This window comes from Candidatus Endomicrobiellum pyrsonymphae, from assembly GCF_020328025.1.
GTDB lineage: Bacteria > Elusimicrobiota > Endomicrobiia > Endomicrobiales > Endomicrobiaceae > Endomicrobiellum > Endomicrobiellum pyrsonymphae.
In genome coordinates this window covers 1-57,671 of record NZ_JAIXMZ010000001.1, presented here as the reverse complement: position 1 = coordinate 57,671, position 57,671 = coordinate 1, and the positions used below count along the sequence as shown (strand labels likewise).

At 35.1% G+C, this 57,671-nt stretch carries 63 protein-coding genes and 3 pseudogenes (1 of these 66 running past the window's edge); 25 read left to right on the top strand and 41 right to left on the bottom strand.

The window, feature by feature from the left end:
• Nucleotides 1-647: the 5' portion of a quinolinate synthase NadA gene (nadA, locus tag LE180_RS00330; protein WP_374133504.1), read on the bottom strand. It extends 277 nt beyond the left edge of the window; 647 of the gene's 924 nt are visible here — the first part of the coding sequence; it begins with the start codon at nucleotides 645-647; the stop codon falls past the left edge of the window.
• Nucleotides 648-929: 282 nt separating this feature from the next.
• Nucleotides 930-1,877 carry an L-lactate dehydrogenase gene (locus LE180_RS00325; RefSeq protein WP_374133503.1) on the bottom strand — a complete coding sequence of 316 codons (948 nt, stop codon included), beginning with the start codon at nucleotides 1,875-1,877 and terminating at the stop codon, nucleotides 930-932.
• A gap of 798 nt (nucleotides 1,878-2,675) precedes the next feature.
• On the opposite strand from LE180_RS00325, the gene LE180_RS00320 reads away from it, so the two are divergent.
• The 4 genes from LE180_RS00320 (at nucleotide 2,676) to LE180_RS00305 (ending at nucleotide 7,922) form a co-directional block, all read left to right on the top strand.
• Nucleotides 2,676-3,035: a hypothetical protein gene (locus tag LE180_RS00320; protein WP_374133502.1), complete on the top strand. Its 360-nt coding sequence runs from the start codon at nucleotides 2,676-2,678 to the stop codon at nucleotides 3,033-3,035.
• A 343-nt stretch (nucleotides 3,036-3,378) separates the two neighbouring features.
• Entirely contained in the window at nucleotides 3,379-5,868 is a 2,490-nt protein-coding gene (locus LE180_RS00315; RefSeq protein WP_374133501.1) for a hypothetical protein, read from the top strand.
• A gap of 266 nt (nucleotides 5,869-6,134) precedes the next feature.
• Nucleotides 6,135-7,439: a phosphopyruvate hydratase gene (eno, locus tag LE180_RS00310; RefSeq protein ID WP_374133500.1), complete on the top strand. Its 1,305-nt coding sequence runs from the start codon at nucleotides 6,135-6,137 to the stop codon at nucleotides 7,437-7,439.
• 210 nt (nucleotides 7,440-7,649) lie between these two features.
• A complete protein-coding gene (locus LE180_RS00305; RefSeq protein ID WP_374133499.1) occupies nucleotides 7,650-7,922 on the top strand; it encodes a septum formation initiator family protein in 273 nt (90 codons plus the stop codon).
• On the opposite strand, the gene LE180_RS00300 is transcribed toward LE180_RS00305, so the two are convergent.
• Both LE180_RS00300 and LE180_RS00295 read right to left on the bottom strand, forming a co-directional pair.
• Complete coding sequence (locus tag LE180_RS00300) at nucleotides 7,916-8,077, bottom strand: hypothetical protein (protein WP_374133498.1); 162 nt, start codon at nucleotides 8,075-8,077, stop codon at nucleotides 7,916-7,918. The two genes, LE180_RS00305 and LE180_RS00300, sit on opposite strands and share 7 nt — an antisense overlap.
• 187 nt (nucleotides 8,078-8,264) lie before the next feature.
• On the bottom strand, nucleotides 8,265-9,452 hold the full coding sequence (locus tag LE180_RS00295; RefSeq protein ID WP_374133497.1) for a pyridoxal phosphate-dependent aminotransferase: 1,188 nt from the start codon (nucleotides 9,450-9,452) through the stop codon (nucleotides 8,265-8,267).
• Between the two features lie 347 nt (nucleotides 9,453-9,799).
• Here LE180_RS00295 and rplU point away from each other — a divergent pair, with 347 nt between their 5' ends.
• The 4 genes from rplU to LE180_RS00275 all read left to right on the top strand — a co-directional run bounded on the left by rplU (nucleotide 9,800) and on the right by LE180_RS00275 (nucleotide 13,184).
• Nucleotides 9,800-10,114 (top strand): 50S ribosomal protein L21, encoded by a 315-nt coding sequence (rplU, locus tag LE180_RS00290; RefSeq protein WP_374133496.1) that lies wholly within the window; start codon nucleotides 9,800-9,802, stop codon nucleotides 10,112-10,114.
• Between the two features lie 24 nt (nucleotides 10,115-10,138).
• Nucleotides 10,139-10,390, top strand: a complete 252-nt coding sequence (gene rpmA / locus LE180_RS00285; protein ID WP_374133495.1) for a 50S ribosomal protein L27 — start codon at nucleotides 10,139-10,141, stop codon at nucleotides 10,388-10,390.
• Between the two features lie 108 nt (nucleotides 10,391-10,498).
• A complete protein-coding gene (gene obgE / locus LE180_RS00280) occupies nucleotides 10,499-11,824 on the top strand; it encodes a GTPase ObgE (protein WP_374133494.1) in 1,326 nt (441 codons plus the stop codon).
• A gap of 373 nt (nucleotides 11,825-12,197) precedes the next feature.
• On the top strand, nucleotides 12,198-13,184 hold the full coding sequence (locus LE180_RS00275) for an AAA family ATPase (RefSeq protein WP_374133493.1): 987 nt from the start codon (nucleotides 12,198-12,200) through the stop codon (nucleotides 13,182-13,184).
• A gap of 982 nt (nucleotides 13,185-14,166) precedes the next feature.
• Here LE180_RS00275 and LE180_RS00270 read toward each other — a convergent pair.
• From LE180_RS00270 to rfaD, 37 genes and pseudogenes are all read right to left on the bottom strand, one after another.
• On the bottom strand, nucleotides 14,167-14,421 hold the full coding sequence (locus tag LE180_RS00270) for a DUF2442 domain-containing protein (RefSeq protein ID WP_374133492.1): 255 nt from the start codon (nucleotides 14,419-14,421) through the stop codon (nucleotides 14,167-14,169).
• An 8-nt stretch (nucleotides 14,422-14,429) separates the two neighbouring features.
• A complete protein-coding gene (locus LE180_RS00265) occupies nucleotides 14,430-14,684 on the bottom strand; it encodes a DUF4160 domain-containing protein (protein ID WP_374133491.1) in 255 nt (84 codons plus the stop codon).
• A 50-nt stretch (nucleotides 14,685-14,734) separates the two neighbouring features.
• Complete coding sequence (locus LE180_RS00260; protein ID WP_374133490.1) at nucleotides 14,735-15,451, bottom strand: hypothetical protein; 717 nt, start codon at nucleotides 15,449-15,451, stop codon at nucleotides 14,735-14,737.
• Nucleotides 15,452-15,637: 186 nt separating this feature from the next.
• Complete coding sequence (gene gyrB / locus LE180_RS00255; protein ID WP_374133489.1) at nucleotides 15,638-18,127, bottom strand: DNA topoisomerase (ATP-hydrolyzing) subunit B; 2,490 nt, start codon at nucleotides 18,125-18,127, stop codon at nucleotides 15,638-15,640.
• A 45-nt stretch (nucleotides 18,128-18,172) separates the two neighbouring features.
• Nucleotides 18,173-18,445 (bottom strand): DciA family protein, encoded by a 273-nt coding sequence (locus tag LE180_RS00250; RefSeq protein ID WP_374133488.1) that lies wholly within the window; start codon nucleotides 18,443-18,445, stop codon nucleotides 18,173-18,175.
• A gap of 1 nt (nucleotide 18,446) precedes the next feature.
• On the bottom strand, nucleotides 18,447-19,568 hold the full coding sequence (gene dnaN / locus LE180_RS00245; protein WP_374133487.1) for a DNA polymerase III subunit beta: 1,122 nt from the start codon (nucleotides 19,566-19,568) through the stop codon (nucleotides 18,447-18,449).
• Nucleotides 19,569-20,053: 485 nt separating this feature from the next.
• Nucleotides 20,054-21,406, bottom strand: coding sequence for a chromosomal replication initiator protein DnaA (gene dnaA, locus LE180_RS00240; protein ID WP_374133486.1), 1,353 nt, complete (start codon nucleotides 21,404-21,406; stop codon nucleotides 20,054-20,056).
• A 63-nt stretch (nucleotides 21,407-21,469) separates the two neighbouring features.
• A complete protein-coding gene (gene rsmA / locus LE180_RS00235; RefSeq protein WP_374133485.1) occupies nucleotides 21,470-22,297 on the bottom strand; it encodes a 16S rRNA (adenine(1518)-N(6)/adenine(1519)-N(6))-dimethyltransferase RsmA in 828 nt (275 codons plus the stop codon).
• Nucleotides 22,298-22,341: 44 nt separating this feature from the next.
• A complete protein-coding gene (locus tag LE180_RS00230) occupies nucleotides 22,342-22,557 on the bottom strand; it encodes a hypothetical protein (RefSeq protein ID WP_374133484.1) in 216 nt (71 codons plus the stop codon).
• A gap of 121 nt (nucleotides 22,558-22,678) precedes the next feature.
• Nucleotides 22,679-24,424, bottom strand: a complete 1,746-nt coding sequence (gene ptsP, locus LE180_RS00225; protein WP_374133483.1) for a phosphoenolpyruvate--protein phosphotransferase — start codon at nucleotides 24,422-24,424, stop codon at nucleotides 22,679-22,681.
• 8 nt (nucleotides 24,425-24,432) lie between these two features.
• On the bottom strand, nucleotides 24,433-24,696 hold the full coding sequence (locus LE180_RS00220) for an HPr family phosphocarrier protein (protein WP_374133482.1): 264 nt from the start codon (nucleotides 24,694-24,696) through the stop codon (nucleotides 24,433-24,435).
• A gap of 2 nt (nucleotides 24,697-24,698) precedes the next feature.
• A complete protein-coding gene (locus tag LE180_RS00215; protein ID WP_374133481.1) occupies nucleotides 24,699-25,487 on the bottom strand; it encodes a PTS system mannose/fructose/sorbose family transporter subunit IID in 789 nt (262 codons plus the stop codon).
• Nucleotides 25,480-26,130 (bottom strand): PTS sugar transporter subunit IIC, encoded by a 651-nt coding sequence (locus LE180_RS00210; protein WP_374133480.1) that lies wholly within the window; start codon nucleotides 26,128-26,130, stop codon nucleotides 25,480-25,482. The genes LE180_RS00215 and LE180_RS00210 overlap by 8 nt, the downstream gene beginning before the upstream one ends.
• A 308-nt stretch (nucleotides 26,131-26,438) precedes the next feature.
• Nucleotides 26,439-26,600, bottom strand: a complete 162-nt coding sequence (locus LE180_RS00205; RefSeq protein WP_374133508.1) for an alpha-amylase/4-alpha-glucanotransferase domain-containing protein — start codon at nucleotides 26,598-26,600, stop codon at nucleotides 26,439-26,441.
• A gap of 62 nt (nucleotides 26,601-26,662) precedes the next feature.
• Nucleotides 26,663-26,887: pseudogene (locus LE180_RS00200) on the bottom strand (alpha-amylase/4-alpha-glucanotransferase domain-containing protein).
• Between the two features lie 465 nt (nucleotides 26,888-27,352).
• Nucleotides 27,353-27,520, bottom strand: a complete 168-nt coding sequence (locus LE180_RS00195) for a hypothetical protein (protein WP_374133507.1) — start codon at nucleotides 27,518-27,520, stop codon at nucleotides 27,353-27,355.
• A gap of 82 nt (nucleotides 27,521-27,602) precedes the next feature.
• Nucleotides 27,603-27,734 carry a hypothetical protein gene (locus tag LE180_RS00190; RefSeq protein WP_374133479.1) on the bottom strand — a complete coding sequence of 44 codons (132 nt, stop codon included), beginning with the start codon at nucleotides 27,732-27,734 and terminating at the stop codon, nucleotides 27,603-27,605.
• Nucleotides 27,731-28,240: a PTS system mannose/fructose/N-acetylgalactosamine-transporter subunit IIB gene (locus LE180_RS00185; RefSeq protein WP_374133478.1), complete on the bottom strand. Its 510-nt coding sequence runs from the start codon at nucleotides 28,238-28,240 to the stop codon at nucleotides 27,731-27,733. Before LE180_RS00185 ends, LE180_RS00190 begins: the two co-directional genes overlap by 4 nt.
• Nucleotides 28,241-28,263: 23 nt before the next feature.
• Nucleotides 28,264-28,674: a PTS sugar transporter subunit IIA gene (locus LE180_RS00180; protein WP_374133477.1), complete on the bottom strand. Its 411-nt coding sequence runs from the start codon at nucleotides 28,672-28,674 to the stop codon at nucleotides 28,264-28,266.
• Nucleotides 28,675-29,195: 521 nt separating this feature from the next.
• Nucleotides 29,196-29,354, bottom strand: a complete 159-nt coding sequence (locus tag LE180_RS00175) for a hypothetical protein (protein WP_374133476.1) — start codon at nucleotides 29,352-29,354, stop codon at nucleotides 29,196-29,198.
• A gap of 82 nt (nucleotides 29,355-29,436) precedes the next feature.
• A complete protein-coding gene (locus LE180_RS00170; RefSeq protein WP_374133475.1) occupies nucleotides 29,437-29,652 on the bottom strand; it encodes a hypothetical protein in 216 nt (71 codons plus the stop codon).
• Nucleotides 29,653-30,028: 376 nt separating this feature from the next.
• Nucleotides 30,029-30,531, bottom strand: a pseudogene (locus tag LE180_RS00165) (HindIII family type II restriction endonuclease).
• A gap of 183 nt (nucleotides 30,532-30,714) precedes the next feature.
• The gene (gene rapZ, locus LE180_RS00160; protein ID WP_374133474.1) at nucleotides 30,715-31,575 is read right to left on the bottom strand and encodes an RNase adapter RapZ; all 861 of its coding nucleotides are present in this window, start codon (nucleotides 31,573-31,575) and stop codon (nucleotides 30,715-30,717) included.
• Nucleotides 31,576-31,577: 2 nt separating this feature from the next.
• Nucleotides 31,578-32,513 (bottom strand): HPr(Ser) kinase/phosphatase, encoded by a 936-nt coding sequence (gene hprK / locus LE180_RS00155; RefSeq protein WP_374133473.1) that lies wholly within the window; start codon nucleotides 32,511-32,513, stop codon nucleotides 31,578-31,580.
• Nucleotides 32,513-32,971 carry a PTS sugar transporter subunit IIA gene (locus LE180_RS00150; protein WP_374133472.1) on the bottom strand — a complete coding sequence of 153 codons (459 nt, stop codon included), beginning with the start codon at nucleotides 32,969-32,971 and terminating at the stop codon, nucleotides 32,513-32,515. The genes hprK and LE180_RS00150 overlap by 1 nt, the downstream gene beginning before the upstream one ends.
• An 18-nt stretch (nucleotides 32,972-32,989) precedes the next feature.
• Nucleotides 32,990-33,544: a ribosome hibernation-promoting factor, HPF/YfiA family gene (gene hpf / locus LE180_RS00145; protein WP_374133471.1), complete on the bottom strand. Its 555-nt coding sequence runs from the start codon at nucleotides 33,542-33,544 to the stop codon at nucleotides 32,990-32,992.
• Between the two features lie 24 nt (nucleotides 33,545-33,568).
• On the bottom strand, nucleotides 33,569-34,288 hold the full coding sequence (gene lptB, locus LE180_RS00140) for an LPS export ABC transporter ATP-binding protein (protein WP_374133470.1): 720 nt from the start codon (nucleotides 34,286-34,288) through the stop codon (nucleotides 33,569-33,571).
• On the bottom strand, nucleotides 34,285-34,965 hold the full coding sequence (locus tag LE180_RS00135) for an LptA/OstA family protein (RefSeq protein WP_374133469.1): 681 nt from the start codon (nucleotides 34,963-34,965) through the stop codon (nucleotides 34,285-34,287). Before LE180_RS00135 ends, lptB begins: the two co-directional genes overlap by 4 nt.
• Nucleotides 34,958-35,479 (bottom strand): LPS export ABC transporter periplasmic protein LptC, encoded by a 522-nt coding sequence (lptC, locus tag LE180_RS00130; protein WP_374133468.1) that lies wholly within the window; start codon nucleotides 35,477-35,479, stop codon nucleotides 34,958-34,960. The genes LE180_RS00135 and lptC overlap by 8 nt, the downstream gene beginning before the upstream one ends.
• A 244-nt stretch (nucleotides 35,480-35,723) precedes the next feature.
• Nucleotides 35,724-36,038 (bottom strand): hypothetical protein, encoded by a 315-nt coding sequence (locus LE180_RS00125; RefSeq protein ID WP_374133467.1) that lies wholly within the window; start codon nucleotides 36,036-36,038, stop codon nucleotides 35,724-35,726.
• Nucleotides 36,039-36,072: 34 nt separating this feature from the next.
• Nucleotides 36,073-36,288, bottom strand: a complete 216-nt coding sequence (locus LE180_RS00120) for a hypothetical protein (RefSeq protein ID WP_374133466.1) — start codon at nucleotides 36,286-36,288, stop codon at nucleotides 36,073-36,075.
• On the bottom strand, nucleotides 36,282-36,821 hold the full coding sequence (locus LE180_RS00115) for a KdsC family phosphatase (RefSeq protein WP_374133465.1): 540 nt from the start codon (nucleotides 36,819-36,821) through the stop codon (nucleotides 36,282-36,284). The genes LE180_RS00120 and LE180_RS00115 overlap by 7 nt, the downstream gene beginning before the upstream one ends.
• 90 nt (nucleotides 36,822-36,911) lie before the next feature.
• Nucleotides 36,912-37,091, bottom strand: coding sequence for a hypothetical protein (locus LE180_RS00110; protein WP_374133464.1), 180 nt, complete (start codon nucleotides 37,089-37,091; stop codon nucleotides 36,912-36,914).
• A complete protein-coding gene (kdsA, locus tag LE180_RS00105; RefSeq protein WP_374133463.1) occupies nucleotides 37,088-37,912 on the bottom strand; it encodes a 3-deoxy-8-phosphooctulonate synthase in 825 nt (274 codons plus the stop codon). Before kdsA ends, LE180_RS00110 begins: the two co-directional genes overlap by 4 nt.
• Before the next feature lie 14 nt (nucleotides 37,913-37,926).
• Entirely contained in the window at nucleotides 37,927-38,649 is a 723-nt protein-coding gene (gene kdsB / locus LE180_RS00100) for a 3-deoxy-manno-octulosonate cytidylyltransferase (protein ID WP_374133462.1), read from the bottom strand.
• On the bottom strand, nucleotides 38,646-39,629 hold the full coding sequence (gene rfaE1, locus LE180_RS00095; protein WP_374133461.1) for a D-glycero-beta-D-manno-heptose-7-phosphate kinase: 984 nt from the start codon (nucleotides 39,627-39,629) through the stop codon (nucleotides 38,646-38,648). Before rfaE1 ends, kdsB begins: the two co-directional genes overlap by 4 nt.
• A 37-nt stretch (nucleotides 39,630-39,666) precedes the next feature.
• Nucleotides 39,667-40,629 carry an ADP-glyceromanno-heptose 6-epimerase gene (rfaD, locus tag LE180_RS00090; protein WP_374133460.1) on the bottom strand — a complete coding sequence of 321 codons (963 nt, stop codon included), beginning with the start codon at nucleotides 40,627-40,629 and terminating at the stop codon, nucleotides 39,667-39,669.
• 158 nt (nucleotides 40,630-40,787) lie between these two features.
• Between rfaD and lepA the strand changes: the two genes are divergently transcribed.
• The 17 genes and pseudogenes from lepA to LE180_RS00005 all read left to right on the top strand — a co-directional run bounded on the left by lepA (nucleotide 40,788) and on the right by LE180_RS00005 (nucleotide 57,293).
• On the top strand, nucleotides 40,788-42,575 hold the full coding sequence (gene lepA / locus LE180_RS00085; RefSeq protein ID WP_374133459.1) for a translation elongation factor 4: 1,788 nt from the start codon (nucleotides 40,788-40,790) through the stop codon (nucleotides 42,573-42,575).
• A 189-nt stretch (nucleotides 42,576-42,764) separates the two neighbouring features.
• Nucleotides 42,765-43,562 (top strand): signal peptidase I, encoded by a 798-nt coding sequence (gene lepB, locus LE180_RS00080; RefSeq protein ID WP_374133458.1) that lies wholly within the window; start codon nucleotides 42,765-42,767, stop codon nucleotides 43,560-43,562.
• Entirely contained in the window at nucleotides 43,559-44,014 is a 456-nt protein-coding gene (locus LE180_RS00075; protein ID WP_374133457.1) for an NfeD family protein, read from the top strand. The genes lepB and LE180_RS00075 overlap by 4 nt, the downstream gene beginning before the upstream one ends.
• The gene (locus LE180_RS00070) at nucleotides 43,990-44,916 is read left to right on the top strand and encodes an SPFH domain-containing protein (RefSeq protein WP_374133456.1); all 927 of its coding nucleotides are present in this window, start codon (nucleotides 43,990-43,992) and stop codon (nucleotides 44,914-44,916) included. The genes LE180_RS00075 and LE180_RS00070 overlap by 25 nt, the downstream gene beginning before the upstream one ends.
• Nucleotides 44,917-45,074: 158 nt before the next feature.
• The gene (gene hemW / locus LE180_RS00065) at nucleotides 45,075-46,187 is read left to right on the top strand and encodes a radical SAM family heme chaperone HemW (protein ID WP_374133455.1); all 1,113 of its coding nucleotides are present in this window, start codon (nucleotides 45,075-45,077) and stop codon (nucleotides 46,185-46,187) included.
• 145 nt (nucleotides 46,188-46,332) lie between these two features.
• Nucleotides 46,333-47,907, top strand: coding sequence for a DEAD/DEAH box helicase (locus LE180_RS00060; protein WP_374133506.1), 1,575 nt, complete (start codon nucleotides 46,333-46,335; stop codon nucleotides 47,905-47,907).
• Nucleotides 47,885-48,766, top strand: coding sequence for an SEC-C metal-binding domain-containing protein (locus LE180_RS00055; protein WP_374133454.1), 882 nt, complete (start codon nucleotides 47,885-47,887; stop codon nucleotides 48,764-48,766). The genes LE180_RS00060 and LE180_RS00055 overlap by 23 nt, the downstream gene beginning before the upstream one ends.
• 327 nt (nucleotides 48,767-49,093) lie before the next feature.
• Nucleotides 49,094-49,321, top strand: a complete 228-nt coding sequence (locus LE180_RS00050; RefSeq protein WP_374133453.1) for a hypothetical protein — start codon at nucleotides 49,094-49,096, stop codon at nucleotides 49,319-49,321.
• Entirely contained in the window at nucleotides 49,312-49,599 is a 288-nt protein-coding gene (locus LE180_RS00045; protein WP_374133452.1) for a tRNA-dependent cyclodipeptide synthase, read from the top strand. The genes LE180_RS00050 and LE180_RS00045 overlap by 10 nt, the downstream gene beginning before the upstream one ends.
• Before the next feature lie 22 nt (nucleotides 49,600-49,621).
• Nucleotides 49,622-49,852: a hypothetical protein gene (locus LE180_RS00040; RefSeq protein ID WP_374133505.1), complete on the top strand. Its 231-nt coding sequence runs from the start codon at nucleotides 49,622-49,624 to the stop codon at nucleotides 49,850-49,852.
• 436 nt (nucleotides 49,853-50,288) lie between these two features.
• Nucleotides 50,289-50,453, top strand: coding sequence for a hypothetical protein (locus LE180_RS00035; protein ID WP_374133451.1), 165 nt, complete (start codon nucleotides 50,289-50,291; stop codon nucleotides 50,451-50,453).
• A 198-nt stretch (nucleotides 50,454-50,651) separates the two neighbouring features.
• Nucleotides 50,652-52,208 carry an apolipoprotein N-acyltransferase gene (gene lnt / locus LE180_RS00030; RefSeq protein WP_374133450.1) on the top strand — a complete coding sequence of 519 codons (1,557 nt, stop codon included), beginning with the start codon at nucleotides 50,652-50,654 and terminating at the stop codon, nucleotides 52,206-52,208.
• Between the two features lie 30 nt (nucleotides 52,209-52,238).
• A pseudogene (gene prfB, locus LE180_RS00025) lies at nucleotides 52,239-53,267 on the top strand (peptide chain release factor 2); the annotation flags it as partial.
• 151 nt (nucleotides 53,268-53,418) lie between these two features.
• Nucleotides 53,419-54,072, top strand: coding sequence for a phosphatidylserine decarboxylase (locus tag LE180_RS00020; RefSeq protein ID WP_374133449.1), 654 nt, complete (start codon nucleotides 53,419-53,421; stop codon nucleotides 54,070-54,072).
• Nucleotides 54,073-54,180: 108 nt separating this feature from the next.
• Nucleotides 54,181-54,975: a CDP-diacylglycerol--serine O-phosphatidyltransferase gene (gene pssA / locus LE180_RS00015; RefSeq protein WP_374133448.1), complete on the top strand. Its 795-nt coding sequence runs from the start codon at nucleotides 54,181-54,183 to the stop codon at nucleotides 54,973-54,975.
• A 3-nt stretch (nucleotides 54,976-54,978) separates the two neighbouring features.
• Nucleotides 54,979-55,491, top strand: coding sequence for a nucleoside-diphosphate kinase (locus tag LE180_RS00010; protein WP_374133447.1), 513 nt, complete (start codon nucleotides 54,979-54,981; stop codon nucleotides 55,489-55,491).
• A gap of 32 nt (nucleotides 55,492-55,523) precedes the next feature.
• Nucleotides 55,524-57,293 carry a phosphoenolpyruvate carboxykinase (GTP) gene (locus tag LE180_RS00005; RefSeq protein WP_374133446.1) on the top strand — a complete coding sequence of 590 codons (1,770 nt, stop codon included), beginning with the start codon at nucleotides 55,524-55,526 and terminating at the stop codon, nucleotides 57,291-57,293.
• Nucleotides 57,294-57,671: the final 378 nt, after the last annotated feature.

Below are 57,671 nucleotides of genomic sequence, written 5' to 3'. Positions count from 1 at the left end.
GTTGACATGACGCGATCTGCCAAAGATACAACTTCAGGACGACATTCAGGATGCACAAGAATTTCGGCATTAGGATGATATTCTTTTGCCTCTAAAACATATTCAGGCAAAATAAAGTTGTGATGCGTAGGGCAAAATCCGGTCCATATATTCATTTTTATACCTGAAGTGGTTTGAATATAATTACCTAAATTTCTATCAGGTACAAAGAGTATGTCCATATCTTTAGCATTTTTGCCTGCAACAATATTTTTTACAACATTTATCGCATTGGAAGATGTGCAGCATATATCGCTTTCGGCTTTTACGGCGACAGATGTGTTTACATAAGTTACAACAACAGGATTTTTATACTGAGATTTCCATTCTTTTAATTGCTTGGAGGTTATCATGTCAGCCATAGGGCAGCCTGCGTTTAAATCAGGAAGTAGAACTTTTTTATCAGGACTTAAGATGGACGCTGTTTCTGCCATAAAATGTACGCCACAAAAAACAATAACATCGGCATCCGTTTGAGCGGCTTTTCTGCTCAATTCTAAAGAGTCGCCTACAAAATCTGCAATATCGTGAATTTCAGGCGATTGATATATGTGGGCTAAAATAATAGCGTTTCTTTCTTTTTTTAGTTTATTTAATTTTTCGTTCACAATGGTATCTCCGTTATATATTTTTGCTTACGATCACGACAAACGCATGAAGGATACATGTTTTATCAAGCGTCTTGTTTGTCAATACCCCATTAGACTTTGCCCCACCCCATTTCAGTGAAAGGGGAATTAACGGCGAGAAAGGAAAAGAGAATAAAGACGTTGCAGTAAAATTCCACTTTTTTTAAAATAAGTCGTTCTTCCTTAGCAGTCTGCCCTCGAATGTTTTAATCAAGATGTAGTAGCGAAGCTGCCGGGGTATTGGAGTATGTCCTTTTTTGGTTAAAAACCGCTAGCTCTAATTACTTCTTTAATTTTTGCCGCAGAATTTTGCAGCGCTTTAAGTTCATCTTCTGCAAAAGCAACTTTCATTACTTGTCTTATGCCATGCTTATGGACTATTGCGGGAACGCTTAAGTATAAGTCGCTTATGCCATAATAGTTTTCAAGTAAAGACGAAACGGGCAAAACACTGTTTTGATCTTTTAAGATTGCTTTTGATATTTTAGTAAGCGCAAGTCCTATTCCGTAAGAAGTTTCGCCTTTTTTCTCTATAATTTTATAAGCGGAATCTCTTACGTCTTCAAATATTCCTTTAAGTTTTTGTTCGCCGCACTCCTCGTCGCAGTTTTCAAAATAGTCTTTAAAGAAAACATCCCCTATTATAGCTTTGCTCCATATTGGGAATTCACTGTCTCCGTGTTCTCCGAAAATTGAAGCATGAATATTTCTAGAATCGATATTTAATTCTTTACTTATCAAATATCTAAATCTTGCGGTATCTAGCACTGTGCCTGAGCCGATAATTTCGCGTGACGGTTTACCAGAAATTTTGTAAGTTATGTAAGATAAGATATCTACCGGATTTGTAGCCACAAGAATAATAGCATTTGGCGAATATTTTACAATTTCAGGGATAATTGTCTTAAAAATTTCAGCGTTTCCTTTTACCAAATCTATTCTTGTTTCACCTTGCTTCTGACCTCTTCCTGCAGTTACAACAACTAAGTCGGAATCTGCAGTATTCGGATAATCTCCGGCGTATATTTTAACTGGCGATACAAACGGCGCGCCGTGCGATAAGTCCATAGCTTCGCCCTCAGCTTTTTTTCTGCTATAATCGACAAGAATTATTTCTCTTGCAACGCCACTTATAATCATGGAATATGCGTAACGCATTCCGACATTTCCGCACCCCACAATGCAAACTTTTGGAGATAATTTATTCATATATTCCTCCGTTTCGTGCACGTTAATATGAAACTGCTTAACCATAGTATATCATAAAATTGTGAGATGTTCTTGTTTTTCTCATTTGGGAATGTGATAATATCTCGTCACGCTTCGCCTGCCACACCTCGATTAAAACATTCGATGGCAGACTGCTAAGGAAGAACGACCTATTTTTTTAAAAAAAGAGAAATAAAGACACGGCATTAAATTCCCTTTTCTCTGAAAGAGGGTGTATGCCAAAGACATTGCCTGGAACGTTCCATAAAAACGAGTATAATAAAGTGTATAAGAGTGTTGGAATATCGAATGGGGTAGAGGTCAAAAGCCCGTCGTCATCAAGATGAGGTGTGGCAATACTAAAGACATTGCCGGGGCAGGAGGAGTACGTAAAAGGATGAGAAAATCAGTTTTTAAAGTTTCACAAAAAATTCACAATATATGGTACAATACAGCTGTCTTTGGATTATAGTAGTGGTAACAAGAAACAGAACTCATTGAAGGATAAGTGTTCTAAAAGGAACAGAAAACAAGATATTGAAAAGTAAATTATAAGGCGTTTTTTGTTTAAATGTGCTAGTTTTGATAGTACATCTGAAGAATGTGTGGAATATAATGATGAATTTAAAGAAAGCAGTAACCATTATTGTTGTCTTTAGTTTAGTATTTTGTCTTCGCGGAAAAAATTCCAGACATGGTACAAAGAGATAGTAATGGCTACGGAAATAATAATTCTAGAAGCGCAGAAGAAATCGAGAGCTATAGGCGTAGTCTCTTTTCTTTCATTCATCTAAGAGGATGAGAAGAATAAAGAGAAAGATCGTCCTTTGTTGCTTTACAGATTTTGGATATACGGAAGAGAAGTTTTGTGAAAAAGGAGACGGAACAGACAGAACAAATGGTCATAAGATGTATATGAAATGTTCTGAAAAACAACGTCCTGCTAGAAATGAATGTTTTAAGAGCTGGAAATGCACAGAACAAGAAATCTCCGATGACCACGCTGAAATGACTGGTATGTATGAGAAAAAAGAAAAGTTCTGCCGAAATAAACCTCTACACTGGAAAAGAAACAGAGAAATATTTTCAATCGGAATGGCTGTAAAAAATGTTATAGAATGTTATAGATTGATTAAGGATATTCAAAATAATGTCTAGCGGAGATAAAATTTGAGTTGTTGTGAATAGGCAGACGCTATGGGTCTAAAGTTTGACGATACTAAAAATTGTACAATAGTCTCCGCATATTATCGAAATGAAAAATTTGTATATGAAATTGTGTAAATATAAAAATAAAGCTGGTAATTTGCCATCGCGTGGACATTCAGTGCGTTTCAATTTTAAGTTCTGCTTATGTTTTGTACTGATTTTTTTCATGTCTTCCTTTTCAAATCAAATTTTTGCTATTACCATAAACGAAAAGGAAAACAAGAATGTTTATGGTAATGCTTATCCTTCGGATGATAAAAGCAAGCTTAAATATTGGAGCCCTGTCCGTAACATGGTAAAGATTGTTCACGGCGGGGAAGTGTTTGGAAGTGTCGTGGGAGGATTTGGTACTGGCGATGACGGTGGTCCTTCTAATAACATTGTTTTAATCGATGGTGGTGACACAACAGGGAGCATTTTTGGGGGACTGACTAACCACGGAGAAGTTACTGAGAATACTATCGAAATACTCAATGGCAACATCAGGATCGATACTCGTAAAGGTGAGGCTATTGAACTTGAAACTAATGAGGGGAAAAAAGTAAACCTGGATAAAATTTTGATGGGTATTTTTGGAGGAGTGATTTACGATGGAACAGCTACCGGTAATTCTATTAAAATATTTGGCGGTGATATTGAGAGCAGTCTTGTTTCCGGCGGAATTGTACTAAATGCTGGTAATGTTTCTAATAATATTGTTACAATCGGCGGAGGTAGTTTGTCTGCTATCAAAAATAAAGATTTTATTGTTGGAGGACGCACTACTTTGGGTAATGCGATCAATAATTCTGTCGTAGTTAACGGTGGCGTAGTTCGTCGTATGCATATTCTTGGTGGCGCTGTACTTGATAGCGGTGATGCCACCGATAATTCTGTCACGATTAATGGAGGTGAAATTGAAAGCAAAGTTGTTTGTGGTGGCGTTGTATTTGGTACAGGTGATGCAACAGAAAACAAAGTTACAATTACCTCAAACCAAAACATTGATATTGAATTTCTTTGCGGCGGGGTGACATCGCGGAGTGATGGTGATGTATTTACAGGGAATACTCTGCGTATAGAAACATCAGGTTTAACGATTAAGAGAGGAGTTAGTAATTTTCAAAACTATGATTTTTATTTGCCTGCGAATATACGGTCCGGAGATTGGGTGTTGACTTCCGAAAACGGTGGGCAAAGTCTTAGTATTAGTAGTAAGCCAGGTTCGGATACAGATTCAGCTGATCCTTTAGAAGATCTTTTTTCTCCTAATTGTGATTCAGATGATGATGTGTGTCCGATAAATCTTGATAAGACAAATATTAATGTTTACATCGCCGGTGATCATAAATTGTTACAAGCTGGTGATTATTTCCAGCTTATACTAAGTCATCAAGGCTTTAAAGGTTCCACAAATAATTCTAAACTTACACTGAAACAAGGGTTTGCGCTTCGGTATGCTTGCAAATTATCAACAGCAAGTAGTACATTAGATTTGACGGTGGCAAGCAATGCGGAATTTAACCAAGAAGTAAAGTCATTTTCCGAAGGTCGAGCAGCCAGCGTTGCTTTTTTAAATCAAGGATCTGATGTTATATCTGATAAAGGATTGTCGGAAGCAGTAACATCTGTTAGTCCAAACAGTGTTAAATCTGTTTCTTATTTTACAGTGGCTTCTGGGGTGAAGCTAAAATATAACACTGGTTCTCATGCAAAGGTTGACGGAATTTCGGCGCTTACAGGTTTAGCCAAAGGAATTGATGTTAAATTCGGGCAATTGACTACAGGAGCATTCTTCGAATATGGAAGCAGTAACTATAATACATCTAACAGCTTTAGCGAGTTTTCGTCTGTGAAAGGTGGTGGAAACGCTGGATATAAAGGTGGCGGAGTATTAGGGTATTTTGACTTCAGGAATAATTTTTACGGCGAAGTTTCAGGTCGTATAGGTTCTATAACAACGACCTTTTACAGTTTAGATATTACATATGGTCATGATGTTTTTGCCAAATACAATTATGATACGCAATACGTCGGCGCTCATGCAGGCGGTGGATATTTGTGGGATATTAACAATAAACTGGGACTTAACTTGTATGGAAAGTGTTTCTTTACGCATCAAAATTGTAAAGATGTCGTTCTTTCTACAAGCGAAGTTGTTAAATTTGCAGCTACAAACTCAAAGCGCGTTCGTGTAGGCGCAAATTTTTCAAACAATGTAAGTAAAGGTGTAAGTCTTTATTGCGACGTAGCGTACGAGTACGAACTTGATGGAATTGTTAATGCGACTATGTCAGGCAGAAATATTCTCGCACCCAGTTTAAAGGGTGGAACAGGTATTGGAGAAATTGGCGTTAAAGGTAGTGGCGGTACTTATTCCGTTGATTTAAGCGTGCAGGGCTATACAGGTTCTCGAGAAGGTTTTAGCGGAATGTTAAGATTCTCGTTTGCATTTTTTAATTATGCAAATCGCTGTTTAGGTTATTCATTAGAGAAATTTTACGATAAAGAAAATACGAGAAGATTTAATCAGATGTTTAATATGTCAAAGAAAGAGTGCTTTGATAAGAGTTTAGATATAATAAAAAAACTTGAATGGAGAGTAACACATAAGAGTTTTAGAAAAGGTTATATAGTGGCTTTTGACCTTTCCAAGAGCTTTAAATATCTTTGTTTAGATTCAACTGAAGTGTGTATCTTTATAACTGAAACTGAAAGCGGAAATGTAAATGTTGAAGTTGTTTCAACAAACAGTTTTTTAGCTCAGGCGGTTTCTGTGGAATTTTTTAAAATGCTTGGATAAGACACTAGCGCGACAAACGCACAAAAGATACTATATTATTGATTGTCATCGCAAGAGTGATGAGTAAGAGTATCGTGAGTTTGAGATGGAGAACGGCAATGGGGGGAGGAGAAAAAGGACAAAGACTACTTGGGACTTTGAAAGGCAAAGTCTTGAAAAGAGGGTTAGGAGTTGCATCATTGTTGTAAAATATTTTCATGCGTTTTACTCGAAAATTAGCGGTAAGTTAGCTGAGGTAAGTAATTCCAAAACGGAGGTAGTTTATTATGGTAAAGATTGTAAAAATTGTAGGTAGAGAAATTGTTGATTCGCGTGGAAATCCCACTGTTGAAGTAGATGTTAAACTTGACGATGGTTCTTTTGGAAGAGCAGCTGTCCCATCCGGCGCATCAACTGGTTCGAGAGAAGCTTTGGAACTTAGAGACGGCGATAAGAAGAGATTTGGAGGTAAGGGCGTATTGAAAGCCGTTGCAAATATTAACAATAAAATCGCTCCAAAACTTTTAGGATTTGAAATAACAAAGCAGCAAGAAATTGACGATACAATGATTGAACTTGATGGTACAGATTTTAAAAACAATCTAGGCGCTAATGCAATTTTGGGCGTTTCTCTTGCATGCGCTAAAGCCGGGGCAAATTCGAGCAAACTTCCTGTCTATGAGTACATAAGAAAGATTTACAGTATCAAAAGCGATAAATACATTTTACCTGTTCCCCTTATGAACATTATTAACGGTGGCGAACATGCCGACAATAATGTTGACCTTCAGGAGTTTATGATTGCGCCTGTCAGCGCTCCGAATTTTCATGAAGCTTTAAGAATGGGCTGCGAGGTTTTTCACAGCTTAAAAAAAGTTTTAAATGAAAAAGGTTATGCTACGGGCGTTGGCGACGAGGGCGGTTTTGCGCCGAATTTAACATCTAACGCGCAAGCTTTAGAAGTGATATGCGAAGCTGTCAAAGCTGCAGGTTATGGAGTCGGTAAAGACATAGTTTTTGCCTTAGATGTTGCCGCAAGCGAATTGTATGATGATAATAAATATACTCTTGAGGGCGAAGTAAAAGATAAAGTTAAGACATCAGAAGACATGATTGCTTTTTATAAGGGGTTTTTGGCGACATATCCTATTATTTCTATAGAAGACGGTTTGAGCGAGTCTGATTGGAGCGGTTGGAAAATTTTAACCGATGAGTTAAAATCAAAGCTTCAACTTGTTGGCGATGATATTTTTGTTACAAATACAAAAATATTTAGAGAGGGAATTGATAAAGGCATTGCGAATTCAATTCTTATAAAAGTTAATCAGATTGGTTCTCTTTCGGAAACCGTTGCGGCTGTCCAGATGGCATATAAAGCGGGGTACACAGCAATTATATCACATCGTTCAGGTGAAACAGAAGACAACGTTATTGCAGATTTAGCCGTTGCTCTTAACATGGGGCAAATTAAAACGGGATCTGCGTCAAGAACTGACAGAATGTGCAAATATAATCAACTTTTGAGAATAGAAGAAGAGTTGGGGTCAAAAGCGAGTTATTTAGGCAAGTCTGCTTTTTCGAGCATAAAGTAGTTGTAAAAGATAAAGCGGAAAACAAAAATTGACAGTCAAATAACCTGATTTGACCGAGTGTCAACCTACTGAAAAAGCCAACGATTAAGACATTCAGGGGTAAGCTCCAGCGACTATAAAGTATCCTGAAGAATGGACATTTCGCTACGCTCAATATAACAAACGGCTTTCAGACAACTGTTTGACATTGCAGAGACAGTATTATTACTCATGAAAAAATTTAAAATCAGATATATTATTTTTGCAAGTATTGTGTTTGGCTTAGTATTCAACGAGGGGAACATATCTCTTGTTCGGCGTTTGTTTGAACAAAGAAAATTGAAGTCTTATATCAAACATGCTCAATATCAAAATGATCTTCTCAAAAGAAGAATATATTATCTTGAAAACGAACCTCTGTATTTAGAGAGGATGGTACGAAGTGAATTGAATGTTATCGCTTCCGGAGAAATAGAGTATAGATTTTCAGTTAAAGATCAATAATCTATAGGCGACCATAGCGCTTTTTTAAGTTTTGCGACGTTGTCTTTTAATGTGTCAACATAGGAATTTTTGAGAGTGGCATTGCTTATAACTGCATACTTAGTATGAATATTTTCAGCGATACTTTTTCCGATAGAAGAATCTAAATTGTCCATGATCATTGATATTTTGTTTTTTCTACTAACGCTTATGTAAATTCAAATGCCATGATGTCAGAAACACAAACAGGATATCACGGTAATGTAGGTTTAAATTATAAATTCACGCCGGCGCCTTTTGATTTTTACAGCAACCAATAGACCTCTTTCTTGTACTTTTGTCAGACAAAACAAAAGTACCAAGTTAACTTTTTAATGTTGCTTCCAATCTGTCAATCCCTTCTCTAATGTTTTCAATAGAAGTTGCGTATGAAAGTCTTATATATCCTTCAGCTCCAAAAGCAGACCCCGGCACTACTGCAATTTTTGCTACGTCAAGCAAATAATCGGCAAATTCAATATCTGTATTAATTGTTTTACCGTTAAAAGTTTTTCCTAGCAATGCGCTGATATTTGGGAAAACATAAAATGCTCCTTCAGGTTTTGCGCATGATATGTCATTTATTTCGTTGAGTCTCTCTACAATGTAGTCTCTTCTTTTTTTAAATTCCTTTTTCATCGATTCAACATATTCTTGCGTACCGTTTAATGCTTCAACAGCCGCCTTGATCGATATTGAAGTAGCATTTGAAGTTGATTGGCTTTGTATCTTAGACATAGCAGAAATAATATTTTTAGGTCCGACCGCATAACCTATTCTCCAGCCTGTCATTGCGTATGCCTTAGAAACGCCATTTACTACAATGGTAATATCTTTAGTTTCAGGGGTAGTTTCTGCGATAGATGTAAACTTAAAATTATCATATACAAGTTTTTCGTATATTTCGTCTGAAATTATAAAAATATTATTTTTCCCGCATATCTGCGCAATTGTCTTAAGCTCTCGCGCTGAATACGTGCATCCGGTAGGATTGGATGGAGAATTGATTATAATGGCTTTTGTTTTTGATGTTATAACTTTTTCAACATTTTCTGGTGTTATTTTAAAATTTGTTTTATCGCTTGTTTTGATTATTACAGGTTTGCCTCCTGCAAGAACAACCATGTCGGGGTAAGAAACCCAGTAAGGAGCTGGAATTATAACTTCATCCCCATCATCTATTGTAGCTTGAAAAATATTGTAAAGAGAATGTTTAGCGCCGCACGAAACTATAATTTCTTCAGGTACGTATGTGAGATTATTATCCCTTTTAAGTTTGTTTATAATTGCATTTTTTATTTCAAGAGTTCCTGCTACAGGGCAATACTTTGTAAAGCCGGAATTGATTGCATCAATTGCCGCATCTTTTATATTTTTAGGCGTGTCGAAATCTGGCTCTCCAGCGCCAAAATTAATGACGGCAATCCCTTGTTGTTTTAGCGCTTTAGCTTTTGCGTCAATTGCAAGCGTTGAGGATGGTTTGATAGACTGTACTCTTTTTGAAATGTGCATGAAACCCTCCGTGTATTGGTCGTAAAATCACTTAAAAACACCGAAAAACAATAAAACATTTACTCAATTTGAGTCTTTAGTTTGCGGTTGTTGCGTCGCCTTAGAGCGCGAGATTATGAGTGGAGTATTTTTTAGGATAAACAACTTTAGGTGTTCGAAGCGAAATCACCTATAAATCTTATTAAGATTTTTCGCAAGTTCTAAAATTGCCTAAAAAATGTGAAGCGAATGAAGCTCAGCGACAAGAATTTTCGGTAATTTTATTTTGTCCGACAAAAGTACGAGACTTCGTTTGACATACAGCTTTAATTCTTGTAGACTATACAAGTTATAGAGGAGTATGTCAAATGTATGCGATTATTAAAACAGGCGGAAAGCAGTACATGGTAGAAGAAGGCATAAGTCTAGTAGTAGAAAAACTTAATGAGGTAGAAGTTGGTCAAGAGGTTGTTCTTAGCGAAGTTCTCTTGCTTACAGATGGCGACAGTACAACTATTGGGAAGCCTGTGGTAGAAGGCGCTAGCGTAGTAGCAAAAGTTATTGCGCAAAAAAGAGCTCCTAAAGTTTTGGTATTTAAAAGAAAACCAAAAAAAGGATACAAGAAGATGCAGGGACATCGTCAATATGTAACAGAGTTGGAAATTACAAAGATTAACGCTTAAGTAAATTTATTGAGAGAGAGTAAAATGGCACATGTTAAAGCTCAGGGTTCGTCAACCAATGGACGCGATTCGCACGGTCAGAGACTAGGTGTAAAAATATATGGAGATCAAAAAGCCCTCGCGGGCGCCATAATAGTGCGTCAAAGAGGGACTAAGTATCATCCCGGAGTAAACGTAGGAATGGGCAAAGATAATACTATTTTTGCAAAAGTTGCAGGCACAGTGAAATTCATTAGAAAATCCGGCGATAGGTGTTATGTCAATATTGAGCAATAAGTTTTACGCGACCATTCCCATTTTTAAAAATGGGTGACAATGTCAACGGCATTGACGGAGTATTGCGGAGTGACGATGAAGATGTCGAGAGGCTAGTGATTGGATGGATTGAAGGGTTGCTTTCGCGTGGTGATGTACTGGCGTAAGATAGAGATGTGGGACCAAATAAAAATGTTTATAGACAAAGTTAACGTTTTTCTTACAGCCGGTCGCGGTGGCGACGGCTGTATTTCTTTTAGAAGGGAAAAGTACGTTCCTTACGGCGGACCAAATGGTGGTAATGGTGGCAAGGGTGGCAATATCTATTTTGAGGGAGATCCTCACAAAACAACGCTACTTGATATATCTTACAAACCGAAATTCAATGCCGAAGACGGTGATAAAGGATTGCCAAGCGATAAATTCGGCAGATACGGCAAAGACTTGATAATCAAAATACCGCTGGGAACTCTAGTCTTTAAAAAGGGAGAGCTTTTTACAGACTTAAAAACTGCAGGGGAAAGGGTTCTAATTGTGAAAGGTGGCAGAGGAGGTAGGGGGAATGCTTCTTTTAAAACAGGAAGACGTACCGCTCCCAGAGTAGCCGAAAAAGGCGAACCGGGCGAAACTGCTGAAGTTAATCTTGAACTTCGTTTGATAGCAGACGTTGGTTTTGTAGGGTTGCCAAATGCCGGAAAATCAACTCTTTTGTCGCAAGTTTCAGCCGCAAGACCTAAAATTGCAGATTATCCTTTTACAACATTAACACCTAATTTAGGCGTTGTTGATTATAAAGGTAAGCATTTCGTGGCTGCCGACGTACCGGGGATAATTAAAGGTGCTCATCAGGGCAAAGGTCTTGGCTTTGAGTTTTTAAGACATATCAAACGTACAAAAGTCCTTATCCACTTAATAGACGTAAGCGGTTTTGATGGTAAAGATCCTTATGAGAACTATAAAATTGTAAATAACGAATTAAAAAAATATTCAGAATATCTCGCTAAAAAGCATATAATAACGGTTTTAAATAAAGTTGATTTACCGGAATCTAAGCAGCATGTAAAAAATTTTAAGAAACATTTAAAAAATAAAAAATTGTTCGAGATTTCTGCAGCAACCGGAAATGGCATTGAAGCACTGCTTAAGGAGACGGCAAAAATGCTTGAAAAACCAATTGCCTTTAATCCTGAAGAAGAAATAGAAACCGTACCCATAAAGAAATATATTTACGAACCGGAATTTAAAGTTGCAGTTGATGAAGACGACGTATTTGTAGTTACAGGCGCAAAAGTGAAAACGTTAACAGAAATGACAAAATTTGGCGAGGACGAAGCCTTAAGACGTTATCAAAATATCCTCAAAAAAATGGGTTTAGAAATCGAACTTGAAAAAATGGGCGCAAATCCAGGCGATACTGTAAGAATTGGCAATGTTGTGTTCACTTTTGAAAAATAAACGTATTTTTATGATAAATCTACGTGTCAAATCATTTAAAAAGTAATCAAAAAATAAAAATACCTGCCTGACTTGAATATTGGTAGTTTGTAGTCGCGGTTATGCCGTCTTAGATCGTGAGATTATGAGCAAAATATTTTTTAGGATTTGTAATCAATTAGTTCTATAAAAATGTGTTGCGTTGCTAAGATTTTTCGCAAGTTCTAAAATTGCCTAAAAAATGCGAAGGAAATATGCTCAGCGGCAAGAATTTTGCTACTTTTGTTTTGTCTGACAAAAGTATAGAAAAATATGTTGACACGCGCAATGTTCTTGTTGTATAAATATAATGCAGTTAGAACACTATTTTCTTAAATAATTATGGGGGTTTGAAATGGTGGTTGATATTGATACATTGAACAAAAAAATTGTACGGGAAAGTGTTTTTGTTTCAAGGCTTTTAAGCGAGATTTCAAATATTCTTGTTGGGCAAAAGTATGTTTTAGAAAGAATGCTTATAGGGCTTTTCTCAGGGGGACATATTTTGCTTGAAGGTCTTCCGGGGCTTGCAAAAACTCTTGCGGTTAAGAGTTTGGCATCTGCAATTAAAGCCGATTATAAAAGAATACAGTTTACTCCTGACTTGTTGCCTGCGGATGTCGTGGGTATTTTAATGTATAATCCTCAAAGTGGTAGTTTTTCCGTGAAAAAAGGACCTGTTTTTACAAATATAGTTTTAGCCGATGAAATTAACCGTGCACCGGCAAAGGTGCAGAGCGCATTGCTTGAAGCCATGCAGGAAAAACAGGTTACAATAGGTGACGCTACATACGAGCTTCCTGATCCATTTTTGGTTATGGCCACGCAAAATCCTATAGAGCAAGAAGGTACATACCCTCTCCCTGAAGCTCAGGTTGACAGATTTATGCTTAAACTTAAAGTTTCTTATCCGAGCAAAGAAGATGAAAAAATTATTCTTGAAAGAATGACACAATCGTCGCCAAAGATAAATTCTGTAGTTACTTTAGACGATGTGCAGAGAGCGAAAGATTTAATTGGACAGATTTATGTCGATGACAAAGTGAAAAACTACATAGTTGATATTGTGTTTGCTTCTAGAAGTCCTGAAAAATACAATCTTAAAGAATTAAAAAATCTTATTGCTTACGGCGCTTCTCCAAGAGCAACAATCAATTTAACCCTTGCGGCAAAGGCGTATGCTTTTTTGCAGGGAAGAGGTTATGTTATTCCCGAGGATATAAAAACAATCGGGCATGATGTTTTAAGACATAGAATTTTAATTACTTATGCGTCGGAAGTCGATTCTCTTACATCGGACGATATAATTGATAAAATATTTGGCGGCGTTGAAGTTCCGTAAAGTACAAGTAAATTTATAATTGTTATTGCCACCACCGATAAATGTATACAAGGTGTTTTATGATGAGGTGTGATCCACGGCACCTGAACCCAATACCTTGACAGACTTTGCCTGCCATCCTTGCATCAACCCACTGAAAAAAGTGATGAAAGAAGTCCTTGAAAAAAGATACAATTAAATGAGCATATAAGCTTTATCAAGGCAATATTGCTTATGACAGTAGTTTTTCGCCTACTGATTTCACAGAGCTTATCGCTTCTGTAATGCTTCAATGATTACTCTTGTGGAACCTTTGTCTCCTTTATCGTCAAAATATCCTTCACGATTGCGCTCTTTTTGAAGCATTCCTTTTATGAGATATTCACGACGACTTATAAGCTCTTTTAACTGTTCGTTTTGCCTTGCTCGTGCAATCTTACTGTTTTACTTTACGACCTTGCGCTCTATGGGCATTGTAATCGTGAACCCTTTGACAACTTCGGCTTCATATCGCCTGTTAAGTCCATTAAGACCAATTGTTGTTCACTTGCTAAATAAAGAACGAATGCTTTCTTTGTCATTAGTTACTGCGTAGTACTGATTGTTTTTTGATACATCGGATGCCTACAAATTCAGTGTATAAGGTTTTTGGCATTTTGTGCATCCTTTTAATTGATATTAGCTTCTTGCTTTCAATTGTTCCCATGCTGCAAACTAAAGTTTGCGCATTTGCAACCTCATCAAGCTTTTACCTTGTGGTGTTGGAGATCCTGATAACTACGGGCTTTGCCCCCTCCCCACGTTCAATCTTCCAACACCCTTATACACTTAATCATACTTGTTTTTTAAGGAACAATTCCTCGCAAAGACGGCATTGTTCAGTTTTTGTCGTCGTTGCGAGACTTGCGACGTTTGCAAGTCGTGGCAATCAAGACAACAACTATGCTGGATTGTTTCGTCATTTTATGTTCCTCGTTCATATACAAATGTCATGCTTCCTCTTTTACTTCACTGTTTTACCATACTCCCAAAGGTCGTAACGATCTAGGTCGATTCGTTTATTCCATGCTATTCCAAATCCTCCGTAAACTACTTTAACTTTGTTGAACACCTTCTCATCTTTTAGTTCGTTAAAAACATCAAAAAATTTTAAATATGGTTTGATATCCATTAATTTTTTGTCGCCATTTTCAAACTTTACAATTAATGTCATATTTTTCTTAGGCTCTACTTTAATCAGTCTAGGAACATTACTCATAATCCCTCCTATTTCAACGGTTCAATCCTTTTAAATTTTTGTGTTTCCCATATTTCTCTTAATTCAGGTTGATGTTGTTTTGCCCACTTTTTAAGACGATTCAAAGCTCTAGGTGGAAATTCCCCTGCTACTACCTCAAGAGTATCAATATTCACTTCAACGGAATGTTTGTTATATCTTGCGTGAAAATGTGGCGGGCAATGTTCGCTGTGTCTCAAAAATATAGCAACAACAATTCCAAAAAATCTGCTTATCTCAGGCATATATTATCCTTTTTATAATTTATTTTCTAATCTGATAGAATTCGCCTAAATTAAAATTTGGATTGTTTATTGTTACTATTATCTTTGCCATACATTTTTTCTGAATTTTTATATGTTCTAATACAAAAATATGCGCATATAACTATTAGAATTAGACAGAGAAACATCATACATTCAATACATCCGACTGTCCTTTCAATGTCTTTAACGCTAAATTTAATATACTTAATATCCTCGATATCCTTGATATTCTCAACTGTATTTTTAACAATCTCTACTATACTTTTTGTATGGATTACTTTTTCTGTAAAAGTATTGTTTTTTGCGGATAAAAATTTAATTGCAATCCCTTCGTTGGATTCATAGTATCTTAAGGAAGGATTGTCTTCCATTGCGGCTTCAGTTATAACTGCGTCTGCTCCAATTATAGCGACTATTTCGATTAACTCTCTTTGATTTTTTGCCTTGATAAGAGCAATTTCCATATATGGTTTTGATGGTAAATGAGATACATATAATTCAATATTTTCAACATCATTAGAGTTAAACTTTTTTGTTGTAAGTGGTTTATAATATATTTTTTGAGAGAATAACCCTAGAGGATCGCCACTATCAACTCCAGCATTTTTAGGAATATCAAGAGAAATGTATCCGTTTGCTAAACGCTCCTCTTCTTCAACTTTTTCTTTAGCCTTTGAATCAGCACAAGCAGTTAAGCCTAGTCCAAAGAACAACATGCATATTAATGACAATTTAAAAATATTCATTTCGTTCTCCTAACAGTCTCCTGCAATCTTCTAATTGACTGCAAACGTACACTATGTCCCATCGGTTTGGGTGTAAACACTCCGCGTTTTTTCCACCGACGAAACGGGCACGAGATGGTAAGCATCTCTCTAAATAGCAAAATTGAAAACTTCGACTCCTCAGGCAGGGCGAAAAGTCGCTCCTCTTTATATGTCCAAGTTTTTTACGTCTAAAGCATGCGTCTGTATAAACACTCTTCTTGGCTCAACTTGATCGCCCATTAAAGTTGTAAATATTCTGTCTGTCTCTATTGCATCTTCAAGTTTTATCTGTAAAAGTTTTCTATTGCTTACTTCCATTGTAGTTTCCCAGAGCTGATCAGGATTCATTTCTCCAAGACCTTTGTATCTCTGAACCGTAGCTCCTTTATTGCCAAGCTCTCTTATTGTTTCAATTAATTCCGTTGTAGAATACAGTTCGTGAATATCGCCTTGCTCTCTTTTTTCCACATCTTGAAGTCTATACACAGGCTTTGTGTGAGTTTCGCCGTAATGCCCTAAATGCAATCCTTCTTCTTCAAGTTGCTTTGCGAGTTTATCCATACGAGGAAGTTCCCATAAATCTTTATATTCAGGAATTACGTCACCAAGCTGTAGATTTTCTGTGATTTCGGCAAGTTCGCCTTGCGAAGTAAGCATCTCTCTGCGTTTTGCAATAAGTTCTTCTTTAAACTCTTTCCATTCTTTGTCAGAATAAATATATTGAACGTTCCCATCTTTTACGGCTCTGTAAAGAGGAAGTTTTCCGGCATCTTTAAACTTGAGATATTCCTTCCAAGCAACACCTTTTTTCTGCAACTTCTTTAAGAGAGCGTCTAGTTCGCTTATATTTGTAACTACTTTTCTTAAAGTTTTATCGTCAATTTCTTTTATTGCTTTATCTTCTTGCATAAGAGACATCGACAATCCGTCAAGAGCAGCTGAAAATAAAAATTTATCCAATGCCTCTTCCGTATCTAAATACATCTCTCTCTTATTTTTTTTCACTTTATAAAGAGGTGGTTGCGCTATGTAAACATATCCTCTTTCTATGAGCTGAGGCATATGCCTGTAAAAAAATGTCAACAGCAATGTTCTTATATGTGCGCCGTCAACATCAGCATCAGTCATAATAATAATTTTATGATAACGAGCTTTATCAATATTAAAATCCTGCTCGTCCCTGCCTATACCCGCGCCTATCGCCGTGATTAAAGTTCTTATTTCATTGTTTGCAAGCATTTTTGTAAGACGAGATCTTTCAACGTTTAAAATTTTACCTCTTAATGGTAAGATAGCTTGAAAAGATCTGTCTCTGCCCTGTTTTGCAGAACCTCCTGCAGAATCTCCCTCTACAATAAACAATTCTGTTTTTTGAGGATCTCTTTCAGAGCAATCTGCAAGTTTTCCTGGAAGTGACGCAGAATCCAAAGCGCCTTTTCTTCTTGTAAGTTCTCTTGCTTTTCTCGCGGCTTCTCTGGCTTCAGCGGCGTTAATCGCTTTATCCAATATTGAATTTGCAATACCGGGATTTTCTTCCAAAAAAATTGTAAGAGCATCTCCAACTATAGACTGTGTTATTCCTTCAACTTCAGAATTGCCAAGTTTTGTTTTAGTTTGCCCTTCAAACTGCGGATTTGGCGCTTTTATTGAAATGACAGCAGTCAGTCCCTCGCGAACATCTTCTCCGGAGAGTTTTAAATCTTTAACTTTTGAAACATCATTTTTCTTGATATACTCATTCACAGATCTTGTCAAAGCAGAACGAAATCCTGATAAATGCGTTCCGCCTTCTATGGTATTAATATTATTTACAAACGTAAAAATTTGCTCATTGTAGGAATCGTTATACTGCATAGCAACTTCTACGCTTACGCCGTCTTTGTCTTTTGAAAAATAAATAGGATCTTTATTTATAACGTTCTTATTTGTATTTAAATACTGTACAAAAGTTTTTATCCCACCGTCGTAGTCAAAAATATGCTCTTTATCCTCTCTCTCGTCAGAAATTCTTATATGTGTGCCTGCGTTTAAAAACGCAAGCTCTCTTAACCTGTTTGTAAGGGTATCAAAAGAATACGTTGTTTCTGTAAAAATCTCAGCGTCAGGATGAAATGTTACCTTGGTTCCTCTCTGATCCGTAGCGCTTATCTCTTTTACGGGCACTAAGGGTTTGCCACGAGAATAATTCTGTTTGTAAGCTTTTCCATCGCGGTATACTTCAACTTCAAAAACATCGCTCAACGCATTTACACACGATACACCAACGCCATGAAGACCACCTGAAACTTTATAAGAATTTTTATCGAATTTACCGCCGGCGTGCAACTTAGTAAGCACTATTTCCAAAGCCGATGCGCCTTCAAACTTTGGGTCCGGATGAGGGTCAACTGGAATACCTCGTCCATCGTCCACCACAGTTACAGAATTATCAGCGTGGATAGTAACATCGATATTTTTGCAAAATCCAGCAAGAACCTCGTCTATGGAATTATCTACAACTTCATAAACTAAATGATGAAGTCCCTGATTTCCTGTAGAACCAATATACATCGCGGGTCTTTTGCGTACTGCTTCTAATCCTTCTAAAATTTGAATATTAGATGCATCGTAACTGTTGTTTTTAGAACCTTCGTTCTCAACTTCTTCTTTTGCCATGAAAGCTCCTCTTTCTATTTAATTTTGATTTTGAAGATGAAAATACTATCCTGTTTTTATTTTTATATCTTTTATTTTTGAACTTCCAATGTATTGATTTATTTTCTTCATTATCTCTTTTTTGCGCAAAGTAAGCTCGCAACTTGCAACAGAACTTTGCGTTTTTGTAAAAATAACGCCATTTTTATAACCGGTTATCTCAATACCATCTATGCCTACTTCTTTTTGCCAAACTTTTTCTACAGTAAAAAACTCTTCTTCCAGTCCAAGCTGTTTTCTTAACAAATTGATTATTTCTGCAGCTTGGGTCCAAACCATATTAAGTCCTCATAGGCATTACAACACAAAGATAATTTTTATCTGTTTCAGGTATAATTGTTGCAGGGTTTAAAGAATTTTTAAATTCAAATATTGCAAAATCTTCATTAATGTTTTGTAAAACCTCTTTTACAAAATTAGGATTGAAGTTAATTTCTGTAACTTCACCCTTATAATTTACATCTAGTTCTACTTCCCCAGACCCCAGTCCAGCCGTTGAAGCGGAAACTTTCAAAAGGTTCGAACCAAAATAAAATTTTACAGACGCAGATCTGTCCGATGAAGTCTTATCCGCTGTTAAAATAGCCATCTGTTTTACAGCTGCTAATGTGTCTTTTACATTTAGTTTTACCTTGGATTCAGATGTCTTTGGTATAACTTGCTCATAATTAGGGAAAATTCCCTCAATTAGTGTGGACATGAATGTTATCTCTTCGATCCCTATAGCTATCTGATTTCCGGTAATTCCTACTTGCACAGTTTCTGCTTTTACATCTGAAGATAATAATCTCAATATATCTGTTATAGCTTTAGTAGGAACTATAGCCTTTCCCTTAATGTCTGTTTTTATTTTGCTTGTGTAAACGTAAGCAAGCCTCCTGCCATCAGTAGCTACCATTTTAAGTTTGCTGTCTTCTATAATGAAGTATACACCATTTAAAACGTATCTCTGAGCGTCTTTAGATACAGCAAATATGGTCTTTTTAAGCATTGAAGCAAAAATTTCTGTTTTAATAGTAAAATTACTGTCTTTGGGGAATTCTGGTATTATTGGATATTCTGTTTGTGAGATTCCCATAAGATTAAACTTAGATTTACCTGCTGTAATGTTAATTTGGTTTGTTTCACTGGATTTAATTTCTATTTCTTCATCCGATGGTAATTCTTTGACAATGTCTGCAAATCTTTTTGCAGGTATTGTAATTCCTCCATCTTCTACAATTTCGCCTTTAATATAACATTGTACAGCAATTTCCAAGTCTGTTGAAGAAAGCTTTATTTTATCTCCACTTGTTTCAAATAAAAAGTTGGATAATACTGGAAGCGTGCTTCTTGACGATGTTACAGGGAATATTATTTGAATTCCTCTTATTAGCTCTTCTTTTTCACAAACTACTTTCATTTGCTACCTCCTAGTTTTATTAAAAACCCTTTATAGTAATAATAATACTTTGTATATTGTTGATAAGTTTTTGACAACCTCAAAAGAGTACATTTATCAAGTAAAATTTTAAAAACACGATCAGTGATAAATATGAGAGTAAAGTAGAGAAGTTATCCATATTGTTCTTCGGCAGTTGCATTATACAAATTTTTTAAAGGATATGCACAGACTCTCTCATACTTTTGTCAGACGAAACAAAAGTACCAAAAATTCTTGTTGCTGAGCGCATTCGCTTCATATTTTTTTAGGCAATTTTAGAACTTGCGAGAAATCTTATAAGATTTATAGATGATTTCGCTTCAAACAACTAAAATAGGATAGTCAACTAGCTCCATAGAGTTAATTGACTATGAATCCTAATTTCGCGCTATAAGGCGACAAGACAACAAGGCAACGAGTCTCAAAGCCAAAATATAAACAACCGCTTATTATAACTTTCCTTTTTATTCCGCGTTGTGGATTTTTTTGATAATTTGATTAATTTTCGCGTTAAAATAAGGGTCTGAATTCATCTTTTCTTTGATTTTATTACAAGCGTGCATAACAGTTGAGTGATCTCTGCCGCCAAAAGCGTCTCCTATGGCGTTTGTGGAAAATTCGTCGGTAAGCGTTCTAGCCAAATACATTGCAATTTGCCTTGGGAATGCAATAGCGTCGGTTCTTCTTTTGGATTTCATATCTTTAAAGTCAATATCAAAATCATCAGCTATAGTTCTTTGTATAGATTCTATAGTTATACGTGCAGATTCGTCAGTTTTAATGATGTCTTTAAGCATTTTCTGTACAGAATCTACAGTTAATGGTGTACCTGTAAATAAAGAAAAGGCGGTGATTCTTAAAAGAGAACCTTCAAGTTGTCTGATGTTCAACTTAATGTGAGTTGCTATGTGCAGAATTACATCATCAGGGACATATATTTTTTCTTCTTCGGCTTTTTTACGTAAAATCGCGATTCTTGTTTCTAGATCGGGTGGTTGAATATCTGCAATAATGCCCCATTCAAATCTTGAAATAAGTCTTTCTTCAACACCTTCAAGTTCTTTTGGCGGTCTGTCGGAAGAAATAACAAGTTGTTTTTTTGCATTAAAAAGATTATTAAACATGTGGAAAAATTCTTCCTGAGAACTTTCTTTGCCAACTAAAAATTGTATATCATCAATTAACAAGCAATCGACGCTTCTATATTTGCTTTTAAAAAACGGCACTTTATCAAAGCGAATAGATTCTATAAATTCAGTAACAAATTTTTCGCAGGTAACGTATAAAACTTTTAAATTTGGATAGGTTTGCTTTACATAGTTGCCTATAGCATGCATCAAGTGTGTTTTTCCAAGACCAACGCCACTGTATATAAATAGAGGGTTAAATTGCTTTCCGGGACTTTTTGCCACAGCTTCGGCGCAACCGTGAGCAAACCTGTTGGAAGCGCCTACGACAAACCCAGAAAATATATATTTAAGATTTACTTGATCTCTCTGAATTGTTTGTAAAGGTATGTCTATGTGTTCAGGGATGCCTTCAACTTTTTTTATTATTTGTGACAAATCTTGTTGGGGTTTGAAATCTAAAACGACCTGTATCCCACAGGCATCAGATAATGTACGTTCGATATTCTTTTGCTGATTGTTTGTTATCCACTGCGAAAAATAAATATTAGGAATGCTTAGAGTAAAAACATTGTTTTCAAAAGTTAGGGGTCTTATAGGAGAAATCCACAAATCAAAAGTTTCGGGAGTAACGGACATTTTAAGGTTATCCACAACCTTTTGCCACAAATCAGAAACAGAAGTGCCCATATTATCCTCAAGTTATCCACAGCCACGGATAATGTAATTGACAATCATAAAAAATAAACAAAACTACCCCTCCACACGGCGAATTGTATGTTTTTTTAATTCTTTTGTCAAACTTAAAAAATCTGAAATTGAGAGTTTATCAGGTCTTAAAAACGGGTCCAATTGCAAGTTATCCGTAATTAGAGTAGCATTACTTTTCCCCAAATCTTTAAAGGAACTGATGCAGTTTAAAATAGTTTTTCTGCGCATATTAAAAGCATACTTTACAAAATCAAAAAACATAGGGGCAGGTACGTCAGGTAGCCTGTTTGTAAGTTTGATAACAGAAGAAACAACTTTTGGAGAGGGATTAAAACATTTTGGCGAAACATCAAACAAAACAGCGCAATCGGCATAATATGATGTAAATATCGAAATATAACCATAATCTTTACTGCCTGGTTTTGACGCGAGACGTTCGATAACTTCCTTTTGCAGCATAAAAACGGCTGTACTCCAAGTTTTTAAAGGCAGTATTTTTTGAATTATTGCTGTTCCCATGTTATAAGGTAGATTAGAAATTATCTTAAAAGTTGTTTTTTCTTTTTCTGAGGCATTATTCTCAAGTGGTTCTATCAGAGCTTTCATATTGTATTTAAGAAAATCTTCATTTATGAGAGTGATATTTTCTGCATTGTGAAAAGTAAAATAATGATTTAACTGTAAAAATAGATTGGCATCTATTTCAATAGCTGTGAGATGATGCACTTGGGGCTGTATAATTTTTGTTAAAATGCCCTTCCCGGGACCAATTTCTAGAACAGTATCACGTTTCTCTAAATTAGAAGCTTTAATAATATTATTGGCAACATTATTATCAGTTAAAAAATTTTGTCCGTGTTTTTGACGCATTCGCGTATTATGACATATTACTATAAATTTCTAAAGCTAAATATTTAGCCATCACTTTGAAATGTTTGCCACGGGGTAACCGAGTTACACTTATTTTGTGTGCGGGTTTGTGCTATTGCTAAATCAGATACACCGATATGATTATTACCTTTTTTTATGTTTTCAAGTTGAATAGCTTGCAATTCTTCCCAATTAATGGATATTTCACATTTTTTTATACTATTTAGTAGATTAGCAAGATCAAATTCTTTCTTGTGCAAAATAAGAGACTGGCTGATGAAGCAATAGCGATACCATAAAGATTAAACATAATATTAATTTTTTTATACATTCATCGCGAATCCGTTCATAGTTGCCACAAAATATCAACAAGATTGTCACTTAATTGGCAACAACATTAATGGCATTAAGAATTTTTACAATTGACTCTTTATCTTCGCATTTTAAAATTTCGTCAGCAGTTTTTTGAACATTTGCTAAAGATACGCTTCTGATAACTCTCTTGATTATCGGAATCTTGGCAGGCGACACGCTAAACTCGTCAAGCCCCAACCCCAAAAGTATTGGAGTATAATAAGAATCGCCCGCCATTTCTCCGCACATACCTACATTTATCCCAGCTTCATGACATCCATTTACAATCTGCTTAACAAATCTTAAAATAGCAGGGTGCAGAGGATCATAAAGATTAGCCACATTTTCATTTATCCTATCAACGGCGAGGGCGTATTGTATTAAATCATTTGTACCTATCGAAACAAAATCTACTTCTTTGGCAATTATATCAATTATCATGGCGGCAGACGGTACTTCTATCATTACGCCAATTTCCATTTCTTCATCAAACTTAACATTTTCTTTTCTCAAATCGACTTTTACTCTCTCAAGAATTTCATTAGCTTCGCGAAGCTCGTCAATTCCAGATATCATAGGATACATCAATCTAATTTTTCCATGCGCGGACGCTTTTAAAATACCGCGTAGTTGATCTACAAAAATTTTAGGATACCTAAGACATAATCTTATAGCCCTTAAACCTAAAAATGGATTATCCTCCTGTTCGATATTTAAAAGTCCCATTTTTGCAAGTTTATCGCCGCCCAAATCAACAGTCCTTATAATAGTTGGATACGCAGACATTTCTTTGACTACTTTAGAATATTTTTCAAAATGTTCTTGCTCCGAAGGCATAGAATCGCGATTGAAATACATAAATTCGGTTCTGTAAAGACCTATACCAGTAGCCCCATTCTCTAATATAATTGCTACTTCGTCTGAGTTGTCAATGTTTGCAAAAATTGAAACCTTATGATTATCGGTTGTTTCAGCAGATAAATCTTTTAATTTTGTTAATTCCTTTCTTTTTGCCGACAGTTCATCGTACTCTTTCTTATATTTTTCCACTATTCCAAGAGTTGGATTTAAGATAATCTCGCCTTTAGTGCCGTCTAAAATTATAATATCGCCTGTCCTTACCTGAGAAGATACTGCTTTTAAACCTACAACTGCCGGAATTGCAAGACCTTGTGCCACAACTGCCGTATGCGAAGTTTTTCCACCGATATCAGTAACAAATCCTTTAACTAGTTTTTCTCTTAAGGCAACAGTGTCGGCAGGAGTCAAATTGTGCGATACAACTATTGCATCTTCTTCTAGATTTGCGAGATTTTTTCTTTGTTTGCCTAAAAGATTGCCTAGAATTTTCTTTCCAACATCTTGAATATCAACTTTTCTCTCTTTAAAATAATCATCTTTTATAGCTTCAAAAGAACGAACAATTTTATCTAAGACTTTAAAAACGGCATACTCTGCGTTAACACCGTCCTTTATAAGTTTATATGCGTCTCGTCTCAAGGAGGGATCATCTAAAATCATAATATGAACGTTCACTATATGAGAATAACTTTCCCCAAGAATATCGTGAATTTTTCCGTAAATTATTTTAAGGTCAGCTCTTGTTTTCTCAATAGCATCATCTAAACGTTTCTTTTCGGCATCTCTTGCATTTTCAGGAATTTCTTTGTGAGTAAGGCAAAATTCATCATCTTCAAGAAGAAAAACTCTACCGATGGCAATTCCCGGAGATGCTGCAACACCCTTGAAAATTACGTTTTTTCTGTTAGACATTTTTGCTCCTATTCACTAAAATTAGAACTAAACAAACTTTCTACCGCATTTATAACTTCATTTTCATCCGGACCATCAGCAATAAATTTCAGTTCGCTTCCGTGGGTCGCAGCTAACGTCATAACACCCATAATGCTTTTTGCGTCAACCTCAAAATCATCTTTATAAATCTTAACTGTAGATTTATATTTACTTGCAATCTGCACAATCATAGCAGAAGGTCTTGCATGTAATCCCATTTTATTTGAAACGACAATAATTTTCTCTTTCATTTTTATATACCTAAATATGACATCAGCATACATGCCAATATTATAGTGTAAAATAAAAAAATTCCCCCAAACCTGCTTGCCACAAGTACTGAGCATACTAGTACGATTCCATACACAATAGCATCCTGCGCATTGGAATCGGGAAACATTCCATTAAGCCCAAAACCAAAAGTGCTGAAATACAAAACTAACGCAGCTATTGCAATTATAAGACCGCTGTAACGTGTCAACGTCAATAAAAACTTAAAACTTGATAAAACGAATATACTTTCCTTGCCAAATTTAAAGCCTAGAAACATAATCCAATATCTAGCAGCAATATGAACAACATTATAAAGAACAATAAAAATAAAAGGAATCAAAATGCCATAACCAACAAAACGATCGTCTAACACTTTGACAAAAAATATCAACATAAAAATACTTATAAATGAAATTGCAGGTCTTAATGTTCCAAAAAAAAATAAATCTCCCAGTGCCGCCAACGGACCCGCCATAGTGTCTTTTATGTTGTTAACATCAGGCAATTTTGCATCGGTAACATTATCTTCAGCTATTTTCTTTTCCAAATTTGCAACAATTGCAACTACTACGCCCGACATGTAGGGATGCGTATTAAAATGACCTATATGTCTTAAAAGAGCTTCCTTCTTTTTATTTTCGTTTAAATAAACCTTATCTAAAAAAGGTTTTAATATAAACACAAATCCCATGTTTTGCATTCGCTCATAATTCCATACTGTTTGTATGAAAAAACTCCTTACAAACATTCTAGAATATATTTTAATCATAACGCGAATTCCTCCAAAATGGAATTTTTACACTTTTAAAATTATATATCACCATACCAAAACCGGCTATCGGCATCAAATACCATGCCTTTTTAAAACCAAAGAGAACAAATTTAGGAAGTTGTGGATAAATACTAGAATATATCCAACCTCCGACGATCATTGCAAATATGCAAAACAAAAAAGCCCTTAAAACAAAAAGAAACAAACCGGTAATTACACCGGCATCTATTCGCCAATATTTTCCGCTCTCAATACCTTTTTCTATCCAATGCATTATTTTAGTATTAAAATTTCTTCCGAAAATATCTATTTCTCTATACAAATACGCAAACGGTACAGCCAAAATAATACCCAGTATCACCTCTCCCTGAAAACCTAAAAAATATCTACAAACCCAAAATGTTGATAAAACACTTATAAGGGATACATCAATAGGAACGGATGCACCTAAAGGAATGGCATTTATCCATAACATTTCAACAATCATACCAATCCAAAGCCCAGTGCTGATATCTCCCATTAAAAAACCTATAACTGGAGCGCAAAATATTGGACGACAAATCATGAACTGTCCAAAAGCAGTTATATCTGAACTACATAACGCCCCAATAAATGCAATAAAAATGATATTTTCTGTCATAACTTATCCATGATTTTTAAAATTTGCAACCGTTTTCAAAAAACCTTTTTCACTTCTCCGGACTCTATATTACACTTTACAATAAATTTAATTTCAAGTTCTATTTTTAAATGATAGGCACATCTCTTCCAAATATTGACATTTTTTAAATCTCTAAAATCATCTCCTGTCTACCATTAATCTTGCTGTATTTTTGAAGAATAAGCTTAGACTTTTTTTTGAAAGATTGTCTTGTATATTCTAATTTTACATCGTACAATCCAGTCGCAAAATCACCTTTCTCCTAGTAATTGTTAAACAGATAATCATCATGCTTTATGCTGCTTGGTTAAAACGTCAAGAAGATTATGATGAATTTTAAAAATATCCAATTCAAAAATTGATCCACCGTCTTTTGGGGGCACACAAATACTTTGAGTTTTACTTTCATACAAATACTCTTCAACCGAATCGCAATTAAAATCAAAAATATTTCATGCCGCCTTTTTTAGGCAACGACTTATTGCATATATTTTCAGTTTTCTAAAGCATATTATATACCGCATTTCTTAAATGAGGCATATATATATAATCTGCCAAAAACTCCATGCCAATATGTGCAAATACACTGACCTGCATACAAACTATTTTATATCTTTTCAAAATGATGACTGCCACTATCAACATATTTTTCTACTTTACGGCTTACGTAAATCATCTTTTTATGCATATTATTTGCTTCTTCGTATTTTGTTAAAGAATTTCTTAAATCCTCCATGCAAAAATCTTTTTACTTTAATATCGCCACCATATCTGTTTAAAACATTTTCAAAAGTTTGCTGAGCTTCCGTGGATAAAGACCACTGAGATATTTCGGAATAAGAAACGCAAAGCAGATAAATTCTGCCGGATGATTTCTTCGTTTTTAAAGTTTCTGAAAAATTTACAGTCCCACTATATTAGAATTCTCCTCTAAAATCGTAAAAGTTCAAGCCATTGATTTTCATAAACATGTCTATAAGTGCTTGGTCACACGTCTACCATAACCACAACAGAATCAGAACTCTAGTTTTCCGCTATAAGTGTTTTAAGGTATCAGATATCTCATCTTGTACACCTCTTCTTCCGTGGTGTAGTATTCGTCTAGCTTTTCCGTATCCATACCTGTAGCAACAAAATGAAAATCGTCTAACACCGTGTAATCTATTCCACTCTCGGATAAAACTTTTGACATGCTGGATTCTCATACTCTTTCAGCAAGCCAAAGTTCCTTGGTCTCTTTACAACCAAACTTCTTTTTTATGTAGGAACTCATCTTCTCCACCTGACCTATTTTATCTCTATCTAGGATTGCGGACATTAACGGCTTGTAATAACCTCCGGACAATATTTCTAAATTGCCTTTTTCAATAAGTCACTTTACATCATTGATATAATCCGCGCGTTCTTTTCCAGATACTCACACAATATTCCGCTTACACGCAAATTCCACTTTATTTTGGATGATTTAACAAAACATCCATAAATGGTCTGTAGGCAGCTTGATAGGCTTTTTCAAAAACACAATCAAAATTTCCAACCGGCTGATGATTATGCGTACAAAATACAAATTTAACTTTACTCACTTTTGTGCCTCACACATAGCCAAATATTCCTTTTCTATTAAAGGTACAATATTTAATCTTTCGTCACCAGGAAGAATTCTGCCTTCTATGTCAACGCCTTTGATACATATCTTATAAAGATTTTCTATATCTTTATCATCTACATATATGTTATATAGAAGTTGTTTTTTTCCATTAACAAAATGCATTCCGCCAACGTTTAAAGACTTTAAATTTACACCATTTTCTATCATATGTAAAATGTCTGAAGGACTAATTGTTAACAACATTACTTTCCTATTATCATACTGCCTGCTTAAAATTGTATTCGTCGCATCCTTGATACTTTGCACTGTAAACTCAACCACGCTAGGCAAAGCCATAGCCATAAGCGCTTGCTGCATCTTATCGCAAGACGCTAAATCTGATACAACAAGAAGCGTATCGATAGAAATAGTCTTGAGCCATCCTTGAACTATCTGTCCATGTACAAGTCTATCATCTATTCTTGCCAAAACTATAGGCATCGTTTACCTCACAATACCAGGATTTATTTTGATGAGTCAAGCAACATTTTTTTGACGTTTATTATGCTTTTTTGTCCGTCAAACAAAACTTTATCAGCCAAATCTACAGCACTTACAACACTTTTGCTTGCAAATATAGCTGATAATAGCATAGGAAGATTAACACCGGAAAGAATTTCCATATTAAAAGATATACACATTGGAGCTGAGGCATTACACGACGTGCCTCCAATCATATCGGTAAGTATTAAAGTTCCGTCCTCATTGTTTATGCTCCGTAGAAGAATGCCAATGCGCTTTTGCATTTGTATCAAACTATCGTTAGCACCTCTTTTGATAGCATAAAGATTAGATTGTTTTCCTGCTATAAGTTCTGCGGAATTCACAAGTTCCTGAGCTAATTCGCCATGCGCCGTGACAATAATTTTAATCATTTTTGAATTCTCCTAGAATTCATCTCCGGACTTTTGTTAGACAAAACAAAAATACCAAGAATCCTTATTATCGAGCTTTATTCGCTTCATAACCTCGGACTACTATAATCAAATCGCTTTAAGTTGCGCCGATTGTAGTAAATTTCCCTAGGTGGCAGGCGCAACCTGACTGGGTATTAAATTTGAATATCTTAATGCTGGATTGCTTCGCCATTTCATTCCGCGCAAAGACACTGATGGCGCAACTTAAAGCGATTTGATTATATATATCACCAAAATTCAAGTAAATATTTTATTTTCAGCATCTTTTTTAAACATGATTTGACACAGGATCAAAGACTAAACAAAAATTCGGCGACATCATATTCTTTTTCAAGTCTTCTCAAGGCGGTTTTGTAATACTCTTGCTCTTTTTCTATTCCAATAAAGCTCCTGCCTAATTGCAGTGCTCCGAAACAGGTCTAAGATTTCCAACTTTCCAGCCGTTCTATTTTATAACATTTTTACCATCATTCCTTCTCTCAAAAACGCAACTTATCCGTTGCGCTCTTATGAGCTGCTTTTTCTTTGTTCCAAGCTATCATATCTTTGAATATAAAACCGTTATCCTCGAAAGCGCAGATACATCTATGAGCCATTCTCCGCCCTGCAAAAACGAAAGAGAATGCTCCCGGTTTCAATACTCTCAGCCAATCTTTTACCCAAGAGTTACACCAGCTATAATATTCCGCATGTATTTTTTGTCATCCTCCGACCAATCATTTAAAGGCTTTTCTCGCATTTTAATATACTACCTGCTTTCATTTGCGCTTCGCTTTTCCCTAATAACGCATTATTTTTATTGTTGTGTATTACATCCCATTTATCGTAACAAATTCCATAGGGTATATCGCTCAAAATCAAATCTATTGAATCAGTATCGACAGATTTCATTAGTTCAATACTATCGGCATTATATAATTTATTCACTTCTATCATTTTATTTATGTATCCGTTCTATAAATTTTTGTATAGTTTCTATCTTGCTATTTAGCTTCATTATTTTCAATAATTCTTTTATAGCTTTTTCCTTGTCCAGACGTTGTATTCTGCTGATTTTTTCCTTCCAATAATCAATTTCATCACTTCCTCTTTATTTTATCTTTGCTTTAAATAAATTGAAATACTTTGAAAATCTGGAATCGTTTAAACCGACAAATCGTTTTAAGAACTCATCTTGTCTATCCATAAAACTAGTACCGCTGTATGCAATCGACGTATTTTGTGAAATATGTTTGCTTTGATTCCAGCAGTCAGCGAGAGAAAATTTAGTAGTTTCTTTTATGCCATTATCGAGCAGTAAATATAGATATTCTCACGAAAATAAAAGCACATTTCCATTTAATGCTTGCTTATATATTTGACTTTTATTCTGCGGATACTGGAAATAGGGGCAACATAAAATAGAATAATCACTATTCTCCGCCTAATGCGCCATAGATTCCACTTTGAAATCTTTTTGATTTTTTGCCGTTCGGCTTAGCCTAAACGTTTTTGCGTCGCCAATTAGTGTATAATTATGAAAATAGCTTTTAGCAAAAACATCAACTACGTCAGATCGTTCTTTGAATGCTTGCGCTTTTAGACCCAATTCTGCAAGGCTTTTGCTAATAAAATATCGTAAGCTTTTGTATATAATTTTTCTTCTGTTGAATCAGTTTCAATACATTCAGATATGGTTCCGATTTCTGTTATAAGAAGAATAATCTCATCTTTATTTAACGAAAAAATTTCTTTTTTTAACTCATTACTGGTTTTATTAAAATTCCTACGTGTGAATAAAGTCCTTATTTTGCTTTTCAGTTTTTCAAAATTCATACTCTTCATTTCTTTTCCAGTTGTTCCAAATTACGAGCAAATTATAGATAAAATCCAGTCAAGTCATTTAAAAAGATGTCGGAAAAGAGAAAGAAAATTATCTCTTAGCATTATACTACAATCTAGCGACTTTAAAATAGTTATTATTGCAATACAACAGACTCCTTAACAAACAGATAATCATTATCTGCCATGCAAAATATCTCTATGGTTAAGTTTAACTCTATATTTTTTACTCTTCAAAAATGATGTCAGTTTTTCTGACACAAAAACAGATCTGTGACATCCACCGGTACATCCTATCGCTATAGTAAGATAACTTTTACCTTCTTTAATATACCCAGTCAAAGTTGTTTCTATAAGTTTTGAGAATAAACCAAAAAAAATTCTGAATTCTTTTTGCTTTTCTATATATTGCTTAACCGCTTTATCTCTGCCGGTTTTAAATTTTAATTCGTAAACATAATTTGGATTTGTGATAAAGCGCACATCATAAATGATATCGGCGTCATTGGGCACGCCATACTTATATCCGAAAGAAAGGACAGAAATATTTAAATACTGTTTACCTGACTGTTGAATTCCAGCAACTATAGAGATTGTTTTCTTCAATTCTCCTATTGTAAGAACCGAAGTATCTACAACTTCGTCTGCAACAGAAAAAACACTATCTATTATTTTTCTTTCAAGTTTTATCCCATCATAAACTGATTTTCCCAAAGGATGACGACGACGTGTTTCTGAATACCGCCTTAACAAAACTGAATCTGAGGCATTGAAAAAAATAACTTTATAGTCTATTTTTTTCTTTCTTAAAACTGTAAGCAATACTTTGAAAGATGTAAGGGCTTCCCCTACTCGGGCATCAATACTCATCGCAACATTTTTATATTTGCCTTGATTTTTAAGACAAACATCAATAAAATCAGAAAACATCTGAACGGGCATGTTATCAACACAAACAAACCCAAAATCTTCAAAGATTTTAAGAGCTTGACTTTTGCCTGATCCGGACATTCCTGAAATTATATACAATTTAGCCATAATTATTTTTTGTTAAGCTCTTCCCGTAGTCTGCCATCTAAATTTCTTGCAGTAAAATGTCCTTCATTTTTAAGTCTTTGATTTAAACTTGCAGTTTCAACAAGAATCGCAAGATTTCTACCTGGAACCACAGGTATCGTAATCTCAGGAATCCTGACGCTTAAATACTCTGTGTAACATTCATTAAATCCAACTCTTTCACACTGTTTTACAGAATCTCGTTCTTCAAGTTTTATTACAAGTTCTATACGAGACTCATCTGAAATATTGCCTATGCCAAAAAGCTCTTTAACGTCTATTATACCTATGCCTCTTACCTCTATGAGATGCTTTGTAAGTTCTAAACTACTTCCTACTAAAGTACGTCCGAAACGTTTTGTAATGTTAACCACATCATCTGAGACAAGCTTATGTCCTCTTTTTACAAGCTCAAGAGCGCACTCTGACTTGCCTATTGCAGACTTGCCAACGAGCAAAACACCAAGCCCATAAACATTCGTCATAACGCCGTGTATCTTAATTGAAGGAGCAAATTTGCCATCTAAATAATAACCCAAATCACCTATAAATAAAGAAGAGTTTAATTCCGTTCTTAGTAGAGTAATATTCAAATCGGAAAACACTTTAATCATTGCATCAGTCGGCTCAAGATTTCTCGTTAAAACACAACTTACGGCTTTTTCATGAGAAAAAACCTTGTTCAACACTTTTACCTGATCATCATACTCTATATGCTTTAAATACGTATGCTCAATTGTCCCTATAACTTGTATTCGCTCATACGGAAAATGATCAAAAAATCCTGCAAGGGCAAGACCCAGTCTGTTTATATCGGCAACCGTAATCTTTCTTCCAAGCCCGCCGTACCCCGTAAGAACTTCAAGCTTAAAATCCTCACTTCTTTCTTTAAGAAGCGTGTTTACGTCCATAATAGACATTAATACGCCTCATCCTGCTGTATTATTTTAACAACATCTTCCGTCGTGACGGCATCTCTTATTGCTTGTCTTAAGAACTTATCCTTAAACAATCTTGAAATTCTTGATAATGCTTTTAAATGTTGTCCGGTCACTTCAACAGGTCCAACTAAAAGAAAAATGATGTGCACAATCTCGCCATCAAGAGAATTAAACTCTATGCCTTTGCGTGAAATACCGAGAACTCCCATTTGTTCTTGAAGAACATCTGTTTTTCCATGAGGAATTGCAACACCCTGTCCTATCCCTGTAGAACCAAGTTTTTCTCTTTCTAAAACGACATTAATGACCTCCTCCGTCTTCTTTACTTTCTTAGTATTTTCCAAAACATCTACCAGTTCAATAATCGCCGATTTTTTGTCTGTCGCTTTCAAATCGGCAACTATTGCGTCCCGACTCAAAAAATCCATAATCTTCATCTATAGCTCCTCTTTATTTTACAGTTCATTGGGTTCTAGAAGAACTACCGACCCGCTGTCATTACGGTAAAGAACGCTTATTTTATCGTTTGATCCGTCTTTAAACATATATACTCTATATCCGAGATTATCCATTTCGTTAATAGCCTCTTCTACAGTTACAGGTTTTAAATCAAAACGCCTTATTTCTGAAATTTTCATTCTCGAATCTTCCATAACATCATAAGAAAACACTTCTCTCATATTGCACTTTTTATCTTTTAAGACTTCCAAATTATTTTTTCTGTTATCTTTTGAAATTTCTTTTTGTTTTTTGAGTTGTTTTTTAAGTTTGTCTATTGTCACATCTATTGAAGCATACAGGTCATCGGATTGTTCTCTTGCTCTAAACGAAAGTTTTCCAACATGAAAAACAACTTCAGTTATTTGTCTATTTTTTTCGACAGATAATATCGCGTGCGCCCATACGTCGTCTCCGTTGAAAAGCTTCTCATACTTTGTAATTTTTTTACGGATGTAAGAGTCAATCGCATCTGTAAGCTTCAAATGTCTAGCTGTGATATTAATTTGCATGCTCTTCTCCCTTTAAATAAATGATTACATTTTAAAATTATCTCCAAGATATACTTTTCTAGCCTTGGGATTTTCGAGCATCTCTTTAGCGCTACCTTCAAGCAAAATTTTTCCTTCACAAATCATGTATGCTCTGTCAATAACCTCAAGAGTTTCTCTAACGTTGTGATCTGTTATGAGGATACCAAGCCCCCTTTCTTTCAACTTCTTAATAAGTCTCTGTATATCGTCAACTGTTATAGGATCAATACCGACAAAAGGCTCATCTAAAAGTAAAAACTTAGGATCTGTTATCAAAGCTCTTGCAATTTCTAGTCTTCTTTTTTCACCACCGGATAAAGTAACACTTGCCTGATCGCGCAATTTTGTAAGTCCGAAATCTACAAGCAAAGTATCAACTTTTTTTTGTTGCTCGCTCTTTGAAACAGGAAGCATTTGAGCTATAGCCACGAGATTATCTTCAACATTGAGTCCTCTAAATATAGACGACTCTTGAGAAAGATATCCTATCCCGGCTCTCGCTCTCCGGTACATGGACCAATTTGTGATTTCATTGTCGTCTAGATAAACGCTACCAGTATAGGATCTTACAAGACCTACTGTCATATAAAAAGTTGTTGTTTTACCAGCGCCATTAGGACCAAGCAAACCTACAACTTCACCCTGTCTTACACTTATGCTGACGCCATCTACAATCATTCTGTGATTATACTTCTTAAATAATCCTTCGGTTCTTAATATCATTTTATTTCATTTTCCATTTCAATTTTTCCTACGACTGAACCATTCATAACTATCCTTTTATTATCTTCAGAGTTGTAAAAAATCATTTCATCTGCTTCGTAAAGACCTTTTCTCCCGTCACAATTAACATCTGCCATAGGTCTTTTCTCATCTTCTTTAAAAATCATACTTAGTGTTATGCTGTCGAAAGAACCGTTATCGGCATAAATGGTTCCTGACGAAGTTACAACCTCAACTTCTTTATATGCATCTAAAGTCTGAGTCTTCCTATCAATATAAACTTCCTTAGCGTGCATAACAAGAGGAGTAGTTGAGTTATTTACATAATATCTTGTTACTGTGTAATCCCCCCAAATTTTTCCTTTTTGAACATTCATATTATATTTTGCAAAATTGCCGTAAGCTTCAAAAGGCTCGCCTTTTTGAGTCTCTGAAACTAATCTAACATTTCCTGACGCAAAAATCTCGGAATTCTGCTTATCATAAGACACTTCATCGGCAGCTATTTTGCTTATATCATTAATTACTTTTGAATTACCCTTTGAAACGATAACTTCTCCAGCTTTTTTTACATGCATTGCATCGCCGGTTATTATTGTCTTCCCGGATAATTCATCGGTAAAAGAAATAGCAGCAACCATAAAAGTAATCAAAATAATGCTTATAAACTTACTCAAGCACAGTTCTTTGATTCTTAATGATAATATTAGCAAGTTTCGTATCCGCTTCAAAACTTGTGCCGTAAACTGTTTCATTTGGTCTTGTAATTTTAACATCATGATCACCATACACCAACTCTTTTTTTGCATCATACATCAGATTTGTTGTTTGCAAATGTTCATTCTTTGCGTTGTCCATATTACATTTTCCTATTCCTCTTACATCCCAGGTTTCCATATTTATAACTGCGCTCTCCGCAACAAGCGTTGAAACATATTTGCCTTTGTCATAAAACTTTATTACAGGAAGTTTCAACTGGGCAATGTTTTTAATTTCATCTATAATAGCAGATTCTGCTTCCAATATCATTTTTAATTTACCTTCATCTGTTTGCGTTATAGTAAACTTTTCTATAGCCTGCTTCGACATCGGAGGCGTTTCTTCGATAACAGTTTTTTCTGTTATACAACCGAAAAAGAAAGCAGAAAACATTATCAACGCGTATATATTACATCTTTTAAAAAAGTTCATTATTTCCCTTTAATCTTGCAACCACGAGAAAATAAGAAGTGCTCTGCATATTTCATTTTAAAATTACAACTTTACACTTTTTACTTTGTCTTTTTAGGTCTCGTTTTCCATCTTTCATGAAACCAAATCCACTAATCTGGATACTGTCTTATATGCTCTTCCAAAAAAAGAGTTGCTTTTTGAGTAAGGTTTTCGACATCTTTATCAAAATTTCCTGACGACCCTACAGTCACGAGACACCTTATTATTGTTTTATGCCTGTACCGGGAGTGTCTTTGAAAATAATGTTAACTTTTTTACTTGCCCTATATCCTACAAGCATGTCATTAAGCTCATCTATATATATCTTTTTTGCAACAACATTTACAGGAACGTCTAGCCATGCAACTGTTGCAGTCGCCATTTCACAATTACCTGCGTGAGCGCTTACGAAAAGTATTCCTTTGCCTTTCTTTAAACTACTTTTAATAAGCTCAACATTTTCTATATCGGAAATTTTATGCAAAAACTTAGAATCCATGTGCTGGAAATTTGCAAGTTCAAAATTTTTTTGTTTCATTGTAAAACGATCATTTTACAATCTCTGATATTTTTTATTCAGACTTATCAGGAAAACATTTTTTTAAATTTCCCGTTGCAGTCTTTACACCATCACGCGCTACATAGTACGCAATCTTGCCAAAAAATCCGCTCAACGTTTTTACTGAAAACTTATAAGGCATAACTAAAATAATTTTTGCAAAAGCAAATGCCCAGTAATAATAAATTCTTCTACGAATTTTTGTACAAAGTCTCAAAATGTTTAACATACATACGTATCTAAAATTCTTTGCCACTCACTTTTTGCTTTTACAATCTTTTCTATTATTTCTCTTACTGCACCTTCCCCACCATTAAAAGAAGAAATATAATTGACACAGTTCTTTACATCTTCGCAAGCATCCTTGGGGCACGCAGAAAACCCTACAGCTTTTAAAGCGGCAATATCTATTATGTCATCGCCTATATACGCAACTTTAGACATATCAAATCCGTTTTCTTTAGATATTTTGTCCAAGGCTTCTTTTTTGTTTGAGCAATTTGAAACAAGATAATCAATCTTAAGATCCTTCACGCGTTTTTCAGCTTGCCGAGACTGCCGACCTGTTATCCATGCGGTTTTAATTCTAGGAGATGTTTTCGAAAGAATACTAAACCCCATGCCATCTTTAACGTCCCATATTTTTATTTCTTCTCCATCGTTGAAAATTGTTATTTCACCGCGAGTTAAAACGCCATCAATATCGCAGGCTAAGAGCTTAATATTTTTTGCTTTGTTTATTATATTTTGACTACTTATCACTTTGGCGCCACCTTCGTACTAGTATTTCCTGAAAGACACGGAGTAAGGGTAGGATCTCAATTTCCATCAAGTATGGAGACAGTACTAAGCTCAATAAAAAAACACAATTGCTAATGATACAAGAACTATTGTCGCAGTTTTTAAACACCATTCATACGTCGGTTTATATAAAACATTGCTTTCTTTGTGTTTTAGAGTTTTCTTTTCATCTTTTTGTTCAACTGCTTCAGGATAGTTCTTATTGAAGTTTTTTGGTCGTTTAACTTTCATTTAATCACCTCATCTATGGCTTTAATATTTTTAAGCATTCGCTTAAAAGATATTAAATCAAGACTATTTGCTCCATCCGAAAGGGCTTTTTCAGGGTTTTCATGAACTTCAAGAAATAACGCCGCAATACCCACAGCCGTCGCCGCTTTTGAAAGAGGAGCAATAAATTCTCTATTTCCACCACTATATGCGCCGTGTCCACCGGGAAGCTGAACACTGTGCGTTGCATCAAAAATTACAGGATATCCGCTCTGTTTCATGATTTCCAAACCCCTAAAATCTACAACAAGATTGTGATATCCAAAAGATGCGCCTCTTTCTGTGATGGACAAGTTTTTATTACCAAAAGTTTCAGCTTTTTTTATGACATTAAACATATCTTCCGGAGCTAAAAATTGCCCCTTTTTAATATTTATAGGTTTCCCTGTAAGAGCGCACGCTTTTATTAAATCAGTCTGACGAGACAAAAACGCCGGTACCTGCAAAAAATCTACAACTTTTGCAGCTTTAGAAACTTGGTATTCAGCATGTACATCCGTAGTAATAGGTAACTTCAATTCTTTTTTTATCCTTGCAAGAATTCTAAGTCCTTCATCTATTCCTGGTCCTCTGTAAGAACAACCTGATGAACGATTAGCTTTATCGTAAGAAGCTTTAAAAATAAAAGGAATTTTTAGCTTTGATGTTATTTTTTTCAAACTTGCAGCCAAAGTAAATGCATGTTTTTCACTTTCAATAACGCACGGTCCCGCTATAACAACAAAAGGTCTATCATTTGCAAGAGCAACATTTCTACCAATTTTTATACGCTTATTTTGCATTATCTTTTCCATTACTACAAATACTTTTCAACTTTTAAAATATCTGACGGCATATCAACACCAATGGAATCATGCTTTGCAACAACAATTTTTATTCTTTTACCATTCTCTAAAGCCCTCAACTGCTCAAGATTTTCAGCCTTTTCTAAAGATGACATTTTACTTTTTGAAAATTCCAACAAAAAATTTCTTTTATATCCGTATATCCCCATATGCTTATAATATTTTATCTTTGAATTATCTTCGTTGTACGGAATCGCAAATCTTGAAAAATATAAGGCATATCCATCTTTATCAAAAACAACCTTAACTACATTTGGATTATTGATAACGCTTTCTTCTTTTAATGGAAAAGCTGCAGTTATGTATTCTAGAGATTTTGTCTTTTTGAGAGAAACAGCAAGTTCATCAACAAGTTTCGGATCTATTAAAGGCTCGTCGCCTTGAACATTAATAAAATTATCGTAATTTTTTAAAAATCTTAGCGCTGTAAAAGCAATTCTGTCTGTACCACTTTTACATTTATCAGGAGTCATAAATACATTAAATCCAAGTTTTTGGACAGCATCATATATACGCTTATCATCCGTCGCAACAGCTACAAAATCAACTTCTTTACATCGTTTTACTCTCTCTACGGTACGCTGCACAAGGGGCTTTCCCTTTATTAATTCCAAAGGTTTACCCGGGAAACGACTGGAACCATATCTTGACGGTATAATTACGGCTGTTTTCATTTTCCGTAGAACTCCTTTATCGTTTTTTCTAATTCTTGAAAATTTGTTGTGGCGGTACCAAGTTTACCGACCACTATCCCAGCCGCAAAATTTGCTATTTCGGCTGCGCTTAGCAAATCAGACTTAGCAGCTAGCGCTAAAGTCAGAGTGGAAATAACCGTATCTCCTGCCCCTGTAACATCATAAACTTCCTTTGCTCTTGTAGGGATACTCGTAATTTTATTATTAGGCTGAATAAGTGTCATACCTTTTTCGCCGCGCGTTATAAGCACAGATTCTGAATTCAATGTTTTAAGGATTTTCTTACCCAAAACGACTATATCTTCGTCAGTTCTAATATTTTTTGCGTTCATTCCCTCTATAACTTCTCTTTCGTTGGGTGTCATCGTTGTTATCTTTTTATATTTTTTGAAATGATATATCTTAGGATCTACGGTCACGGGGATTTTATGTTTTTTTGCAAGGGAAATTGTCTTTTTAAGAACTGTAGGACTTACAACGCCTTTTCCATAATCTGAAATTATAACAGCATTAACCTGAGGAATAATTTTTTCCATATTTGTCAAGACTTTTGATTCGGTATGATGGTCAAAAAATCCTTTTATCTCTTTATCTACCCTTACAAGCTGCTGACTCGCTGCAATAATTCTTGTCTTTACGATTGTAGGTCTGTTAGCATCGTAAACCAAACAATCATAATTAATCCCTTTTTCTTCAAGCATCTCCGCTAAAGATTTACCTGTTATATCTTTGCCTATTACGCTTACAACATAGGCTTTACCACCTAAAGATGTTATATTATTTGCAACATTTGCAGCTCCGCCAAGCATCTCTGTTTCTCTTGTAACCTCTACTACTGGAACAGGCGCTTCGGGCGAAATTCTATTTACTTTTCCCCATATAAATTTGTCTATCATCGCATCGCCGACAACCAAAATAGTTTGCTTTTTAAACGAAGATATTAATTTTAGAAGGTTCATAGTTGCTCCAAAGGATTATACAAATTCTACATTATAATTATAGATAAGATTTATTTTTTAGATAAAAACAATAATCTTTTACAGAATCTTCAAGCTCCATAAAAGACTTGTTATATCCAGCTTTTTTAAGATTGTCCATCTTTGCCTGTGTGAAATACTGATATTTCTGTTTTAAAAAATCAGGCATATCGATATATTCTATGTTCTCTTTTTTGCCAACTGCTGCAAACATAGATTTCGCTATATCATTCCAAGTCCTCGATTTACCCGTACCAAGATTAAACATACCTGTTTTAGAAGGATTTTTAAACAAAAAATACATAGCGTTGATAGCGTCTTTTACGTATATAAAATCTCTGCGCTGTTCACCGTCGGAATAATTTTCATTATAAGACTTAAACAGCTTTATAAGGCTATTATCTGCAACTTCGTCATAACTTTTACAAACTACGCTGCGCATATCGCCTTTATGATATTCGTTAGGACCAAAAACATTAAAAAACTTTATACCTGCGACCTTGCTAATGTAATTATTGTTCAACAACCACAAATCGAACATATGTTTAGAAAAACCATACATATTTAACGGTGATAAATTTATCAGTTTTGATATATCATCGTCATATCCAACCTCGCCGTCGCCATACGTTGCGGCAGAGGATGCATAAATAAAGGGAATGCCCAACTCAAACGCCCACAGTGCAAGAATTTTAGAATATTCATAATTATTTTTTATATAGTAAGTTGCATCAGTAAAGATTGTGGAACTACATGCGCCCAGATGCACAATAGCATGGGGCTTTGGGACTCGTCTGCTTATGACAGCATTAAAAAAAGCACCCTTTTGTATATAATCGTAATAACTTTTACCTACTAAATTCTTCCATTTCTCGCTATCATCCAAATGATCTACAACTAAAACGTCTTTTATGCCTTCTTGGTTTAACTTCCACAGAAAACAACTACCTACAAAACCTGCTCCACCGGTTAAGATTATCATAGGAACCTCTTATATTTTCGACACGCCTCGAGGACATATTGTATAAAAAGATACTCTTACCTGTCAATGAAATGTAGTATCTTGAGAGTCGCGGCATTGCCGTTCCCTTCAATTATGTGATACAATGATAAGGCACGCATTAAATGAGGAAGAATGTAATGTCTAATATAAGAAATTTTTGTATCATAGCGCACATAGATCACGGTAAAAGTACACTTGCTGACAGATTGCTTGAATACACCGGAACAATTTCCCGCAGAGAAATGAAGGAACAGATTCTTGATGGTATGGAGCTTGAAAGAGAAAGAGGAATAACAATAAAAGCCAAAGCTGTAAGAATGAATTATACTGCTAAAAACGGCGAGAAATATGTTTTAAATTTAATTGACACTCCGGGTCATGTGGATTTTACCTATGAAGTTTCAAGAGCTCTTGCAGCATGCGAGGGGGCGATTTTAGTTGTAGACGCTACTCAGGGTGTAGAAGCTCAGACTCTTGCAAATACAATGCTTGCAAAAAATGCAAAACTCAATATAGTGCCTGTAATAAATAAAATAGATTTACCTACTGCCGATATAGATAGCGCTTATGAACAAATAAAAGAAGGTCTTGATGTTGACGCAGAGCCTATCCTCGCAAGCGCTAAGGAAGGTATAGGTATTTGTGAAATAGTCGGTTCTATAATTGCAAATATTCCTCCTGCAATAGTTGTAAAAGAAGAGCCGTTATCAGCTTTAATTTTTGATTCATTTTATGATTCTTATCGCGGTGTTATAGTCATTATAAGGGTGTTTGACGGTAGAATTCGTAAAAATATGAAAATAAAATTTGTGGCATCAGACGTAGAACATGAAGTGCTTGAAGTTGGATATATGAAAATAAAAATGGTTGAGTCCGATGAGCTTTCTTCAGGAGATGTAGGCTATGTTATAGCCGGCATAAAAGATATAAGGGATATAAAAATCGGCGATACAATTACCGAAAGTATAAACCCGACAAAACATCCTCACGAAGGATACAAAGAAATAAATCCTTTTGTTTTTGCAGGTCTTTATCCAAATAGTACATCTGAGTATGACGGTTTAAAAATGGCTTTAGAAAAATTAAAACTTTCAGATTCATCTCTTGTTTATTTTCCTGAAACTTCGGTAGCTTTGGGATTTGGTTTCAGATGTGGATTTTTGGGATCTTTGCATTTGGAAATAGTTAAAGAAAGACTCGAAAGAGAGTTTGGTTTAAATCTTTTGGTTACGGCTCCAAACGTTGTATATAAGGTAAAAACTAGAGACTCAATTACAACGATAGATAATCCTGCAAGATTTCCAAACAACGCAGATATTGAAGAAATTTGGGAACCTTACGTTAAGGCAACTATAATTTGCCCGATTGATTATTTAGGAGCTATGCTTGAGCTGTGCCAAAAAAGAAGAGGCAAGCAGATATCGATGAGATACATGAATACTAAAATAACTATATTAAAATATCATATGCCTCTTGCTGAAATTATCGTAGGTTTCTATGATGCTCTAAAATCAGTTTCCAAAGGATATGCTTCTTTTGATTACGAACATGTAGAACATCAACAGGGAGATTTGGTCAAACTAGAAATTATGATAAATGCGGAAGTTGTCGATGCTTTTACGATTATTGCTCACAAAGATAAAATCCAGACTGTCGCCCATTATCTTACTGAAAAACTTAGAAATATTATACCAAGACACATGTTTGAAATTCCTATACAGGCAAAAGTGAACAATAAAATAGTCGCGAGAGGAACAATATCTGCAATGCGTAAAGACGTTCTTGCAAAATGTTACGGTGGCGATATATCAAGAAAGCGCAAACTTCTTGGGAAGCAAAAAGAAGGCAAGCGTAGGATGCGACAGTTTGGGAGGGTAGAGATTCCGCCGGATGCATTTGTTGCTGTTCTTGGGATAGACAATTAATTGATTATTTTTTGTTCTTATATGCTACACTCCACTGCAGAGTATATCCTAACTGCAAGATAGTGTGTTTACGTGTTGCTAAGTTAATTCAAAAATTCGTGCTAGAAGTGCATTTTATTTGTTGTTGTCAGTCCTTGAGGAAAGAAAATCTCCAAAGGATTTATAAAATATCAAAAGAGGCGTATTCCTATGAAGTTTTACCTTTTTTCTCATTTTTTTTCTCGTTTCTCCTTGGAGTTTTATCTTTTTTTTGCAGGATGTATTCTTTTTGTAATAGCTGTGATAATGCTGGCTACAAAAAAATATTTTAAAACCGAGACATCCGAAAAATTATTTGAAAACGTTTATTCATGGGTTGCCACAGGTTGGACAGTGCTTATAATAGCGTCTTTCATTATGTTTTTCTTTGTTCAAGCTTTTAAAATCCCGTCAGGTAGTATGAGAAACACTCTTTTAGAGGGCGATCGGCTTTTTGTAAATAAATTGATTTACGGCTTTAAAATTCCGTTTACAAGTGAGGGAAGGCGTTATACGCCTTTCCGAAATGTAAGTCGTGGAGATATAGTTGTCTTTCAGTGTCCTCCTGAAGCTTTAACGATTTCTGAAAGAGAAAAAGGCATAACGAAAGATTTCATAAAAAGGTGTGTGGCAGTGGCAGGCGATAAAGTGGAAATAAAAGATAAAGAACTTTTCGTAAATGACGTTTGCATTAGAGATCCTCGTGCTGTTTTTAACGACTCCACAGTTCGACAAAGTTTCGATTTGTTTGCAAGCAACAAAGATTATCAAGAATATTGGGAAAAAGGCAGATTTACATCTATACCGGCTGTAAGAGATAATTTCGGACCTGTAATTGTTCCCAAAGGGCATTATATGATGATGGGCGATAATAGAGATTTTTCTTTTGATTCTCGTTTTTGGGGACCTTTGCCTGACAAGTACGTGAAAGGTAAAGCGTTGTTGCTATATTGGCGGAGGATTATATGACATGGATTGCTTGGATTGTGATTGCAGTTGTTCTAATAATTTTTGAAATAGCGACGACATCGATTTTTTTCTTTATCTGTCTTGCTATAGGCTCGGCTTTTGCGGCAGTAGTATCTTGTTTTACTGATTCAAGTTTGTTGCAATTTACGATTTTTTTAATTATTTCTATTTTAGCTTTGTATCTTGTAAAACCAATCTTTAAAAGGATGATAAGCAAAGCTAAAACTGTCAGCTCAAATGTAGATGCTCTTATTGGGGCAGAAGCTATAGTTACGGGAAAGATAATGCCTTTAAAGTCGGGTTTCGTAAAAGTTTCAAGTGAGATATGGAGAGCTGAATCTGATGTTGATATTGAAATCGGTGAAGTTGTAATAATAAAAAAAGTAAGCGGAACGATGCTTATTGTTGAAAAAATAGGGGGGATAATATGTCTATTCTTTTTGTTGTCGTAGTTTTAGTTTTTGTGGTTATTTTTGTGGCAAGCTCTATAAAAATAATAAGACAGTATGAAAAAGGACTTGTTGAAACTTTAGGCAAGTATACAGGCACGAGAGGCTCGGGCGCAAATATTATAATTCCTATGTTTCAAAGAATGGTACTTGTTGATATGAGAGAGCGCGTTATAGATGTTCCACCACAGAGTGTTATTACGAAAGATAACGTTTCTGTAGTTGTTGATGCTATAATTTATTTTCAGGTTACAGATCCAGTGAAAGTTGTTTACAACATCGAGAATTTTGCGCTTGCAGCTTTAAAACTTGCACAGACAAATTTAAGAAATGTAATCGGAGATATGGAGTTAGACAGTACGCTTACATCCAGAGAAAAAATCAATACGCAATTAAGGGTTGTAATGGATGAAGCTACGGATAAATGGGGTGTAAAAGTTACAAAACTTGAAATACAAAAAATCGATCCGCCAAGAGATATCACGGATGCTATGTCAAAGCAGATGAAAGCCGAAAGAGAAAAAAGAGCAAATATTTTGGAAGCGGAGGGTTTAAGGCAAGCTGCAATTCTTAAGGCTGAAGGCGAAAAGCAGGCTGTAATTCTCGATGCAGAAGCTGTGAAAGAAAAACAAGTTTTAGAAGCTACGGGCGAAGCCGAAGCAATAAAACAGGTTGCCGAAGCGGAAAAATATAAAATCGAAGTGGTTTATAATGCTATACACGAAGGTAAGCCTACGAATGATCTTCTAGCCATTAAGTATCTTGAAACGCTTGGAAAAGTTGCAGACGGTCAAGCAACAAAGATTTTCTTACCGTTAGAAACTGCCGGTGTTACAGCGTCAATAGGTGGGATAGCCGAACTTTTTAAAGATAATACAAAATTATCAAAATCGGTCCCTAAATAAATTTTATCAGTTGTAGTTGTTTCTTTCTTATCTTTTTTAATTTCTCTTTCTCTGAAAGGGATGGCGATATCTTTGGCATTGACGGGGTATGCGTTGTTAGCGTTGGTGGTTACCTCTCATAGTAAAATGCTTTTTATGTATTTTGCAAGTAATAAAATATGTTAGGTTTATATATTCACATTCCATTTTGTAAACAAAAATGTTATTACTGCGATTTTTTCTCGGTAGAATATGACGTTGTTTTAGTTAATAAATATGTTGACGCTTTAATAAAACATGCGAGTCAATTTAGGAACCAAAAAATAAATTCGATATATATTGGCGGTGGTACCCCATCTGTTTTATCCTTAAAACAACTCGAAAAACTTTTGCAGACATTAAATAATATTTTTGATTTATCAGAAGTTTGCGAATTTACATTTGAATTAAATCCCGAATCCACATCAAAAGAAAAACTCCGTCTTCTCAAAAACTTTGGGATAAATAGATTAAGTATAGGTTTACAGTCTGTCGAAGATAACTCGCTTAAATTTTTGGGAAGAATACACGATTTTCAAACTTTCTGTAATATATATGACATAGCTAGAAAGGAAAGTTTTAATAATATCAATATTGATTTGATATACGGACTTTCAAATCAAACGGTAAAAGAATGGGAAAGAGACTTAAAAAGAGCTTTGCTTTTTAATAGTGAGCATTTATCGCTTTATCCTTTGTCAATTGAAGAGGGTACGCCTTTTTATTTAAACAGTGTTACTATAAACGACAATATTCAAAGAGATATGTATGATAAAGCCGTAGAAGTTTTAGCTAGTAATGGTTATGCTCACTACGAAATTTCAAACTGGACTAAACGAGGCAGAGAATCTTTTCATAATTCAAATTATTGGCGTAATTTTGAATATATAGGACTTGGTGCAGGCGCTGCAGGATATTTGAGAAAGATAAGATATAAAAATATCGATGATATAGAAAAATATATTGCAGTATGTTCGTTATTGAAAGATGCGCAAAGTAGATGCGGTAATATATCTTCGTTAGAAATGGAATCGGAATATATAGGCGATGAACTTTATAAAACGGAAAAAATTATACTAGGACTAAGACTTTTAAACGAAGGTATAGACGTGAATTGTTTCAATAGTTCAGAACATCAAATCGTACTTTTAGAATGTTTAAAAGATAAAACACTAGAGCAAGATAACGATGCAATAAAACTTTCCAAAGAATTTATATTTGTATTTAATCAAATTGTTTCAAAATTTATGTAACGCGTCCTACTAAATCATTTAAAAGAAACATCGAAAAAAGGGAAAGAAAAAAATTGTCAAGACTAATCAATAAATTATATAATCAACCAGTCAAAATAACAGATATAAATTAATACTCCATAATGAACAAGGATGGTTAAACGTGTTGAAAGATATTTTAGGCGCAATTTTTGGTTCACAAAATGAAAGAGATATAAGGGCGATAAAACCGATAGTCGTGAGAGTTAATGCTTTTGAGTCTGCCATAAAACAGCTTACGGATGACGAATTAAAAAATAAAACAATTGAGTTTAGAGAACGTCTTGAAAAAGGGGCAACCTTAGACGATATTTTGCCCGAAGCTTTTGCGTGCGTCAGAGAGGCTTCTGTAAGAGCAATTGGTTTAAGACATTTTGACGTACAGATAGTAGGCGGTTATATACTTCACAAAGGTAAAATTGCCGAGATGAGAACGGGAGAAGGAAAAACTTTAGTTGCTACGCTTGCTGCATATCTTAATGCTTTGCCTCAAACTGGTGTTCATGTGGTAACCGTCAACGATTATCTTGCAAAAAGAGATAAGGAGTGGATGGGTGCGATTTATGAAAAACTTGGTCTTACAGTTGGAAACGTTGGGCACGAGACAAGAAACACAGAAAGAAAAGAAGCTTATAACTGCGATATAACTTATGTTACAAATAATGAGATTGGGTTTGATTATTTAAGAGATAATATGGTTGTTTCAAAAGAAGACAGAGTTTTACGTCCTCTCAGCTATGCAATTATAGACGAAGTTGATTCTATTTTAATAGATGAAGCAAGAACGCCTCTTATTATTTCCGGTGCGGGTGAACAGTCAACGGATAAATATTATATTTCTGACAGAATAGTTCCTATGCTTAAGGGCAGAAAAGTTACCGAAAGTGAGGAAATAAAAGCAAAATACGATAATATCGACTTATCAAAGGGTTACGATTATCTTCTTGATGAAAAGAATCATTCTATTGTTTTAACGGAACAGGGTGTCCAAAAGACTGAAAAAATATTGGGTATAAAAAATATTTATGATGATTTGCAATCTGAATGGGTGCATCACATAACGCAGGCCATAAAAGCGCACAATTTATATCGTCGCGATGTTGAGTATGTTGTAAAAGATGGTGAAGTTGTAATCGTAGATGAATTTACAGGAAGACTGATGCCGGGTAGAAGATGGTCTGACGGACTTCATCAAGCGATTGAAGCAAAAGAAAATTTAAAAATTGCAGATGAAAATCAAACACTTGCGACGATAACGTTTCAGAATTTTTTCAGAATGTATAAAAAAATCTCGGGGATGACAGGTACAGCGTCAACTGAAACAGCTGAATTTTGGGAAATTTATAAACTTGGAGTTGTAGAAGTGCCTACAAATAATCCGATGGTGAGAAAGGATTATCCCGATGTTATATATATGACTGAAAAAGAAAAAGACAATGCTATAATCAACGAAATCGAATCTTTATGGAGCAAGGGTCAGCCTGTTCTTGTTGGTACAAGGTCGATAGAAAAATCTGAAAAAATAGCAGTCATGCTTAGAAAAAAAGGCATTCCTCATCAGGTATTAAATGCTAAGTATCATGCTGTAGAAGCTCAAATTATTGCGTCTGCAGGGGCAAAATCCGCAGTTACAATTGCTACAATTACGGACATTTTATCGGAACCAAAAAGACGAGCTTATGCGTCTTTTTGGTTCCGATAAAATGTCCGTAATGATGCAGAAGTTAGGTTTAAAAGAGGGTGACGATATACAACATCCTTGGATATCAAAAGCAGTGGAGGGTGCGCAGAAAAAAGTGGAAGGAATGAATTTTGATATAAGAAAACAACTGATAGATTTTGATAATGTTATGAACAAGCAAAGGGAAGCTGTTTATAGATTAAGAAACGAGATTCTCGAAGGGGAAGATATAACAGACACCATCAAAGATATGATTAACGAGTCCATTGAGGAAAAACTTTCTACTTGGACTGCTGAAAAATATGCGGAGGAGTGGGATTGGATTAGCATAGATGCATGGCTGTCTAGGATTTTTGGCGTTAAATACGAAATTGAAAATAAAGATGAAATAAACTTTTTCTCAAAGGAGGCTCTTCAAACTGATATTTGTGAAAGAGTCATTGAGGCATATGAAAAAAGAAAAGAAGAACTTACTCCCGAGTTAATGGCTCAGATACAAAGAATGGTGTTCTTGCAGATGATAGATTCTTCGTGGCATGACAATTTATACGAACTTGATCAGTTAAGACGAGGTATAGGTTTTAGGGCTTATGCTCAAAAAGATCCGAAAGTCGAATACCAAAGAGAATCTTTTGCTTTGTTTGAATCTATGATGAAAAGAATAAGAGAAAATACCGTAGAATACATATTTAAAGTTCAGGTTGATGTTAAGCCGCAACCTCTAAATAACGCGGAAACTGCAAAAGTAAGTCCTTCTTTTGGTAAAAAAAATGATCGAAAAGAAGATAAAGTGAAAACACAAAATTTAAGTAAAATAGGGAGAAATGATTCTTGTCCGTGCGGGAGTGGGAAAAAATATAAAAAGTGTTGTGGAGTTTGAGAAGTTTAAACATGAATTTTACTTTAGCTTATGTTAATTCAGTTAATAGTTTTATGTAATTGTGAAAACTAATCGAAATTTTGGTTAGATGAATTAAACAAGGATAAAGGTGTACTGGTATGAATATTGGCTATCAGTCTATAAAATTTGTCAACCACAATTCAGAAGAATCATATGGTTTGAGGGAACGTGTCTTGCTTGATATAAGTCCGTTTAAGGCTATTATACCGAAGAAGATTTAAAAAAGCTTTTTGCTTGGGGACCATCTATTTTCAAAAAAATGAATGTTTTTATACACGATGAATTTCGGCATATACGCTTCAAGCAGTGGGATATTCCGAAGATAAGGCAAAGAAAAAAACTAGATTACATTATAATAATTTGAAGAATAAGGCAATAAGAACTTTGCTTGCAAACAAGTTATCGGATGTTGAAGCTAGCAATATGATAGTCTTTTGTAGCGATCTCATGCATAATGAAAAATATTTAAAATTTCATGATACTTATAAAAAATTATATGGGAATGATGAGAGTTTTAGAAAAGGATGTTTTTAGCAACTTCGAAAACAGTTTTGGCAAGCAAAGGTTTTTTAGGCGATATGAGCGATGAAGCAGTATGTGTTGCTGTAAAATATTTTATTGCTGAACTTCCTGTGTATCTTAATGTCCCTGACAGTATCAATATTTCTTCGTATTTATATGCATATAAAGATACTCTCTCAGGTTTCTTGACGGGCGTGTACAACAAAGATAGTCCACTTTTCATATGTTTCTTCAAAACATGGTTATTTGGCAGTAAATTTTTCTTAAATAAAGAGGGACGCTATGAGTGAAGAATAGCTTTTAGCCAGCAATATTTTACGAAGCATTCCTGGATTTATCTATTGGAAAGATATAGATGGAGTTTACTTGGGTTGTAATCAAGCGGAAGCCGAAATGCTTGGATATAAATCTGCTAAAGAAGTTGCAGTAGGTAAAACAGATTACGATTTGTCATGGAGATATGAGGCTGAAATATTAAGAAAAACAGATCAGAGAATTATGTTGAATAAAGCATATGAAGAAATATTGGAAAATGTAACATGAGGTGATAGTATGTGATTGATAGTAAGTGGTATCAATATCAAAAATCGAATGTGATCTTCAATTATCGTTCAGATTCAAATCAAAAATTCGTGTTTATAAAGGAAATTCTTTTGATTTTTACAGAATGATATCTAATGTAATAAATAATACTGTAGAAGCTGTTAAAAAAACAAGGTATTATAGTTGAACTTGTGATTAAAACAGCGATGTCGCAATAAAGGTCAAGGATAATGGCAAAGGAATGCCAAAAGAAATGATGAACAAAATTTGTGAAGGGCATTGGTTTTGGCACTATAAAGGGAACAGGATACAGTATTGGATTGCAACAAGTTAAGGATACATTAAAAACTATAAAAACTATGAATACTCAGATGCTAATTAAATCTGAAGAAAATGTAGATACAGAATTTATTTTCATATTTCCGATAAAATAGAATTGCGCAAAGGCGATACAGTTGTTGTATTAGATGGTGATGTATTAGTTCATGATATGTGGAAGAGTCGTTTTTCAGAACATTCTAGCGAAGTATCAGTTAGGTATTTTACGCAAGGCTTAGATGTTGTTGATTTTATAACTTCATTAAATAAAGGAAAAGAATAAAGTCTTTTTGTTGTCAGATTATGAATTAGAAAATCAAGAATTAAATGGGATAGACGTAATAGAGAAAAGCAATATGCAAGAGTAACATACACTCGTCACGGGAGTGCAGACATCAGAAATAAAAGATTTTGGCGAAAAAAGTAAATTTCTTAAAATGTTTAATAAAGCGTATTTTAATGATATTCCCTTGATAATTTTATGAAAATAATAGACTGTAAAAGGTTTGTTTTGTGTATTGCCACAGGTTTGTTGGCTGCAACTGCCTTTCCTAAAATAAATTTATTTTTTTTGATGTGGGTAGCTTTTGTACCGTTGATTTATGTAGTGGTGGAATCAGGGTATAAAGGTTCTTTTTGTTATGGATTCATTTCAGGATTTGTCTTTAATGCTGTAGGCATGTATTGGCTTTATTTAATGCTTTATTTTAACACAAAATCTTGCGCACAGGCTTTAATTGCGTCTAGTCTTTTATGGATATATCTTGCGCTGTATTGGGGTGTTTGGGGCGGATGTTTGTGTTTTATAAGAAATGCCATTGCTAGAAAATTTAGGTACGATATAATTCAAAATATTTTGTTGATTATTGCCGGCGCGGCTGTGTGGGTCGTTCTAGAATATATCAGAACATATTTTCTTACAGGTTTTTCTTGGATGCTTATAGCATATTCGCAGTTTGAGTTTACTTCAATTGTACAAATAGCTGAATTCACCGGTGTGTATGGGGTATCGTTTATTTTGATGTTTTGTAATTTATGCCTCTATTTTTGGATATCAAAAAGGATCAATAAGTATCTTTATATCGCTTTAATTTTGATTGTTGCGTTTGCAATATTTGGAGCAGTTAGATCAAATAGATTTAAATCTTTTGGCGAACAGGAATTTTCGGTATCTATTGTACAACCAAATATTGATCAGAATGAGAAATGGGATGCTGCTTTTAGGGAGATAATGTATTCCAACCTCAGAAATTATGCTTCTGAAATTTCTAAAAATAAAACTGATTTAGTTTTATGGCCGGAAACGGCGTTTACGGAGCTTGTCCCTAATAATGCAAGAATGTATGAGTCAGCAAAAGAGATTACAACTCTTGCTGGCGGCTTAAACATTGTAGGCTCTCCATTTTCTGATGATGGGGAAAAAGTATATAATGCTGTTGTATCTTTTGAGAACGGTGGCGATTATAAAGCTGTTCATAAAAAAAATTGTCTTATTCCTTTTGGAGAGTATGTTCCATTTAGAGAATTGTTTGCACAATTTTTTGATGTTATAAATCACATGGGTGACCTTGAAAGAGGCACAGATACAAATGTTTTTGATAATGGAAAGCTATGTGTTGGCTCGACAATATGTTCAGAGAATTTCTACCCTGATATTTCCAGAAGATTTGTGTTTTCCGGGGCAAAAGTCCTCTCAAATCATGCAAACGATGGATGGTTTTTTGACACGGCGGCTCCTTTTCAACATTTTGCTATGAACGTGTTCAGAGCGGTTGAAAATCGTAAGGCAATGCTAGTATCTGCAAATTCAGGAATTTCTGGGCTTATTGAAGCATCAGGCGTAATTGTTGAACGAACTCAGTTGTGTAAAAAGGTTTTGCTCAGAGGGACGTTTTTTCAAAATGATTTTAAAACTTTTTACACAAAGTTTGGCGATTTGTTTGTGTATGTTTGCATAGGGATTATTTTGTCTGTATTATTATTGAATTATAAACGTAGAAAGGAGTCGCTATGCTTGGGCAACAGAAAGAAAGAATAGATGCTTTGAGGGGGTCCCTTTGATGTAGATTCAAAAATAAATAGAATCAAAGAACTCGAACAGGATATATCTGACGCAAATTTTTGGAACGATCAAAACAATGCCAAAAAAGTTATGGCGGAGCTCGATGGTCTAAAAAATATATGTAAATTGTGGAATGATATGAGCTTGCAGGTTAAAGATTTAATTGATTTAAAAGAACTTGCCGGAATTGAAAATGATGAAAATATTCTAAAAGAAATTGAAGACGGCAGCAAAAAACTTGAGAAAGAATTATCTGCTTTTGAAACTAAAACGAGACTTAGCGGACCGCACGATAAAAATAATGCGATTATCGCTATACATGCGGGCGCTGGTGGCACAGAATCTTGCGATTGGGCTCAGATGTTAGTGAGAATGTATTCTAGATGGGCGGAAGATAAGCGTTTTGAAACTGAAGTTGTTGATAGTTTAGATGGAGATGAGGCTGGAATAAAAAGCATAACAATGATAATAAAGGGTGAATATGCTTATGGTTTTTTGCAGTCTGAAATAGGAGTTCACAGGCTTGTAAGAATTTCTCCATTTGATTCTAACAAAAGACGGCACACTTCATTTAGTTCTGTTGACGTTATCCCTGAAATTGACGATAATATCAATATAGTTGTCGAAGATAAAGATATAAGAATTGACACTTACAGAGCTTCCGGCGCAGGCGGGCAGCATATCAATAAAACAGATTCTGCTGTGAGAATCACGCATTTTGTAACAGGCATAATTGTTCAATCTCAAAACGATCGCTCTCAGATTAAAAACAGGGAAACTGCGATGAAACTCTTAAAAGCCAAACTCTACGAATTTGAACAGGAAAAGCAGCGCGCTTCTTGTGAAAAACACTATAATGAAAAAGGCTCTATAGAATGGGGAAGCCAAATACGTTCCTATGTTTTTATGCCGTATCAGCTTGTGAAGGATCATAGAACCGAATGCGAAACATCTCAGGCTAGTCTGGTGATGGATGGGGAGATTGACGGCTTTATCAGCGCATATTTATCATGGAAATTAAAGAAAAAGAAATAATATCGCTCTGCAATGTTTTAAAAAAAGCGCTTATTTTTCAATGATTTTTTGTTTTGACATCGCACTGTTATTTTTGGTAAAATCCCGAGGAAGTCTACTAATAGCGCATATTTTATTAGGTTGTCATTGTTCTTATAAAAGGGGATTGGAAATGCAACTTGTCAAAGAAGGTTATCCGTTTATTATAATTTCGCTTGTTTTGGGATTGTTATTGTTTGTTTCAGGATTTGGCGTAGTTGCAAGCATGATAGGCATTTTGTGTATGTTAGCTTCATTGTTTTGCTTATATTTTTTTAGAGATCCAAAAATAGATATAACAAAAGGCAATGGTTTAATTCTGTCGCCTTGCAATGGTACTGTTTTAGAAGTAAGTGAAAACGAAACAGAAAAAATTATCAGAGTATTTTTATCTGTTTTAGACGTACATTTACAACGCTCGCCTGTCGCGGGGAAAGTTGTAAAAGTTGAATATAAACCAGGAAAATTTCTCAAAGCTATGGAACCGCAAGCGCATATAGTAAATGAGCAAAATATCATAACAATAGAAAATGAAAACGGAACATATCTTGTTAAACAAGTCGCAGGGATACTTGCTAGAAGATGCGTTGCATGGGTGAAACCCGGCGATATTTTAAATACCGGCGATAAAATAGGTGTTATAAAGTTTAGTTCTCAGGTGGATATGCACATGCCAAGAAATGTTGATATTAAAATTAAACAGGGTGATAAAGTCGTGTCTGGAATAACAATTTTCGCAACTCTAATGGATTCTTCAAGCTCTGAGTTTACCCCCGAGGGTCTTTAATAGGTGACGACGATATGCGTTTTTGTTATCAATACTGAGCGCAGCGAAATATCTAGAAGATATGTGTCGATATAAAAATGTTTGACTGTAATCAAATAGGGAGTTGCCATGAGCGAAAAACTTAAAAAAGGTATTTATATAATACCAAGTCTTTTTACATGTAGTAATATGTCTTGCGGTTATTTATCGGTGATGTCGTCAATCGAAGGAGATTTTACAAAAGCAGCATGGCTTCTTATACTTGCGATAGTTTGTGATATGATGGACGGTAGGATTGCGAGACTTACAAGGACGACAAGCGAATTTGGAATTCAACTGGATTCTTTAAGCGATTTGGTGTCCTTTGGCATTGCGCCATCCGTGATGATGTATCAGCTTGTTTTAAATTCTATGGGAAAGGTTGGTATGGCAATTGCGGTGCTGTTTGTATTATGTAGTGGCTTAAGACTTGCAAAGTTTAACGTCCAAGCCAAAGATAATGTGACTCATGCTTCTTTTATTGGGTTGCCTACGCCTGCTTCAGCTGGTCTTTTGATGTCATTTGTTCTAAGTTATGAATTATTTGTTGTAGAACCTGGGCAGTCTTTAACGTTTAAGACAATACCTCTCTTGATGAGAAATATGCCTATTTTTTTTAAAATAATGCCTGTTGTAATGATAATTTTATCTTGGCTTATGGTTTCAAATATTCAGTATGTTTCATTTAAAAAAATGAATCTTTCAAAACCTAAAGCATTTAGACTTTTAGTTTTGATAATAATATTAATATTTCTTGTGATTGCGTTTCCGCAAAATATCATTTTTATATTGTTTAGTTTGTATGCTCTTTCTGGGATAGTATTTACCGGGGCAAGGTATTATAGGGCTTATCAAATAAAAATTAGTTTGAAAAAGGGAGAGTAATAAGTGATAATAGAGCAGCTTTTAATCTTGATTAAACCGGATGGAGTTAAAAAATCTTTAACAGGAAATATTTTGACTAAACTTTCAGAAGCAAGAATGGTTATCATAGGCACAAAAGCGGTAAAAGTAAGCAAAAAGTTGGCAGAAGCACATTATTATCAGCTTAAAGATAAGCCATTTTTTGGCGAGCTTGTAGATTATATTCAGGGTAAAATATACGGCGAACCTTGGGATAGAGTTATAGCGTTTGTATATCAGGGGGAGGATGCTATTGCAAGAATGAGAAAAATTGCCGGCGCGACGAATCCAGAAGAAGCAGATCCTATTTCAATCAGAGGTGCATACGGAAGAATAACAACAAAAGGAGTTTATGAAAACGTTGTCCACTGTTCTTCAGATCCGTCAGAAGCAGAAAGAGAAATTAAGTTGTGGTTCCAACCTGACGAAATAGTTAACTCGGTATATCCTATCAAAAAAATTATTGCAGGGAAAGGAGAAAAAACTGTCTGGGCGTAGTTTAAATGATGATTTTACAAGGGGAATAAGAGATGACAACACCAATGGAATTGTTTATAAAAAAAATGCAGGATCTTTTGCAACCGGGTGAGGTTTATAGAATGGATGGATCCCAAGAAGAAGCTGAGAGATTAACAAATCTTGCTCAAGAGTCTGAAGTTGACGGAAGAATTGTTTTAAAAAAACTAAATGCGCAAGAATATCCAAATTCATATTATCATCGTTCGAATCCAAATGATGTTGCTCGTACAGAGCATTTAACTTTTGTTTGTACTCCTACGAAAGAACAAGCCGGACCAAATAATAATTGGTTGGAGCCAAGCGCGGCAAAAGAAAAAATGATGAGACTTCTCAAAGACGCAATGAAGGGAAGAACGATGTACGTTATACCTTTTGTTATGGGAACTCCTCAATCAAGATATGCAAAAAACTGTGTTCAAGTAACGGATTCTGTATATGTTGCTTTGAGCATGAGAGTTATGTCTCGCGTTGGTAAGCAAGCTGTTGAAAGAATCGGCAATTCTTCCGATTTTTTTAGAGGGGTACATTCAATCGGTGATGTAAATCCGGATAGAAGATTTATTATGCATTTCCCTCAGGAAAATCTTGTTATGAGTTTCGGTTCCGGTTATGGTGGGAACGCTTTGCTAGGCAAAAAGTGCTATTCGCTTAGAATAGGTTCTTACTTAGGATATCAGGAAGGGTGGCTTGCCGAGCATATGATTATCATAGGTGTACAAGCTCCTGATGGAAAAGTAACATATTTTCTCGGAGCTTTTCCATCTGCATGCGGTAAAACTAATCTTGCTCTTTTAGAGTCTGTGCTTAAAGGTTATAAGGTATGGACAATGGGAGATGATATAGCTTGGGTTAATGTTGGTGAAGATGGGCAGCTTTATGCAATTAATCCTGAAGCGGGATTTTTTGGGGTTGCTCCGGGGACAGGTGTGAACACAAATCCTGTTATGATGAAAACTCTTAAAAATGATAAGTTTTTTCCTACTTTATTTACGAACACGGCTGTTGATAATAGCAATAATACTCCTTGGTGGGAAGGTGTTTCTAAGGGAGTTCCATCAGATTTGACTGATTGGCAGGGACAAAAATATGACAAAAATTCGAGTAAATCTGCTGCTCATCCTAATTCGAGATTTACTGTTTCAATTTATAATTGTCCAACGCTTTCGTCGGAATACGATAACCCTATGGGAGTGCCTATTTCAGGCATAATTTTTGGGGGACGTAGGCGAAGCACTATTCCGCTTGTATATGAAGCGAAAAACTGGAACGCCGGCGTGTTTACGGCCTCCATAATAGGTTCGGAAACAACCGCGGCCTCGACGGGACAGGTAGGTGCTGTCAGGCGCGATCCAATGGCTATGCTTCCTTTTTGTGGATACAATATGGGTGATTATTTTCGGCATTGGCTTGATATGGGCAAAAAAGTGAAAAACCCTCCTAAAATATTTATGGTAAACTGGTTTAGAAAAGATGAAGATGGTAAATTTATGTGGCCGGGCTTTAGAGATAATTCTAGAATCATAAAATGGATGATAGACAGAGTCGAAGGAAAAACCGGAGTTGTAGAGTCTGAAATAGGCTTGTTTCCGGAAGATAATGCCATAGATTTAAATGGGTTAGATATCAAAAAAGAAACAATGGCAAAATTGTTGAGAGTTGATAAAGAAGATTGGAAAAAAGAAATAGTAATGATAGAAGAGTTTTACGCTAAGTTTGGTGACAAAATACCGAAAGAATTAAATAATTGTTTGGCAGAGCTTAAGAATAAACTTGGAATGTAATTTTTGTAGATGCTTTTGTCATTCCCTTTCACTGAAAGAGATGGCAGACGAGGTTTGACGAGGTATGATTATCGTCGCCATTTTGAGTGAAGCGAAGGATTTACGTTGTTATTCCCATTTTTCAAAAGAGGTGGCAATGCCAAGAGGCATTGACGAGGGTATTGTTTCTTAAAAAACAAGTATAATTTAAGGTGTATAAGGTAAAAGCTTGATGAGGTTGCTGATGCGCGAACTTTAGTTTGCAGCATGTGAACAATTGAAAGCAAGAAGCTAATACCAAATTAAAAGGAGGCACAAAATGCCAAAAGTCTTATACACTGAATTTGTAGGCATAGATGTATCAAAAAACAAATTGGACGTTTATGAAACAAAAAACAA

Excerpts from the sequence above, each read along its gene's own strand:
- LE180_RS00305 (WP_374133499.1), top strand. The coding sequence starts at position 7,650 with ATGAAAAAATTTAAAATCAGATATATTATTTTTGCAAGTATTGTGTTT.
- LE180_RS00215 (WP_374133481.1), bottom strand. The coding sequence starts at position 25,487 with ATGATTAAAATATATTCTAGAATGTTTGTAAGGAGTTTTTTCATACAA.
- LE180_RS00260 (WP_374133490.1), bottom strand. The coding sequence starts at position 15,451 with ATGAATATTTTTAAATTGTCATTAATATGCATGTTGTTCTTTGGACTA.
- rplU (WP_374133496.1), top strand. The coding sequence starts at position 9,800 with ATGTATGCGATTATTAAAACAGGCGGAAAGCAGTACATGGTAGAAGAA.
- rapZ (WP_374133474.1), bottom strand. The coding sequence starts at position 31,575 with ATGGCTAAATTGTATATAATTTCAGGAATGTCCGGATCAGGCAAAAGT.
- LE180_RS00315 (WP_374133501.1), top strand. The coding sequence starts at position 3,379 with ATGGTAAAGATTGTTCACGGCGGGGAAGTGTTTGGAAGTGTCGTGGGA.
- LE180_RS00180 (WP_374133477.1), bottom strand. The coding sequence starts at position 28,674 with ATGATTAAAATTATTGTCACGGCGCATGGCGAATTAGCTCAGGAACTT.
- LE180_RS00320 (WP_374133502.1), top strand. The coding sequence starts at position 2,676 with ATGAGAAGAATAAAGAGAAAGATCGTCCTTTGTTGCTTTACAGATTTT.
- hemW (WP_374133455.1), top strand. The coding sequence starts at position 45,075 with ATGTTAGGTTTATATATTCACATTCCATTTTGTAAACAAAAATGTTAT.
- ptsP (WP_374133483.1), bottom strand. The coding sequence starts at position 24,424 with ATGTCTAACAGAAAAAACGTAATTTTCAAGGGTGTTGCAGCATCTCCG.
- hpf (WP_374133471.1), bottom strand. The coding sequence starts at position 33,544 with ATGCAAATTAATATCACAGCTAGACATTTGAAGCTTACAGATGCGATT.
- lepB (WP_374133458.1), top strand. The coding sequence starts at position 42,765 with ATGAAGTTTTACCTTTTTTCTCATTTTTTTTCTCGTTTCTCCTTGGAG.
- kdsB (WP_374133462.1), bottom strand. The coding sequence starts at position 38,649 with ATGAAAACAGCCGTAATTATACCGTCAAGATATGGTTCCAGTCGTTTC.
- LE180_RS00210 (WP_374133480.1), bottom strand. The coding sequence starts at position 26,130 with ATGACAGAAAATATCATTTTTATTGCATTTATTGGGGCGTTATGTAGT.
- lnt (WP_374133450.1), top strand. The coding sequence starts at position 50,652 with ATGAAAATAATAGACTGTAAAAGGTTTGTTTTGTGTATTGCCACAGGT.
- lepA (WP_374133459.1), top strand. The coding sequence starts at position 40,788 with ATGTCTAATATAAGAAATTTTTGTATCATAGCGCACATAGATCACGGT.
- hprK (WP_374133473.1), bottom strand. The coding sequence starts at position 32,513 with ATGTCTATTATGGACGTAAACACGCTTCTTAAAGAAAGAAGTGAGGAT.
- rsmA (WP_374133485.1), bottom strand. The coding sequence starts at position 22,297 with ATGCGTCAAAAACACGGACAAAATTTTTTAACTGATAATAATGTTGCC.
- LE180_RS00170 (WP_374133475.1), bottom strand. The coding sequence starts at position 29,652 with ATGATAGAAGTGAATAAATTATATAATGCCGATAGTATTGAACTAATG.
- LE180_RS00120 (WP_374133466.1), bottom strand. The coding sequence starts at position 36,288 with ATGTTAAACATTTTGAGACTTTGTACAAAAATTCGTAGAAGAATTTAT.
- LE180_RS00220 (WP_374133482.1), bottom strand. The coding sequence starts at position 24,696 with ATGAAAGAGAAAATTATTGTCGTTTCAAATAAAATGGGATTACATGCA.
- LE180_RS00300 (WP_374133498.1), bottom strand. The coding sequence starts at position 8,077 with ATGGACAATTTAGATTCTTCTATCGGAAAAAGTATCGCTGAAAATATT.
- LE180_RS00110 (WP_374133464.1), bottom strand. The coding sequence starts at position 37,091 with ATGAAAGTTAAACGACCAAAAAACTTCAATAAGAACTATCCTGAAGCA.
- dnaA (WP_374133486.1), bottom strand. The coding sequence starts at position 21,406 with ATGGGCACTTCTGTTTCTGATTTGTGGCAAAAGGTTGTGGATAACCTT.
- kdsA (WP_374133463.1), bottom strand. The coding sequence starts at position 37,912 with ATGCAAAATAAGCGTATAAAAATTGGTAGAAATGTTGCTCTTGCAAAT.
- LE180_RS00150 (WP_374133472.1), bottom strand. The coding sequence starts at position 32,971 with ATGAAGATTATGGATTTTTTGAGTCGGGACGCAATAGTTGCCGATTTG.
- lptB (WP_374133470.1), bottom strand. The coding sequence starts at position 34,288 with ATGATATTAAGAACCGAAGGATTATTTAAGAAGTATAATCACAGAATG.
- pssA (WP_374133448.1), top strand. The coding sequence starts at position 54,181 with ATGAGCGAAAAACTTAAAAAAGGTATTTATATAATACCAAGTCTTTTT.
- LE180_RS00265 (WP_374133491.1), bottom strand. The coding sequence starts at position 14,684 with ATGCCTGAGATAAGCAGATTTTTTGGAATTGTTGTTGCTATATTTTTG.
- LE180_RS00185 (WP_374133478.1), bottom strand. The coding sequence starts at position 28,240 with ATGCCTATAGTTTTGGCAAGAATAGATGATAGACTTGTACATGGACAG.
- LE180_RS00295 (WP_374133497.1), bottom strand. The coding sequence starts at position 9,452 with ATGCACATTTCAAAAAGAGTACAGTCTATCAAACCATCCTCAACGCTT.
- gyrB (WP_374133489.1), bottom strand. The coding sequence starts at position 18,127 with ATGGCAAAAGAAGAAGTTGAGAACGAAGGTTCTAAAAACAACAGTTAC.
- eno (WP_374133500.1), top strand. The coding sequence starts at position 6,135 with ATGGTAAAGATTGTAAAAATTGTAGGTAGAGAAATTGTTGATTCGCGT.
- LE180_RS00055 (WP_374133454.1), top strand. The coding sequence starts at position 47,885 with ATGCGTCTTTTTGGTTCCGATAAAATGTCCGTAATGATGCAGAAGTTA.
- LE180_RS00250 (WP_374133488.1), bottom strand. The coding sequence starts at position 18,445 with ATGGTTTGGACCCAAGCTGCAGAAATAATCAATTTGTTAAGAAAACAG.
- LE180_RS00045 (WP_374133452.1), top strand. The coding sequence starts at position 49,312 with ATGTTTTTAGCAACTTCGAAAACAGTTTTGGCAAGCAAAGGTTTTTTA.
- LE180_RS00070 (WP_374133456.1), top strand. The coding sequence starts at position 43,990 with ATGTCTATTCTTTTTGTTGTCGTAGTTTTAGTTTTTGTGGTTATTTTT.
- dnaN (WP_374133487.1), bottom strand. The coding sequence starts at position 19,568 with ATGAAAGTAGTTTGTGAAAAAGAAGAGCTAATAAGAGGAATTCAAATA.
- lptC (WP_374133468.1), bottom strand. The coding sequence starts at position 35,479 with ATGAACTTTTTTAAAAGATGTAATATATACGCGTTGATAATGTTTTCT.
- rpmA (WP_374133495.1), top strand. The coding sequence starts at position 10,139 with ATGGCACATGTTAAAGCTCAGGGTTCGTCAACCAATGGACGCGATTCG.
- LE180_RS00075 (WP_374133457.1), top strand. The coding sequence starts at position 43,559 with ATGACATGGATTGCTTGGATTGTGATTGCAGTTGTTCTAATAATTTTT.
- rfaE1 (WP_374133461.1), bottom strand. The coding sequence starts at position 39,629 with ATGAACCTTCTAAAATTAATATCTTCGTTTAAAAAGCAAACTATTTTG.
- LE180_RS00005 (WP_374133446.1), top strand. The coding sequence starts at position 55,524 with ATGACAACACCAATGGAATTGTTTATAAAAAAAATGCAGGATCTTTTG.
- LE180_RS00270 (WP_374133492.1), bottom strand. The coding sequence starts at position 14,421 with ATGAGTAATGTTCCTAGACTGATTAAAGTAGAGCCTAAGAAAAATATG.
- rfaD (WP_374133460.1), bottom strand. The coding sequence starts at position 40,629 with ATGATAATCTTAACCGGTGGAGCAGGTTTTGTAGGTAGTTGTTTTCTG.
- LE180_RS00125 (WP_374133467.1), bottom strand. The coding sequence starts at position 36,038 with ATGAAACAAAAAAATTTTGAACTTGCAAATTTCCAGCACATGGATTCT.
- LE180_RS00020 (WP_374133449.1), top strand. The coding sequence starts at position 53,419 with ATGCAACTTGTCAAAGAAGGTTATCCGTTTATTATAATTTCGCTTGTT.
- LE180_RS00325 (WP_374133503.1), bottom strand. The coding sequence starts at position 1,877 with ATGAATAAATTATCTCCAAAAGTTTGCATTGTGGGGTGCGGAAATGTC.
- LE180_RS00275 (WP_374133493.1), top strand. The coding sequence starts at position 12,198 with ATGGTGGTTGATATTGATACATTGAACAAAAAAATTGTACGGGAAAGT.